Origin of the sequence: Lelliottia jeotgali (assembly GCF_016771845.1) — a bacterium.
GTDB lineage: Bacteria > Pseudomonadota > Gammaproteobacteria > Enterobacterales > Enterobacteriaceae > Enterobacter > Enterobacter jeotgali.
This window is the reverse complement of record NZ_JAENMQ010000012.1, coordinates 1-57,083: the sequence shown is the minus strand read 5'-3', so window position 1 is coordinate 57,083 and position 57,083 is coordinate 1. Positions and strand designations below refer to the sequence as shown.

Here is a 57,083-nt window from a genome sequence, read left to right as displayed (position 1 = left end):
ACTCGCGGAAAAGAACATACCACCATCATCAAACGCTCGTCGCGCAAAAGCCACGATGCGTTTCATGGCGGCGCGTGGAAGGTGGCGTTCGCCGACTTTACGCTGGCGATGATGGCGCTGTTTATGGTGCTGTGGATCATGGGATCGGTGACGGAAGAAGAGCGTAAAGAGATTGTCTCTCAGCTCAACGGCGAAGCCCTGTTTGAAGGCCATTCCCTGACGCCTATCACTCAGCCCCACGGTAGCGGTGGCAAAATCGCGGTCACGGAAACCCGCGATCGCGAGGCGAAAAAAGCAGAGCAACAGAAACAAGCTGCGGCAACAGCAGGAATAAAAGGCGAAAGCCTGGAGGACGTGAATAAGCGTTCTCAGAAAGAGATCGAAGATCTGGCACGCATCATCATGAAGATCACTTCGGCCTACGATGCGCAGTCGAACCTGAAAATGGAGATCGTGCCGCAGGGGCTGCGGATCTTGATCACCGACGATCAGAAGCGCGAGATGTTCCAGCGTAGCAGCGCGATCCTGACGCCGTTCTTTACGCGTTTGCTGACGGAGTTTTCTCCGGCACTCAATAAGATCGACAACAAAATTATCATCACCGGACACACGGACTCCACGCGTTTCCGCGATCAGGATCTCTATAACAACTGGAATCTGTCGGGTGAGCGAGCGATGCAGGCACGCAAAGTCCTGACGAAAGCCGGTCTAGAACCGGGCAAAATTTTGCAGGTGAGCGGAATGGCCGACCAGATGCTGATCGACCCGGAAAATCCACTCAGCTCCTCGAACCGCCGCATTGAAATCATGGTGCTGACCCACTCGGCGAGCGAATCGCTGTATCAATTCTTTGGTCAGCACGGCGAGAAAGTGATCAAACCGATTATCGATAAACTCTCGCAGAAAAAATAGACGATTTAGTGATGTTGACCTCTATAACACTCCAGACTTTACGCCGCGTTGTGCTGGCCGCAGCCCTGATTGTCGCGGGCACGGCGCACGCAGAAGCCGCTCCGCGCCGCGAGGCGGTACCTGAAGAAGAGAGCGCCGCCAAAACCCGAATGCGCAATCGCGCGGCGCTGCTGAAAAAATCGCGTACCCGCATTGCCGTGGTGCCGGTGACGCCAGAGCAAAAGCGTAAGCAGAGCGAAGCAAAACGCCTTGAACGCGTGCAAAACCGTGAACAGCTGGCAATGCACAAGCGCTGGCAGCCCGGCAAACTCTCCACGGATATGATCTGGGAACCGTTGCCTGGCGAGAAAATCAGCCCGCGCCTGCAGGCCTCGCTGAAAAAAGTGATTCAACTGCTGCATCAGCAGCTTGGCAAACCTTACGTCTGGGGCGGCCAAACGCCGGAGCAGGGCTTTGATTGCAGCGGCCTGGTGTTCTACGCGTTCACCCCGGTGCTGAGCCGCAACCTGCCGCGCACCGCCAACGGCATGTATCAGGACCGCACGTTGCGCCAGATAAAGCAGGACAAATTACGCCGTGGCGACCTGGTGTTCTTCAACATCAATCAGCGCCCCGGTGCAGATCACGTTGGCGTATATCTCGGTGACGGCAAATTTATCGAAGCCCCGCGCACCGGCCTGAATATTCGCATCAGCCAGCTTTCCGATAACTTCTGGCAGGACCACTATCTCGGTGCCCGCCGCCTCTTAACTGACGAGGCTGTGCTCTGACACCGCTCCTTATTTTCAGAACGATTGAGACTACTTCCATGACCCAGATCTGTAAAAAATTCGCTATCGACGATGGCTCTACCAACGTAAAAATCAGTTGGATTGAAAACGGCACCCTCAAAACCGTGGTATCGCCGAACTCTTTCCGCAAAGACTGGAAAAGCGCGGCGCTGCTGCGTGGCCAGGCGGTGCATAACTACACCATCGGCACCACCAAATACACCTACGATGCCACCTCGGACAAAGCGCTTTCAACCACCCACATCGACTATCAATACGACGATTTAAACCTGTTGGCGGTGCATCACGCGCTGCTTCAGACCGGCGTCACGCCGTGTGACGTGGAGGTGATTGTGACCCTGCCGATCACTCAGTTCTATAAGCCGGACGACTGCCAGCGTAATGAAGAGCGCATCGAAGCGAAGCGCCAGAATCTGATGCGCGACATCTCGCTGAACAAAGGCGAACTGTTCCGTATCGTCGACGTGCAGGTGATGCCAGAGAGCCTGCCTGCGGCGCTGTCGCATCTGCTCAACTCGAACGTCAATGAATTTACCAAATCGCTGGTGATTGACTGCGGCGGCACCACCCTGGATATGGGTGTGGTAATCGGTGAGTTCGACGACGTGTCGGCCATTTACGGCAACAACGAAATTGGCGTGGCGATGGTCACGGACGCGACGCGCAAGCTGCTGGCCGCTGCCGACAGCGACTCCAGCTATCTGGTCGCTAACGAACTGATCAAGCGCCGCAGCGATCTTAACTTCGTGAAAAGCGTGATTAACGATGAATCGCGTATCGATGAGATCCTCGAAAAGATTGAAATCAAAATTCAGGAGCTGGGCGATCAGGTTGCTTACGAAGCGAAAAAATTCGCTAAGAACCCGAACCGTGTGTATCTGGTCGGCGGCGGTGCGCATCTGATTGAAGGCGCGATTCGCGAGGTCTACGCAACGCTGGGCGAGCGTGTGGTGAGCATTGAAAATCCGCAGAGGGCGCTGTCGCGTGAAATCTGCCTGTATCACTCTGACGCCGGTGCGCAGGCGATCGACGAGCCGTTAATGGCTGAGGTGGGTGACGATGCGTAAGGGACAGATTCGCCGCGTCAATCTGTCCCTGCACCTGACGCCCCACCAGTCGCGCGCGGATCTGCGCGCGATGCAAGAGCTGCAAAAATGGCATCAGTCCGTGGACAACGCCGCCAGCATTGACGATACGAATATGGAGATCCGCACCTTCCACCGTAACGTCTACCTGGCCGGTTTGCAGCTGCACCTGATGGACCCGACGCTGTGCCGTCACGTGGCGGAATCTTTAGGGCGCGAAGAATTGACGCTGGCGGAATTGCTCGGCGAACTTTCGCCGCAGGTCGCTGCGCCCGAGGAGAGCGATTCCTCTGCGGAACATTTGGCGCAGTTGCAGAAAATCCATGCGGAAATTGCCGCGCTAAAACCGCTGATGGAACAGCAAAAGCTGGCTTTACAGCAGCTGCGAATGGCCGGGAAAATGGCCGGTGCACCGGAACCAGAACGCACGGCGAATGGTGCGGAAGAGCGGGATTTGAGTCAGGTGGATGCCCCGACGGAGAAGATGAAGAAGGTGAGGCAAAAGGGGATATTTTGAGTCGCCGGATGCCCTCACCCTAACCCTCTCCCACAGGGAGAGGGAACAGTCTGGTATTCTCCCTGACGCCGGATGCCCTCACCCTAACCCTCTCCCACAGGGAGAGGGAACAGTCTGGTATTCTCCCTGACGCCGGGTGCCCTCACCCTAACCCTCTCCCACAGGAAGAGGGGACAGTCTGGTATTCTCCCTGACGCCGGATGAGGAACTTCTTTCTCCCTCTCCCTGTGGGTGTACGGTCCGGGGTGAGGGTACCAGACCGCGCAATATCAGGTAATCACCATCGGCCAGTCTGGCGGAGTGTGGCTCATCGCTTCGACCATCACCACTTTCATGTTGCTCCAGATTGTTGCTACGTCCACCATCGTAATGCCCAGCAGCCCCGTCGCGAACCAGCACGCAGCGCCCAGCCCCAGGAGGGTACTGATTACCGCCAAACCCGCGAGGTCAGACTTACGAAATTGAACGTTCAGCGTGCTGGCTAGAAACATCAAAACCGCACTCAACAACGGCCAGCGCAATAAAACCATGCTGGTGGTAATGGTCGCCATAAAACCCATCCTCGAATAGCAGACAAACAACAATGAAACAGTGTTTCGCGTTACAAAATTTATGTGAACTATATCACATTCGCTGTTTTATTCGCCAGACTTGTTGCCCTAAAAATGTGCGCTTTTTAACCATTCGAAGGAAAATAATGGGTATGCAGAATATATCTTTGCAGGCTAATAATGGTTTCGAGGCGGTCTTTATAAGAAATTCATTGAGATAGAAAAGTCTCTACACTGTTGCGGCGTCTGTACAATATTTACAGTATTAAACCTATGGCTTATGCTTGAACGGATAAATAAATATACACAATTAATAATTCAGGCTACTGAATTCATTACTTTTTATTCTCTGGTGTCACTTATTATTCACACACACATGCAATTTTGTACATAGTTATGCGATACCTGGAATAAATTGTCTCAATGAGATTATTCGAATCCTGAGTTATTCGTTGCGCCTGATTTCTATGAATCAATGACCTGCGAATAAAACCGATGAAAGAGACATGCCGCGATATTGTTAACGACAGCATGCAGGCGTTGCATGCTTTAGCAAAACTGATGCCGCAGTTAACGGCCCAGTGTTCGCTCGCTGATATGCTGGAAATCATCAATCGCTCGCTGGGTTCGTCGCTGGCGTGGGTGAGCGTGGATGACGATATCAGCCCGCCGCGCGTGGTTTGCGCGGGGGATGTCATCTGCCACTCTTTTGAAGTGACCGATTTTCTGGCCAGCACGCTTTTGCAGCGCCATCACCGCTCATGGCGGGCTATTTACTGGAAAGAGAATGTCGGGAAATTGCTCTTTACTGCCCAGCATCCCGGCTATTTGCAATTACAAAGCGGTGTGCTTTGCAAACTGTCTTCTCGTGATGGGAGCTGCAACGGCTATTTCTTCCTGGGTTTTTCGCAACGATTATGTGCGTTACCGACGTTGAAAAATGTGGTCGTGGTGCTGGTCGAAAAATTAAAAGATTATTTTGCCGAAATGATTTCACGCGAACGAACGTCCAGGGAAATGCAGCTTGTTGTGACGCAATATAAAACCCTGTTCGAACGTGCTCCGGTATTAATGAACTCTTTCGATCGGCGTAATCGCTGCGTGCTATGGAATGTGGAGTGTGAAAAGGTGTTTGGCTGGAGCATGGCGGAAATTAATCTGCACCCCGATCCGCTGGCGCTGTTTTATCCCGACCCGGAAGTGCGGCGGCGAGTGCGTGATTCAGTGCATGTTTCGCCGCTGAAAGACATGTACGAATGGCACCCCATCAGAAAAGACGGCGCACCGCTCACGATCCTTTGGTCGAATATTCTGCTGCCTGATGGGTCTATTTTGAATATTGGCCTGGATATTACCGAGCGCAAAAAGGCCGAGGAGCAACTGGCGCTGAAAGCCACAACTGACGATCTGACCGGATGCTTTAATCGTTCGGCCATTTTGCAGCAGCTCCAGGCGGCGATGGAGCGTAATCAAACGCATTTCTGCGTGTTGATGTTCGATCTGGATTATTTCAAGCAGATTAACGATGAGTGGGGCCATCAGGTCGGCGATACCGCGCTGGTGCATTTCTGCGATCGGTTACGCGAAGTGAGTCCGACGCACGCGGCCCTGGGCCGGGTTGGCGGTGAGGAGTTTTTACTTCTATTATCTGAGGCAGACTGCGAGGCGGCGATGGCGCTTTCATCGACGTTACGCGCTATGCTTTTGGAACGACCGATGCTGGTTGGGGATAAATCGCTGATTCTTTCTTTCAGTGCGGGTGTGGTTGAAGTAGGCTGCGGGCCTCGCGATACCTCTTCCCTGCTCACCCGTGCCGACAAAGCGTTATATGATGCCAAACGAAGCGGAAGAGGGAAAACGGTGATCTCAATTGATTATTTATAAATCAATGATCCCTCCTTGTGTTATCTTAAATCTCATCATTAAGTTTTGATATTTATTATCCTTAATAAAAATCGAGCACATCCTTTAAGTTTGGCTTACGGACAAATAATATCGTCATAAACAAATATTAGGTTTCTGATGATAAAAGTCAGTTGCTAACTTCGCATGATTCATGCAACGTAATCACCTGTTTATCAAAGCATCCGGCCTTCATTACTACAGGCACACATAAAGCAGGGATATAGGGCGGAAATGAATCGTAGCGCACGGCGCAAGGTGCTGAGGGTCGTCGGGATCATCATGGTAGTTTTGCTACCGGTGATGCTTGCGCTATGGTTTGCCCAACTCAGAGCCGTCACCGAAACAAGTAGTCAGCTACGTTCTTTTGCGCAACTTGCTTTAGATAAAACTGAACTGGTTATTGAACAAGTTGATTTAGCGCGCGACGCCGCGCAGAAATATCAAGGTGATGTCTGTACTCCCGCCCATCGGCAATATATGTTGAACGTGGTGCGTGGCCGTTTGTATGTGTCCGATTTAATTTATGCCGAAGGCCAGCAGTTTCTCTGCTCGACGGTGATGGCACCCGATAAGCCTTATCTGATACCTACCGCAAATTACACACGTAAACCTGACGTCTCTATTTATTATTTCCGCGATACGCCATTCTTTGCGGGCTATAAAATGACGTATATGCAGCGTGGAAATTATGTTGTGGTGGTGAATCCGCTTTCCTACAGCGAAGTCATGTCGACAGACCATTCGCTGGAATGGGGTGTATTTGACACAGTGACTAACGCTTTCTTTTCCGTCAGCCCGCAGGCTGATATTCCTTTATTACATTCGCTCGTTGGTAAAGCCGATAAGCCATTACAAAAAGACGATCGTTTTTATACAACCGTTAATTCAACGAAACGTCCTATTGCCGCAATCGTTTCCACATCGAATGTCCGTTTTTATGAAATTCTCTATCACCAGGCCACGCTAACGCTGCCGCTGGGGATGATTTGCAGCATTATTATTCTATTGGTCTGGTCGCGCACGCATCGTGAATTTAATTCGCCAGGACGCTTATTGCATCGCGCGCTTAATAAACGCCAGCTGTGCGTTCACTATCAGCCGATCATTGATATTAAAAATAACTGCTGTGTGGGTGCCGAAGCGCTGCTGCGCTGGCCCGGATTTAACGGTCAGGTGATGAGCCCCGCTGAATTTATTCCACTGGCAGAGAAAGAGGGAATGATTGAGCGCATCACCGACTACGTTGTCGAAGAGGTGTTTAACGATCTGGGTGATTTCCTCGGTAATAATCCGCATCTTTATATCTCGATTAACCTGTCCGCGTCTGATTTCCATTCGTCGCGCTTGATTGCGCTGATCTCAGATAAAGCGCGGCACTATTCGGTGCGGGCACAGCAGATAAAAATTGAAGTGACGGAGCGCGGATTTATTGATGTGCCAAAAACAACGCCAGTGATTCAGGCGTTTCGCCAGGCGGGTTATGAAGTGGCCATCGACGATTTCGGCACCGGTTATTCGAACTTACACAATCTGTATTCGCTTAACGTCGATATCCTGAAAATCGATAAATCCTTTATCGATACCCTGACGACCAACAGCACCAGCCACCTGATTGCTGAGCACATCATTGAGATGGCCCAAAGTCTGCGGTTAAAAACCATTGCAGAAGGGGTGGAAACGGCGGAGCAGGTCACCTGGCTACTGAAGCGCGGCGTACAATATTGTCAGGGCTGGCACTTTGCGAAGGCGATGCCGCCGCAGGAATTTATGACCTGGCAGCAACAGCCTGTTGGGGTGCTTACCCCCCGCACCACTTAATTCAGCTGGTGGCGGTAATCGCTCGGGGTGCGATCAAATTCGCGGCGGAACACCCGAGAAAATGTCTGCTGCGAGACATAGCCTAAATCCATCGCGATATCAAAAATCGGCCGTTTGGTCGACCGTAGTGCCTGAGCAGCCAGCAGTAAACGCCGTTGACGGATGTAATCTCCCAGTGTTTGATGCATAACGGTGCGGAACATCCGCTGCAAATACCACTTCGAATAGCCCGACTTTTTAGCGACAGCGTCAATATTTAACGGTTGGTCGATATGTTCATCAATCCATTCAATCAAAGTCTGAATAATTTGCTGATGCGACATAAGGTTACCCCTCTTTAGATACAACTTTCTCTGTTGATTCGTCGTTTTCTCTGCGGGGGAGTATAATTCCTCAAGTTAACTTGAGGTAAAGAGGTTTTATGGAAAAGAGATTGCCCAGAATTAAGGCGCTGCTGACGCCGGGGGAGGTCGCCAAGCGTAGCGGGGTAGCCGTCTCGGCGCTGCATTTCTATGAAAGCAAAGGTTTAATTAAAAGTATCCGCAACGGGGGAAATCAGCGTCGTTACACGCGTGACGTGCTGCGCTACGTGGCGATTATCAAAATTGCGCAAAGGATTGGCATTCCGCTGGCGACCATTGGCGACGCGTTTGGCGTATTGCCGGAAGGCCATTCTCTGAGTGCCAAAGAGTGGAAAGAGCTTTCTTCCCAGTGGCGCGAGGAGCTGGATCGACGCATTCATACGTTAGTGGCGCTGCGTGATGAACTGGACGGATGTATCGGCTGCGGGTGTTTGTCGCGCAGCGATTGTCCGCTGCGAAATCCGGGCGATACGCTCGGGGCGCAGGGGACGGGAGCGCGGCTGCTGGAGGAGGATTGAGTTTGTGCGGCCTGCTTGCCGGATGCGCTGCGCTTATCCGGCCTACAAAACCTGCAAACTGCACCTACATGTTTGCCGGATGCGCTGCGCTTATCCGGCCTACAAAACCTGCAAACTGCACGTAAACCGTAGGCCGGGTAAGGCGCAGCCGCCACCCGGCAAAACAACCGCGCGGACCCCAGAAAAAACTAAAGCGCCAAACGAAGGCGCTTTAGTTTATTCCCGGTCTTTGTCTTTCTCTCTATCCCGCTGGTTCACGGGAGGGTTTCCCCCGACATCAACACCCCTCATGTCGAGCACGTTGGGGAGGTTCCGGTTTGTGTTGACACTTTAATTGTATGCAAAACCCCGCTGTTCGCCAGTCGCCGTGGACAGAATCTCGGCAAAAGTTTTTCGCCATGTCGTGCAATTTTCTATAGTTAGTTTGTATGAATTACAGGAGAACACCATGCTGACGCTCCACCACCTGAACCAGTCCCGTTCCCAGCGCGTTATTTGGGCGCTCGAAGAATTGTCCGTGCCGTACCAAATCGTCCGCTATCAGCGAGAAAAAACCATGATGGCGCCGCCGTCGCTGAAGAAAGTGCATCCGCTGGGCAAATCACCGGTGATTGAGGACAACGGGCTGATCCTCGCGGAGTCCGGCGCGATTCTGGAATATTTGCAAGAAACCTATGACCCGCTGTCGCAGCTCAAGCCCGAAAATGCGGCGAACAAAATCCAGTACCGCTTCTGGCTGCACTACGCAGAGGGTTCGCTGATGCCACTCCTGCTGATGAAACTGGTGTTCGCCAGCCTCGGCAAGCCGCCGATCCCGTTTGGCATGCGCTCGCTCGGCAAAGTACTGGGCGGCGGCGTGCAGAAAGCCTGGCTCAATCCACAGCTCGAGACCCACGCCCGCTATATTGAGTCCCATCTGAGTGAGAACACCTGGTTCGCGGGTGAACAGCTCAGCATGGCCGATATCCAGATGACCTATCCAATTTTCGCGCTGCTGGCGCGCGGCGGGATCGACAATCTTCCGCATACCCAGGCGTGGAAAAAACGGGTCGAAATGCGTCCCGCCTGGCAGCGTGCGATTCAGCAGGGCGGCCCACTCGATATCCCCGGTGAGTCGTAGATTGTTATCAAATTGCGCATTCACGATAACGTTTGCGCATCCTCTGCTTATTTCTTCAGCGTCATAAGGGAATTTTAGCGATAAACGATAAAGTTCAGTTGAAAAGGGGCTGTATTACGCTAGATAATCGTTTGCCTTCAATTCAACACCCGTTTTGTAAGCGCGGAGCTAAACGTTTGCTTTTTTTGTGACGCCCCTATTCGTCGCAAACGCAGCACAAGGATTTGACGTTTCGCTGGCAGTGGAATTGTCCACCACGCTTACAGACGAATGATAAAAATTTCTCAGGGGATGTTTGCTATGTCTACGCCTTCAGCGCGTACCGGCGGTTCACTCGACGCCATGTTTAAAATTTCTGCTCGCGGCAGCACCGTGCGTCAGGAAGTTCTTGCAGGTCTGACGACGTTTCTGGCGATGGTTTACTCCGTCATCGTGGTGCCGGGCATGCTGGGCAAAGCGGGCTTCCCGCCTGCGGCCGTATTCGTCGCCACCTGTCTGGTCGCGGGCGTAGGCTCCATCGTCATGGGCCTGTGGGCTAATCTGCCGCTGGCGATTGGCTGCGCAATCTCTCTGACTGCCTTTACGGCGTTCAGCCTGGTGCTGGGCCAGCACATCAGCGTGCCGGTTGCGCTGGGTGCGGTGTTCCTGATGGGTGTGCTGTTCACCATTATTTCTGCTACCGGGATTCGTAGCTGGATCTTGCGCAACCTGCCGCAGGGCGTGGCGCACGGCACGGGTATTGGTATCGGCCTGTTCCTGCTGCTGATTGCGGCGAACGGCGTCGGTCTGGTTATCAAGAATCCACTGGACGGCCTGCCGGTTACGATGGGCCACTTCGCCAGCTTCCCGGTGATCATGTCCCTGATTGGCCTGGCAGTGATTATCGGCCTGGAAAAACTGAAAGTGCCGGGCGGCATCCTGCTGACCATTATCGGTGTGTCCATTGTGGGTCTGATTTTCGATCCGACCGTGCACTTCTCTGGCATCTTCGCCATGCCGTCCCTGAGTGACGATCAGGGTAACTCTCTGATTGGCAGCCTGGACATCGTTGGCGCGCTGAACCCTATCGTTCTGCCAAGCGTTCTGGCGCTGGTAATGACCGCCGTGTTTGATGCCACCGGCACCATCCGCGCGGTTGCAGGCCAGGCGAACCTGTTGGACAAAGACGGGCAGATTATTGATGGCGGCAAAGCGCTGACCACCGACTCCCTGAGCAGCGTGTTCTCCGGCCTGGTCGGGGCGGCTCCGGCGGCGGTGTACATCGAGTCCGCTGCGGGTACGGCGGCAGGCGGTAAAACCGGTCTGACGGCGATCACCGTCGGCGTGCTGTTCCTGCTGATCCTGTTCCTCTCTCCGCTCTCTTATCTGGTTCCGGCTTACGCGACCGCACCTGCGCTGATGTACGTCGGCCTGCTGATGCTGAGCAACGTCGCGAAAATCGATTTTGCTGATTTCGTCGATGCGATGTCCGGCCTGATTACCGCCGTGTTTATCGTCCTGACCTGTAACATCGTGACCGGCATCATGATCGGTTTTGCCTCGCTGGTGATTGGTCGTCTGGTCTCCGGCGAGTGGCGCAAGCTGAACATCGGCACCGTAGTGATTGCGGTCGCGCTGGTGGCGTTCTATGCGGGCGGCTGGGCAATCTAAGTTGTCTTTTCCTGCGAAAACGGGTGGCTTAGGCCGCCCGTTTTTATTTTCGGACCGCACATCGTTGTCTTTTGCGTTACTCTGGGAAATGTAGAATAGAGGCACGACGCTTCATGTTTTAGACAATAAGAAACACGCAAACAGGGAACGCATGGAAATCTTCTTCACAATACTCATCATGACCCTTGTGGTCTCACTTTCCGGGGTAGTCACCCGCGTACTGCCCTTCCAGTTACCTCTCCCGCTAATGCAAATCGCCATAGGCGCGCTGCTCGCGTGGCCGACGTTTGGCCTGCACGTGGAGTTCGATCCCGAGCTGTTCCTCGTGCTGTTCATTCCGCCGCTGCTGTTTGCCGACGGCTGGAAAACGCCGACGCGCGAGTTTCTTGAGCACGGGCGAGAGATATTTGGCCTCGCGCTGGCGCTGGTTGTCGTCACCGTGGTTGGGATTGGTTTCCTGATTTACTGGATAGTCCCGGGCATCCCGCTGATCCCTGCGTTCGCGCTGGCCGCCGTGCTGTCGCCTACGGATGCGGTGGCTCTTTCCGGGATTGTCGGTGAAGGCCGTATACCGAAGAAAATCATGGGCATCCTGCAGGGCGAGGCGCTGATGAACGACGCCTCCGGTCTGGTAGCCCTGAAATTTGCCGTCGCCGTGGCGATGGGAACGATGATTTTCACCATCGGCGGCGCGACCGTTGAATTTTTCAAAGTGGCGATCGGCGGCATCCTCGCCGGGTTTGTGGTGAGCTGGCTGTATGGCCGCTCGCTCGGGTTCCTCAGCCGCTGGGGCGGTGACGAGCCCGCCACACAGATCGTCCTGCTGTTCCTGCTGCCGTTTGCCTCTTACCTGATTGCCGAACATATCGGCGTGTCGGGCATTCTGGCGGCCGTTGCGGCGGGGATGACCATCACCCGCGCGGGCGTAATGCGCCGTGCGCCGCTGGCGATGCGTCTGCGCGCCAACAGCACCTGGGCGATGCTGGAGTTTGTCTTTAACGGCATGGTGTTCCTGCTGTTGGGCCTGCAACTGCCCGGTATTCTCGAATCCTCACTGGTGGCGGCAGAAGCCGATCCGAACGTCGAAACCTGGATGCTGTTTACCGATATCGTGCTGATTTATCTGGCGCTGATGCTGGTGCGTTTCGGCTGGCTGTGGACGATGAAAAAATTCAGCGTGCGTTTTCTGCACAAGAAACCGATGGAGTTTGGCTCCTGGTCCACGCGCGAGTTGCTGATTGCCTCGTTTGCGGGTGTGCGCGGGGCAATTACCCTCGCCGGTGTGCTCTCGATTCCGCTGCTACTTCCGGATGGCAACGTCTTCCCGGCACGTTACGAGCTGGTGTTCCTGGCCGCTGGCGTGATCCTGTTCTCGCTGTTTATCGGCGTGGTAATGCTGCCGATTCTGCTACAACATCTGGAAGTGGCCGACCATTCTCAGCAGCATAAAGAGGAGCGTATCGCGCGCGCCGCGACGGCTGAAGTGGCGATTGTCGCCATCGAGAAGATGGAAGAACGCCTGGCGTCGGATGCCGAAGAGAATATCGATAATCAGCTGCTGAAAGAGGTCAGCTCGCGGGTGATTGGTAATCTGCGTCGCCGCGCCGATGGGCGTAACGACGTAGAAAGCTCAATGCAGGAAGAGGATCTGGAGCGCCGCTTCCGTCTGGCAGCGCTGCGTTCAGAGCGCGCCGAGCTTTACCACTTGCGCGCCACGCGCCAGATCAGTAACGAGACGCTGCAAAAACTACTGCACGATTTGGATTTGCTGGAAGCGTTGCTGATAGAGCAGTAGGTGCGGTCTGATGCCCTCACCCCGGCCCTCTCCCACAGGGAGAGGGAGAAAAACCGAACTGCCCCCTCTCCCTTTGGGAGAGGGTTAGGGTGAGGGGAAACAGACGACTACTCCCCCTTCACCCAAAACCCCTCACAACATGTCAACCACGCCTGGGCACTGTGCGACAAATAGACTCCTTCGCGCCAAATCATCCCTAACTGCCAGTGCAAATCGCTCTCCAGCGGTATCCAGCGCAGGGTATTTTTATCCAGCCGCTCGCAGATTGGCTGCGGCAAAATCGCGATTCCGACGCCCGCCTGCACCATCGCCGCCAGAAAATCCCACTGACCGCTGCGCACCGCAATACGCGGTTTGACGCCGTGCTGGTGAAACAACTGCATCAGTTGGCGGCTGAGGGCGAAATCCTCGTTGTAAATCAGCAGCGGATGTTCCGCCAGCCGTTCAGGTTTAACCGTGTCGATGTGCAGCCAGTCGCCGGAGCGAGGCACCAGTACACACAGGGGATGGCTGAACAGCGGCAGCGTCGACAGGCCGCTGTCCTCTTCGACGGGCAGGGCGGTCATCGCCAGATCCAGCTCGCCGTTCATCACAGCCTGTTGCACGGTCAGGCCGCCAAATTCGGAAATTTTCAGCTCGACGCCGGGATAGCGCTGGCGAAAAAGGCTGATCGGCCCGGCCATCATCATCCCGACCATCGGCGGAATACCTAAGCGCAGCAGACCTTTATTCAGATGGTTAATATCGCCAAGCTCGGCCTCCAGCTGGCGAAATTCTGCCAGAATCGCCAGCCCGCGCTCAAACACCACGCGCCCGGTATCGGTCAGCAACAGCTTGCGGCCATCGCGGATCAGCAGGGTACAGTTCAGTTCATCTTCGAGATTTTTCAGCATCTTGCTGATGGTGGGCTGGGTAACAAACAACTTTTCCGCTGCGCGGGTAAAACTCTGCTGGCGAACCACTTCGACAAAATAGCGCAGCGTTCTTATGTCCATGATTATTCCTCGAAACTATACCTGTGATGATTTTAATTCATTTCAGTCCACTCCGTGTGGTCACTATACTGGCGCTTCATCTCATTTCTGAGGAATTTCCCCATGGCCGTGGCGTTAAGTCGTGTTACGCCTGCTGTTGTGCAACGGCTCCAGGTACCGGTTCAGGTCCTGCTTTACGCTGCCCTTTTTGTTTTCGCCCAATACCTCGTTACCTGGCTGCATCTGCCGCTCCCCGCTAATCTGGTCGGAATGGTGCTGATGCTTGTGCTGATTCTGTGCCGCGTCATTCCCCTGAACTGGGTCCGCGCAGGGGCTCGCTGGTTACTGGCGGAGATGCTGCTGTTCTTCGTTCCGGCGGTGGTGGCGGTGGTGAACTACGCGCAGCTGCTGATGGTCGACGGCTGGCGGATTTTTGCGGTGATCGCCCTGAGCACACTGATGGTGCTGGGCGCGACGGCGTGGGTGGTGGATAAAGTCTATCGCTTTGAAATCAGCAGGCAGAAGCATGACTAACTTTCAGATAAGCGTCCTGTGCCTGTTGGTCACGCTGATTATCTATTTCGCCAATAAACGGTTGTACCGCCGCTTTCACGCTTTGCCGCTGATGCCGCTGGTCTTCACCCCGATTTTACTGGTGCTGATGCTGGTTTTCGGCCACATCTCCTGGCAAAACTATATTGGTGAATCTCACTGGCTGCTGTGGCTGCTCGGCCCGGCGACCATCGCTTTTGCTGTTCCGGTTTACGATAATCTCGCGATCATCAAACGTCACTGGATGTCGCTCACCGCAGGCGTGGTGACGGCCACGGTGGTGGCGGTGACCAGCTCCGTGTGGCTGGCGCGGTTGTTCACGCTGTCCGATGAGATCCAGCGCAGTCTGGCGGTGCGTTCTGTCACCACGCCGTTCGCGCTGGCGGCGGCAAAACCCCTCGGCGGCCAGCCGGATCTGGTGGCGCTGTTTGTCGTCGTAACCGGCGTGTTTGGCATGGCGGTGGGCGATATGCTGTTTTTACGTCTGTCGATTCGTGAAGGGATGGCGAAAGGGGCCGGATTTGGCGCGGCGTCGCACGGCGCGGGAACCGCACGGTCGTATGAAATCGGTCAGCAGGAAGGTGTGGTCGCCAGCCTTGTGATGATGCTCTCCGGCGTGACGATGGTGCTGGTTGCGCCGCTGGTGGCGTGGGTGATGTTCTGAAAAGAATCCCCGGCCAGAGCGGCCGGGGAAGATTAACGATTAATGCGCGCGGCCCTGATCGATCCCAAGACCGGTTTGTGAACGGATAAACTGGGCGCGGAATTTGTCGCGTTCCAGGTTACCTTCCGGCGAGTTATCGGTGGCCGAGAAGAACCAAATCCCAATGAACGCCACGGCAATCGAGAACAGCGCCGGGTATTCGTACGGGAAGATCGCTTTTTCGTGACCGAGGATCGTCACCCAAATCGTTGGGCCGAGGATCATCAGAATCACCGCCGTCAGCAGGCCCAGCCAGCCGCCAATCATCGCGCCACGAGTGGTCAGTTTTGACCAGTACATGGAGAGCAGAATGATTGGGAAGTTACAGCTTGCCGCAATCGAGAACGCCAGGCCGACCATGAAGGCGATGTTCTGTTTCTCGAACAAAATCCCCAGCAGGATTGCCACCACGCCCAGAATCAGCACCGTGATTTTGGAGACTTTCAGCTCCTGGCGTTCGGTTGCCCCTTTACGCCAGACGTTGGCGTACAGGTCATGAGAAACCGCCGACGCGCCCGCCAGAGTCAGACCAGCAACCACCGCCAGAATCGTGGCGAAGGCCACGGCGGAGATAAAGCCGAGGAACAGATTGCCGCCCACGGCATCAGCCAGATGCACCGCCGCCATGTTATTGCCGCCAATCAGCTGCCCCGCCGCATCTTTAAACGCCGGGTTCGCGCCGACCAGCATGATCGCGCCGAAGCCGATGATAAAGGTCAGAATGTAGAAATAGCCCATAAATCCGGTGGCGTAGAAGACGCTTTTACGCGCTTCGCGGGCATCTGATACCGTGAAGAAACGCATCAGAATGTGCGGCAAGCCGGCGGTACCAAACATCAGACCGAGACCGAGGGACAGGGCGGATATCGGGTCTTTCACCAGCCCGCCAGGGCTCATGATCGCTTCGCCTTTCGGGTGAACCGCCATCGCTTCGGTGAACAAGTTATTGAAGCTAAAGCCGACGTGTTTCATCACCATAAAGGCCATGAAACTCGCACCGAACAGCAGCAGCACGGCTTTGATGATCTGTACCCAGGTGGTGGCGAGCATGCCGCCGAACAGGACGTACATCACCATCAGCACCCCGACCAGCACCACGGCGACGTGGTAGTTCAGGCCGAACAGCAGCTCGATCAGTTTACCCGCGCCGACCATCTGGGCGATCAGGTAAAGCGCAACCACCACCAGCGAACCGCAGGCTGAGAGAGTGCGGATTGGGCCTTGCTTGAGGCGGTACGACGCCACATCAGCAAAGGTGTAGCGCCCGAGGTTACGCAGGCGTTCGGCAATCAGGAACAGAATGATCGGCCAGCCGACGAGGAAGCCGAGGGAATAAATCAGACCGTCGTAGCCGGAGGTGTAGACCAGCGCGGAAATTCCGAGGAACGAGGCGGCAGACATAAAATCACCCGCAATCGCCAGCCCGTTCTGGAAGCCAGTAATATTGCCGCCCGCCGTGTAGTAATCGTTACGCGAACGCACGCGTTTTGACGCCCAGTAGGTGATGTACAGGGTCAGCAAGACGAAAATCAGGAACATGATGATCGCCTGCCAGTTGGTTGGCTGGCGCTGGACCTCGCCGGTCAGGGCATCGGCATGTGCTGCAAAAGGCAGTGCGGCGGCTAGCGCCGTCAGAACTCGCTTCATGATGCTTTTACCTCACGCAGTACCGCTTTATTGAGACGATCAAATTCACCGTTCGCGCGCCAGACGTAGACCCCGGTCAGCACAAATGAAATCACGATCACGCCGATACCGATGGGTATCCCGCGCGTGACGCTGGTGCCTGCATGCAGCGGCGTGCCCAGCCAGTGTGGTGCAAAGGCGATCAGCAGAATAAAGCCGACGTAGATAATCAGCATGATGATGGAAAGGATGAAGGCAAACCGTTGCCGTTTTTCGACGAGCTCCCTGAAATGCGCACTATGTTCTATCCGTTGATAAATGTTGATGTCATTCATCACAGAGTCTCCAGAGGTAGGGTGAGGGTTATTTTTATGTTCCCCCTCTCCCTGTGGGAGAGGGCCGGGGTGAGGGCATCAGCGTGCGCTGTTCCCCCTCACCCTAACCCTCTCCCTCAAGGGAGAGGGGACCGCCAGGAGCGGAGTTGTATTAAGAAGGCATTGCGATGGCCTGCTTCTCTTCGAGCAGTTTTTCCACCACGCCAGGATCGGCGAGCGTTGAGGTATCGCCGAGGTTACTGGTATCACCCGCGGCGATTTTGCGCAGAATGCGGCGCATGATCTTGCCGGAGCGGGTTTTGGGCAGCGAGTCGGTCCAGTGCAGCACGTCCGGCGTGGCGAGCGGGCCGATCTCTTTGCGTACCCAGTTACGCACTTCGGTGTACAGCTCAGGCGTTGGCTCTTCGCCGTGGTTCAGGGTGACGTAGGCATAAATCGCCTGGCCTTTGATGTTGTGCGGAATACCCACCACCGCCGCTTCGGCGATTTTCGGATGGGACACCAGCGCCGATTCAATCTCAGCCGTACCCAGACGGTGACCGGAAACGTTCAGCACATCGTCCACGCGTCCGGTGATCCAGTAGTAACCGTCTTCGTCACGACGCGCGCCGTCGCCGCTGAAGTACATGTTTTTGAAGGTCGAGAAGTAGGTCTGCTCGAATCTGTCGTGATCGCCAAACAGGGTACGCGCCTGGCCCGGCCACGAGTCGGTGATCACCAGGTTGCCTTCAGTCGCGCCGTCGAGCGGGTTGCCTTCGTTATCCACCAGCGCAGGCTGCACGCCGAAGAACGGACGGGTAGCGGAACCGGCTTTCAGTTGAGTGGCACCCGGCAGCGGGGTGATCATGAAACCACCGGTTTCAGTCTGCCACCAGGTATCCATTACCGGACATTTTTCGTTGCCGATTTTCTTCCAGTACCACTCCCAGGCTTCCGGGTTAATCGGCTCGCCAACCGAGCCGAGAATACGCAGGGAGGAGCGGTCGGTGCCTTCGATGGCTTTGTCGCCTTCGGCCATCAGGGCGCGAATGGCGGTTGGGGCGGTATAAAGAATGTTGACCTTGTGCTTATCGACCACCTGACACATACGGGCAGGCGTCGGCCAATTCGGTACGCCTTCGAACATCAGCGTGGTCGCGCCGCAGGCCAGCGGGCCGTACAGCAGATAGCTGTGGCCGGTGACCCAGCCGACGTCGGCGGTACACCAGTAAATGTCGCCCTGGTGATAGTCAAAAACGTATTTAAAGGTCGATGCCGCGTAAACCAGATATCCGCCGGTGGTGTGCAGCACGCCCTTCGGCTTGCCGGTGGAGCCGGAGGTATAAAGGATAAACAGCGGATCTTCAGCGTTCATCGCTTCAGGCTGATGCTGATCGCTGGCTTTTTCAATCAGGTCGCTCCACCACAGGTCGCGGCCCTCTTTCCACTCGACGTTGCCGCCGGTGCGTTTGAGAACGATGACGTTGGTGATGGTTTTGACGTTCGGGTTTTTTAGCGCTTCATCGACGTTTTTTTTCAGCGGGATGCCGCGACCGGCACGCAAGCCTTCGTCAGCGGTGATCACCAGTTTTGAACTGGAGTCGATAATGCGCCCGGCGACCGCTTCAGGCGAGAAACCACCGAAAATCACCGAGTGCACGGCGCCGATGCGTGCGCAGGCGAGCATCGCCACGGCGGCTTCCGGCACCATTGGCATATAAATGGCGACCACATCGCCTTTTTTGATGCCTTGTTCAAGCAGCACGTTGGCAAAACGACAGACGTCGCGGTGCAGCTCTTTATAGGTAATGTGTTTGCTCTGCGAGGCGTCGTCGCCTTCCCAGATAATGGCGGTCTGATCGCCGCGCTCGGCAAGATGGCGGTCCAGACAGTTCGCTGCAAGGTTCAGCGTGCCGTCTTCATACCATTTGATGGAGATATTGCCCGGCGCAAAAGAGGTGTTTTTCACCTTCTGATACGGCGTGATCCAGTCAAGAATTTTGCCCTGCTCACCCCAGAAGGCATCAGGGTTAGAGACAGATTGCTGGTACTTTTGCTGGTACTGCTCCGGATTTATCAGGCAATGGTCCGCAATATTTGCGGGAATGTCGTGTTTGTGAATTTGGCTCATGGCTTTTGTTCTCCTTTTAGGATGTTAATAATATGTCGCAAAAACGTTAATTGTAGGGGCTTTGATAGCTTTGTTTGTTATTTGGGCGACAGATCACGCATTAAATGAACAGATTAAAAAATCAGCAATCGAAACTTTGAAGGGAAATAATTTACTGCGTGGATTATTCACATTTAGTTGAAAAAAAGCTTTTTTATAACAAAAGGTTATTTATAAGAATTATTACAAATTAGCGTCATATCGGCTTTTTGTAGTGAAAAGCCTCGTTCTTAAAGGGTTGCGCAGCAGGCCATGCAAATGATACTGATACGGCGCGTTAAAAACCCTATAAACCAACGCAACACAATTCATACCCTTTCAGTATGTGCCATTCCTGCCAGTAATGGGGAAGGGCGCTTCATTGAGGAAGTCCGTTTTTATGAAAAATTTGAAAATCAGCCTTGCCTGGCAAATTTTGCTGGCGATGGTGCTGGGCATCTTGCTGGGCAGTTATCTGCATTATCACAGTGACGACCGCGAGTGGCTGGTGGCGAATATGCTGTCACCGGCGGGCGATATCTTTATTCACCTGATCAAAATGATTGTTGTCCCGATTGTGATCTCTACGCTTATCGTAGGTATCGCGGGTGTGGGCGATGCCAAGCAGTTAGGCCGTATTGGTGCGAAAACCATCATCTATTTCGAAGTGATCACTACGGTTGCTATCATTTTAGGTATCACGCTGGCGAATGTGTTCCAGCCGGGTTCCGGGATTGATATGTCACAACTGGCGACGGTGGATATTTCGAAATACCAAAGCACAACCGCAGAAGTGCAAAGCCATGCACATGGCCTGATGGGGACTATCTTGTCGCTGGTGCCGACCAATATCGTGGCGTCGATGGCGAAAGGCGAAATGCTGCCGATCATCTTCTTCTCGGTGCTGTTTGGTCTGGGCCTTTCCTCCCTGCCCGCCACGCACCGCGAACCGCTGGTGACGGTGTTCCGTTCGATCTCCGAAACCATGTTTAAAGTGACGCATATGGTGATGCGCTACGCCCCGGTGGGTGTGTTTGCGCTGATCGCTGTGACCGTGGCGAACTTCGGGTTTGCCTCCCTGTGGCCGCTGGCGAAGCTGGTTCTTCTGGTGCATTTCGCGATTCTGTTCTTTGCGCTGGTGGTGCTGGGGCTGGTCGCGCGTATCTGCGGGCTGAGCATCTGGATCCTGATTCGTATTCTGAAAGACGAGCTGATTCTGGCTTACTCCACGGCCAGCTCCGAGAGCGTGCTGCCGCGTATTATTGAGAAGATGGAAGCCTATGGCGCGCCAGCGTCTATCACCAGTTTCGTGGTGCCGACCGGGTATTCCTTTAACCTCGATGGCTCAACGCTGTACCAGAGTATTGCGGCGATTTTCATCGCCCAGCTGTACGGAATCGATCTGTCCCTGTGGCAGGAAATCGTGCTGGTGCTGACGCTGATGGTGACGTCAAAAGGGATCGCCGGCGTGCCGGGTGTCTCCTTCGTCGTGCTGCTGGCAACGCTGGGTAGCGTCGGTATTCCACTGGAAGGCCTGGCGTTTATCGCCGGTGTTGACCGTATTCTCGACATGGCGCGTACCGCGCTGAATGTGGTGGGGAATGCGCTGGCGGTGCTGGTTATCGCCAAGTGGGAACATCAGTTCGACCGTAAAAAAGCGCTGGCGTACGAGCGCGACGTGCTGGGTCGTTTTGATAAGACGGCGGATCAGTAACGTAAAAAAAAGCCGGGTGGCAGCTTCGCCTTACCCGGCCTACAAAACAGGTGTTCACTTTAGGCCTGATAAGCGTAGCGCCATCAGGCTTTTTACTCCCCACTCAGAGCATCAAACTCTTCGCATCCGGTATCAAACCCTTCGCTACAGCTCAGATTAAACCAGTACAGCGCCTTCTGTTTATTTGGTGTGATAAAGCCTTTTTCACCCTGCTGGAAGACCATACCCGCCCAGTATTCTGCGTAACCGGTACGCGAAATGGCAGAGCTGCGCTTGAGCCACATTTCCGCCTGCGCATCATCCTGCGGCATCTCAACGCCGTTGGCGTAAATCAGACCCAGCAGCATCTGCGCATCAACCGCAGAGTCACTGTCGATATCATCGGTGGCGGTCCGCAGCAGTTTTATCGCCTGAGGATAATCCGTTTTACCCGCCTGGGTATTCACCAACAGTCGCGCCAGCATGATGGCCCCGCGTTTACTGCCCGCAATGGTTGCCTGTTGCGCCAGCGTTTTGGCCTGCGCGTAGTCGGCGTGTTTAAAATGAATTTGTGACAGCAGTGCCACAGCATCGACTTCACCGCCTTTTGCGGATTTCTCTGCCCACAGCTCGGCCTGTTTATCATCGCCCGCACTAAAGTAGGTATCGGCCAGATAGTACTGGGCCCGCGCATCGCCTGCTTCGGCTTGTTCTTTATATTGGCTGCCGAGTTCGTCAGCCCTCACAAACGAGGTAAAAAGGAATAACAGCGTAAAAAGGGTTTTCATAAGCTCTTATCTTTCGGGTCTACAGCGGCCAGTATAATCGCGGTCTGAGAAGAATAAAAAGGGTGCGTTAAGACCTCAGCGTCCAGACAAGCCGGGCGGGTTTCCCCGCCCACAAAATTAACCCGCAATACAGGCTAATTTTGCCGCCACCTCCTGATGTTCACTCTTTATTGATAACTCGCATAGCCTGCCGCGATTAATAAAGGTAAAAATCACGATCGTTAGACAAACGATTAATACAATGCCTAACATGGTTTTTAAAGGCGTCATGCCTATTACTCCTTGCGTCAAAAAGAATAAGAGGCTACTCTCAACTTGGTGGAGTTGATGTGGTTGCATGGTTACGTATTTATACGTAGTGCCATGCGAGTAGCCTCAGGTGAATGAAAATTTTCCTGGGGCTTTCCACTTTCTGCTCCTTGCTAATACTTAACTCTATGCTCAAAACAGAAAGTCTTAAGCACCCGTCGCCATCTTATCCCTCTGAATTAAAATGCAAAGATGTAATTTCATTCTTTTAAAATTGCATATTATTCTGCGAGCGGGGTTCCGTAATAATATTGGTGTAATTTATATGAAAGCTACCAATAAAAAAAGGGATGAATAAATCATCCCTTATATGCGTTGAACGTGTAATAAAGCTAACCCATCGCGCTTTCGCGTAATCTGGCTTTCAGTTTGGTATATTCATCTATCACATATTGTTCGGCGCTTTGTTGGTCGGCAATCGATTCAACGCGTACGGCGCAATACTTATACTCCGGCGTTTTGGTTATCGGACTGAGGTTTTCCGTCACCAGTTCGTTACAGGCGCCAATCCACCACTGATAGGTCATGTAAACCGCCCCTTTGTTTGGGCGATCGCTCACCTGCGCACGGGTGATGATCCGGCCTTTGCGCGAGTTGACCCACACCAGCGCTTCATCCTCAATGCCCAGTCGTGCAGCATCGGCGGTGTTAAGCTGTGCGTAGCCCGGTTCATCCGCCAGCGCGGCCAGCGCCGCACAGTTCCCGGTCATCGAACGACAGGAGTAGTGGCCCACTTCACGCACCGTTGACAGTACCATTGGATATTCTTCGGTGAGTTTATCGATAGGCGCCACCCAGTCGCAGGTGAAGAACTGAGCCAGCCCGTTCGGGGTGTCGAACTTCTCGGCAAAGAGGTAAGACGTACCCTGATCGGCCTCTGACTCATCGCGGCACGGCCACTGGATATAGCCCAGTTCGCCCATTTTTTCATAGGTTGCCCCGGTGAAATCCGGACACAGATTGCGCAACTCATCCCAGATCTCCTGGGTGTTGTTGTAATGCATCGGATAACCCATGCGGGTGGCGATTTCGCTGATGATTTGCCAGTCTGTTTTCAGATCCCACTTCGGCTCGACCGCTTTAAAGAAGCGCTGGAAGCCGCGGTCCGCCGCGGTGTAGACCCCTTCGTGCTCGCCCCAGGATGTTGACGGTAAAATCACATCCGCCGCCGCCGCGGTTTTGGTCATGAAGATGTCCTGCACAATCACCAGCTCGAGATCTTCAAAGCCTTTGCGCACCGCCGACAGTTCGGCGTCGGTTTGCAGCGGATCTTCGCCCATGATGTAAGCCGCACGCACTTCACCGTGCGCCGCACGATGCGGCAGCTCGCTGATGCGATACCCGGTATGTTCTGGCAGACTCTCTACGCCCCACGCTTTGGCAAATTTGGCGCGGTTTTCCGGGAACTTCACATATTGATAGCCCGGATAGGTATCAGGCAGTGCGCCCATATCGCAGGCACCCTGAACGTTATTCTGCCCACGCACTGGGTTAACGCCGACGTGCGGTTTGCCGAGGTTGCCCGTCAGCATCGCGAGGCTGGTTAGCGAGCGCACGGTTTCCACGCCCTGATAGAACTGGGTCACGCCCATGCCCCACAGAATCGACGCGGTTTTGGCGGCAGCGTACATCCGCGCCGCCTGGCGAATTTCTTGCGCAGTGACGCCGGTAATCGTTTCGACCGACTCTGGCGTGTAGCCTTCGACAATCTTGCGATACTCCTCGAAGCCTTCCGTACGAGTAGCAACAAAGGCCTGGTTGTAGAGATTTTCTTCGATAATGACGTGACCCATCGCATTCAGCAGCGCGATATTCGAGCCGTTGCGTAACGCGATGTGCATATCCGCGATGCGTGCGGTTTCAATTTTACGCGGATCGCAAACGATGATTTTCGCCCCGTTGCGTTTCGCGTTAATCACGTGATTCGCCACGATAGGGTGGGAATCCGCTGGGTTGTAGCCGAAAACAAACACCAAATCGGTGTTATCGATTTCGTTAATAGCATTACTCATTGCGCCGTTACCGACCGACTGGTGCAGACCTGCAACCGATGGGCCGTGTCAGACGCGAGCGCAGCAGTCGACGTTATTGGTACCAATAACGGCGCGCGCGAATTTTTGCATTACATAGTTAGTTTCATTACCCGTTCCACGCGATGAGCCGGTGGTCTGGATCGCGTCCGGGCCGTATTTGGCTTTGATATCGCTCAGGCGTTTGGCGACGTAGTCCAGCGCCTCGTTCCAGGAGACGGATTCCAGCTTGCCGCCGCGTTGACGACGGATCATGGGGGTTTTCAGACGGGGGGTGAGGATCTGGGTATCGTTAATAAAATCCCAGCCATAGTAGCCTTTCAGGCACAGCGTGCCCTGATTGGTCTTACCCTGTGCAGCCTCCGCCCGGACGATTTTGCCGTTATCGACCACCAGGTTTATCTTGCAACCCGAGGCACAATAGGGGCAAACCGTGACGACTTTTTTCATCGGTATCGCTCCAGTTAATCACATATTTCCCACCCATTATGCAGCTTCTATGCCATGTTTTTATTGTGGGTATCGCCTGACTTTACGGCCGATGTTTGGTCAAAACCCTGACGAGACGCAGGCAATCGTCAAAATTGACGTGTCGAAGAGGCAATGGATGTGACATGGGTTGAAATTCCATCACGCAATGATGGATTTGGCTGGAGCCGATTGCAGAATAGGTCAGACTTAACATAATCCCCTGACGGAAGCATACGATGAAACCGGCGATTCTGGTGGTTGATGACGATACGGCGGTCTGCGAACTGCTGCAGGATGTGCTTAACGAGCACGTCTTTACCGTGCACGTCTGCCACACCGGGCGGGATGCGCTGGCGCTGGCCCAGCGAGAGCCGGGCATCGCGCTGGTGTTGTTGGATATGATGCTGCCGGATATCAACGGATTGCAGGTTTTACAACAGCTCCAGAAGCAGCGCCCTGAGCTGCCAGTGATTATGCTTACGGGTCTCGGTAGCGAATCGGATGTGGTCGTCGGGCTGGAAATGGGTGCGGATGATTACATCGGCAAACCCTTTAATCCGCGCGTCGTCGTTGCCCGCGTCAAAGCTGTCTTGCGGCGCACCGGCGTGCTGGCGGCGGAACCGACTGCGCCGCGCGCAGCGGGATTAGGCTTTAACGGCTGGACGCTCGACACCACCCGCTGTGAATTAAGCTCCCCGCAGCAGGCGACCGTTGCGCTCACTCAGGGCGAGTACGGTTTACTGCTAGCTCTGGCGCAGAACGCGCGTAGGGTTTTAAGCCGGGAACAGCTGCTGGAGCTGACCCATAGCGAAAGCGCCGAAGTGTTTGATCGCACGATCGACGTACTGATCATGCGCCTGCGGCGAAAAATTGAGATCAATCCCCATCAGCCGCTGCTGATCAAAACCATTCGCGGCCTCGGCTATGTCTTTGCCGCAGACGTTTCTCACAACGATAAAGCGGCCTAAAGGCTGGATTCCAGCTCGACCAGCGTTTTCGCGCCATCAATGGCATTCGCCGCCAGCAGACTGGCCCGCGCGCAGGCGTGCGCCAGGGCAATGCTGTCTGGCAGGGACCACGCCTCGTGGCAGCCGTATAAAAAGCCCGCGCAAAACGCATCCCCAGCCCCGACGCTGCCGATAATCTCATCCGGTTCCAGCTGTCGTGAGGGCACCCATTGGCCTTGCTCACCCGGCGCTTCGCCCCAGGCACCTTCCGGGCAGTGAATCACTACGCGCTGGCGCACACCTGCCGCCAGCAGCTGCGACGCGGCTTCGGCGATATGCAAAATGTTCGGTGTATTACTGCTGTCGCGCATTTCCAGCCCGCTAAACTCACCGGCTTCCAGCTCGTTAATCACCAGATAATCCACATAGCGCAGGGCAGGGAGCACCAGCGGCTGATAGCGCGGATCGCCTTTGCGCGACACTAAATCGAGCGATGTTTCGTACCCCAGGTCGCGCATCTGGGAGAGCAGACGCGCGCTGCGGGTGCCAAACTCGTCGTCCGGCAGATCCAGGCTGTCGAGCAGCAGCAGATACCCGAGATGGAAAATCTTCATCGACGGATCGAGCCGATCAAACGCCGGGAGATCCAGCAGGCGGTTGGCCGCCGGAGAGTGGAAAAAGGTGCGTTGCCCGCTGGGATCGGTCATCACCTGCGACATTGACGTCGGCGCAAAAGTGGTGCGCTGCACCCGCTGGCGGTTGACGTGGTACTGGTCGAGCATCGCCAGAATGTAGTCCCCGTCACTGTCGTCACCGATCAGCCCGACCGCCTGCAATGGCAGGCCAACGTGCATTTTGGCCAGGGTGAGTAACACATTCAGCGGCGCGCCGCCGGTGGCCCGCTCGCTGTGAATAATCTCTGCCAGCCATCCGCGCTCCGGCCACTGCACAATCTGATGCACATGATCGACGAGCATATTCCCTGCGGCAATAACGCCCCGGCGTTCCATCAGGCTTTCCCCGCGCTGCCGAAAATACGCATCTGTTCAGACACCGTGTCGGTGATCGCCTCTTCAATGCCTAACAGCAGCTCGGCAAACTCATCGTAAATCGGCTGTCGATGGGTGATCCGCTGCTCGACGGAGGCCAGCGCCGCCTGCGACATCCCGGTGTAGAAATTGATTTTGTGAATGCCCAGCTCAATCGCGCGACGGAAATCGGCGTCGCTGATCCCGGACCCACCGTGCAGCACCAGCGGCAGGCCGGTTTGCTGGCGGATCGCATCAAGGCGCGCAAAATCGAGCTTCGGCTCGCCTTTGTACTTCCCGTGGGCATTGCCAATCGCCACGGCGAGGGCATCAATGCCGGTCTGATCGACAAAATCGCGTGCCAGGGCCGGGTCGGTGAAAAACGCTTTGTCGGCGTGGCCGTACAGCGCACCGCCTTCGTCACCGCCGACCGCGCCCAGCTCCGCTTCCACCGACACGCCCACGGCGTGGCACATCTTCACAACTTCCCGGGTCTGGCGAATATTCTCTTCATAGCTAAGGGTTGAGCCATCAAACATCACGGAGCTGAATCCTAAGCGCAGCGCCCGCACGACTGCCTCAAAATGCAGGCCGTGATCGAGATTGAGGACTATGGGAATATCGTGTCGCGCGGCCTCGAACCGGACCGCTTCGACTAATGAATCCAGCGAAAGGTACTTAAAATGCACTTCGGCGATGTTGATGATAAACGGCGAGCGCTCCTGAGTTGCGGCGGCGAACAGGGCGCGCAGAAAGTGCGAGTCGAGCACGTTAAACGCGCCGAGCGCGTAGCGATGTTCACGGGCGTGTTCCAGCCCGGCGGCGAGAGAAATTAGCGGCATTATTCACTCCTTAGGTTCGAAACAGGCTGTACTCGTTACAGAGCACCAGCACCGCCGTTTCGTCTTCTTCAATGTTGTTGTAGCGCGAGAGCGGCTGCAAAAAGTGGTTGTCGTGTTCGTCGTCATTGACCGATGACACTTCCCCCACCAGCACATCGCCAAACCCGCGCTCCCCCCAGAAACTGTGGTACAGGCCGGGCGTGAGACAGATGCTCTCCCCCGGAGCGAGGCGCAGCTGGCTGCCGGGCGCGTGGGTCTGAATACAGCCATCGACCACCAGCGTGACGTCGGTGTTTTCGGTCTCTTCATGACCGCCCGCGTTCCACAGCTCAATAATCAGATTTCCACCGCCGCGATTGATGATGTCCTCGCGTTTACGCCAGTGGAAATGCATCGGCGTGACCTGGCCGTCGCGGACGTGCATGATTTTTTCCGCGTAGCATTTTTCGTAAGGCACGCCGTTCGGAGACCCGTTGCGCAAGGTGAACAGGGTCAGTCCCTGAGCGGCAAAGCTATTGCCGCCGAAGGCGGTCACATCCCAGCCGAGTTTGAGATCGAACACTTCGCGCCAGGCGTTATGATCGAGCTGCCGCCATTGGGTCGGCGGGAAGCTGGCAAACGGCGGAAGGTGAACGTTATGCATTGAAAAGAACTGCCGCGTATGGCCGAGAATTTCATTGATTTCGGAGCGTTTCATGGGAACTCCTTTTGATGGTATGCGCTGGGCCCCTCACCCCGGCCCTCTCCCCAAGGGAGAGGGGGAAAAAGTACCCTCTCACAAATGTAGAGGGGAAAAAGTACGCTCTCCCAAATGCAGAGGGGAAAAAGTACGCTCTCCCAAATGCAGAGGGGAAAAAGTACGCTCTCCCAAATGCAGAGGGGGAAAAGTACGCTCTCCCAAATGCAGAGGGGGAAAAGTACGCTCTCCCAAATGCAGAGGGGGAAAAATCCCCTCTCCCTGTGGGAGAGGGTTAGGGTGAGGGCATCAGGCCGCACAAATATTACTTAACCGTCCACCCCTTATATGTCCCGACGCTCTTCTTATCGATCATCGTCACCGGGATCAGCACAGGCTCTTTCGGCGCAGGTTTGCCCTGCAGAATGTCATAGCCGATCTCTACCGCTTTCGCCGCCATCACCTGCGGGTCCTGCGCTGGCGTCGCCACAAACAGTGAATTCTCGCGCTTCAGCGCCTCTTCACCGTCCGGACTGCCGTCCACGCCGACGATGAAGAACTCGCTGCGCTGGGCCTGTTTCGCCGCCAGATCGGCACCGATCGCCGTCGGATCGTTAATCGCGAACACGCCGTCAATCTTCGGATTGGCCGCCAGCAGCGCGGTCATCACTTCCAGTCCGCCCTCACGACTGCCTTTGGCATTCTGGTTATCCGACAGCACTTTGATATCCGGGTGGCGTTTGAATTCGGTCTGACAGCCTTCCACACGGTTTTGTACCGCAGAGACCGGCGGCCCGTTGATGATCACCACATTGCCTTTGCCTTTCAGGCGGTCGGTGATGTATTTACAGGCCATTTCGCCCGCCTGGGTGTTATCGGAGGTAATAGTCGCATCGGCCCCTTCGGCTGCCACGTCAACCGCCACCACCACGATCCCCGCCTCTTTCGCGCGCTTCACCGCCGGGCCGATCCCTTTCGAGTCAGCGGCGTTGAGAATTATCATATCGACCTTCGCGGCGATAAAATTATCAATCTGAGAAACCTGCTGGCCCAGATCGTAGCCGCTGGAGACCAGCGTCACTTTGACGTTATCCCCCGCCAGTTTGCGGGCTTCCAGCTCCGCTCCTTTCGTTATCTGCACGAAGAACGGGTTGGCGAGATCGCCCACCGTCACGCCGATGGATTTCAGATCTTTCGCCTGCGCAAACGGGGCTGCGGCAAGCAGTGCGCCAGCACAGAGCGCGGTAACCAGTGGCTTCAATCTCATGCTGTTTTCCTCATTATCGTAGGGTGTTGTTGTTATGCACTTTGATGGTGTCGGGTACGGTATTTGTCGATCAGCACCGCAATGATGATCACCGCCCCTTTGATCACCAGTTGCCAGAAATACGAAACGCCCATTAACGTCATGCCGTTATTGAGGGTGGCGATGATCAGCGCACCCACCAGCGTGCCGGTGATCGTGCCGATCCCGCCGACGAAGCTGGTCCCGCCGAGGATCACCGCCGCGATGGCATCCAGCTCATAGCCGGTGCCTAAGTTGCCGTTAGCGCTGTACAGGCGTGAGGCGCTCATCACCCCACCGAGTCCAGAGAGCAAACCGCTCATGCCATAAACAAACAACAGCACCAGCCAGACTTTGATCCCGGTGAGTCGCGCGGCCTGCATGTTGCCGCCTACCGCGTAGATATGAACGCCCAGCGTGGTGCGGCGCAGGATGAACCAGCACACGGCAATCACCGCCAGGGCAATCACCACCAGCCACGGAATCGGGCCGAGGTAGTTATTGCCGATCCATTCAAAATTAATATTCGAGTTGATGACCGTCGTGCCGTCGGCCAGCAGATACGCCGCCCCGCGCAGGGCCGTATAGGTGCCGAGGGTGACAATAAACGGCGGCAGTCCGGCAAAGGCCACCAGCGCGCCGTTAAACAATCCCAGCACCATACCGAGCATCAGCGCCGCCGGAATTGACAGCATCGCCAGTTCGGGAATGAGGGACACCACCATCGCCGCCACCGCCGTGGTGCCGAGAATCGATCCTACCGACAGGTCGATTCCGCCGGTCAAAATGATGAAGGTCATCCCGGCGGCCAGCACGATGTTGATTGACGCCTGACGGGTGATGTTGAGCAGATTGCTTTCGGTGAAAAAGTTCGGCGCGATAAAGCCAAATACCGCCACGATAAGAATCAGAATCGGTAAAATCCCGACCGTTTGCATCAGATCGCTCATCAGCATTTTTTTGGCGGAGGCGGATTTCGCCACCTGCTGCGGATTGGTTGAATGTGTCATGATTGCACCGCCTGATGAGTGTCGTTCACGCCGGTTGCCAGCGTCATAATATTTTCCTGAGTGATGCTTTCGCCGAGCAACTCCCCGGCAATGCTCCCTTCGCGCATCACGTAGACCCGGTCGCTCATACCAACCACTTCCGGCAATTCGCTGGAGATCATCAGGATCGCCACGCCCTTGCGCGCCATCTGGTTCATGATCCGGTAGATCTCGCTTTTTGCCCCGACGTCGACGCCGCGCGTCGGCTCATCAAGGATCAGAATGCGTGGGCCAATCGCCACCCAGCGGGAGATCAGCAGTTTTTGCTGATTGCCACCGGACAGCCCACCGGCGCGAACCTGGGAATGCGGGACGCGAATGTTAAGCAGGGCGATGGCGTCATCGGAGATCGACTGGGCTTTTTTGCGGTCGAGCATGCCCCAGGTCGAATCGCGCTCCAGTGTTGCCATAGTGATGTTCTCCTGCGCCGCCAGCTCTAAAAACAGCCCCTGTTCTTTGCGGTTCTCGGTTAAAAACCCGATGCCGTGGTCGATGGCGGCACGTGGGGAGTGGATCACCACCGGTTCGCCGTCGACTTCAATCATGCCGCCCGTGGCTTTGCGTACGCCGAAGATCAGCTGCGCCAGCTCCGAACGCCCGGCCCCAACCAGCCCGGCCAGCCCGACAATTTCACCGGATCGCACCTGCAAACTGCACGGCTGCACTTTTTTGCTGTCGGTCAGGTGATGGACGTTCAGGCGCGCACTTCCCAGCGGGATATCGCGCTCTTTATTAAACAGGTCACTTAAGGGGCGACCGACCATCATCCTGACCAGTTCGGAGGCGTTGAGTTTGTCGCGGGTCAGGCTGCCGACGTACTGACCGTCGCGCAAAACGCTGACGCGATCGGACAGTTCATAAACTTCGGCCATGCGGTGGCTGATGTAGATAATCGCCATCCCTTCATCGCGCAGGCGCAAAATCAGTTCAAACAGGCGATGAGTTTCGCGCGAAGAGAGGGCGGCGGTCGGTTCGTCCATCACCAGCACGCGGCTGTTGCGGTGCAATGCGCGGGCGATTTCGACCTGCTGCTGCTCGGCAATCGTCAGTTTCATCACCAGGTCGGTGGCTTTGAAGTGGGCACCGAGGCGGTCAATCACCGTCTGCGCCTGCGCCGCCATTTCTTTTCGCTGCACCAGGCCACCGCGCGACAGCTCGCTGCCGAGGAAAATGTTTTCCGCCACCGTCAGGTTTGGCGCAAGCTGCATTTCCTGATAAATCAGGGTAATGCCTGCGGCCAGTGCATCTTTCGGGCCTTTGATGTTGTACGGCTGACCGTCGATCAAGATCTCGCCGCTGGTGGCGATATACGCCCCCGCGAGGATCTTCATCAGGGTACTTTTGCCTGCACCGTTTTCGCCCATTAACGCGTGGATCTCACCGGGCCAGACCGTCAGATCCACACCCTTGAGCGCGTGAAAGTTGCCAAAGGTTTTGGCAATGTTGCGCATCTCTAATACCGGGGTCCTGCTCATGGCGGATCTCCTGTGAAGGTCGATATCAGCAGTCCATCACATCCCGGTAAATGCAAAATGTCAGAAGCCGTTCATATTTGTCATAGTTATGAATAGTTAACGGATGTCACAGTTTTCCCCTCACCCCGGCCCTCGCCCAAGGAGAGGGGAATTGGGATTCCCTCACTCCTTGGGCGAGGGGGTAAGCGTTCCCTCTCCCTATGGGAGAGGCTGAGGGCATCAAACCGCACATCACCGGAGCCAACATGCCATCACGCCGTCCACCCTTTTTCGCCAGCGCCCGTGGCCGCCTGCTTTCCTTCAACCTGCTGGTGGTGGCGGTGACGCTGATGGTCAGCGGCGTGGCGGTGCTGGGCTTTCGTCATGCCAGCCAGATTCAGGAGCAGGTCCAGCAACAGACCCTGAACGACATGACCGGCAGCATGAATCTGGCACGCGATACGGCGAATGTGGCGACGGCGGCGGTGCGGCTTTCGCAGGTGGTTGGGGCGCTGGAGTACAAAAGTGAGGCCGACAGGCTCAAGCAAACGCAAATGGCGCTGCGTCGCTCGTTGGAGCAGCTTGCCGATGCGCCGCTGGCGCAGCAGGAACCGGCGCTGGTGGCTCGAATCATTCGCCGGAGTAATGAGTTACAGCAGAGCGTGACCGGGATGCTGGAGCGTGGTCAGCGGCGTCATCTGGAGCGTAACGCGCTGCTGAGTTCGCTCTATCAAAGCCAAAGTTTTTTACGCCATTTGCAAGATATCAACCGCCGTTTTGGTGACAACGTACCGGACGCGCGCCAGTTGGCGGAAATGGATCGGCTGATCATGGCGGCGATTGAAACCCCGTCTCCACGCGCCACTATTCAGCAGTTGAATAGCGTGACCACCACGCTGCCACAGACTGCTCGCCAGCCGGTTATCGACTTTGTGTTGCCTGATTTCAACGCTGAACTGCAAAAGCTCGCGCCGCTCTCGAAGCAGCTGGAAGAGAGCGACCTGGCGATCAGCTGGTATATGTTTCACATCAAAGCGCTGGTGGCGATTTTAAACAGCGATATCAACCAATACGTGGCGCAGGTGGCGCAGGCGTCGGAGCTGCGCACCGCGCAAAGCCACAAAGAGCTGCGCTCTATCAGCGTCTTTATTAGCGTGTTCGCCGTTCTGGCGCTGCTGATCACCGGCTGCGCGTGCTGGTACATCTACCGCAATTTAGGCTCTAACCTGACGGCTATTTCTCGGGCTATGTCGCGTCTGGCGCACGGTGAGTCGGACGTGTCGGTGCCTGCGCTCCAGCGCCGCGACGAGCTGGGTGAACTGGCGCGTGCGTTTAACGTTTTTGCCCGCAACACGGCATCGCTGGAGCACACCACCCGCCTGCTGAAAGAGAAAACGACACAGATGGAGATCGACCGGCTCGAGCGCGTGGGGCTGGAAGAAGCGCTACTGCACAGCCAAAAAATGAAAGCGGTCGGGCAGCTGACGGGCGGGCTGGCGCACGATTTCAACAATCTGCTGGCGGTGATCATTGGCAGTCTGGAGCTGGTCGATCCCGACTCGCCGGATGCGCCGCGTATCACCCGCGCGCTCAAGGCCGCCGAACGCGGCGCGCTTCTGACCCAGCGCCTGCTGGCCTTCTCGCGCAAACAGTCCCTGCACCCACACGCCGTGGAGATGAAACCGTTGCTGGAAAACCTCGGCGAGCTGATGCATCACTCTTTGCCCGCCACGCTGACGCTGGACATCGAAGCGCAGCACCCGGCGTGGCCCGCGTGGATTGACGTTAGCCAGCTCGAAAATGCGATCATCAATCTGGTGATGAACGCTCGCGATGCGATGGAAGGGCAGAGCGGCGTGATTCGGATTCGGACATGGAATCAGCGCGTGACCCGTAGCGATGGGCGCAGGCAGGATATGGTGGCGATGGAGGTGATCGACCACGGCTGTGGGATGTCGCAGGAGGTGAAATCCCAGGTCTTCGAGCCGTTCTTCACCACGAAACAGACGGGGAGCGGCAGCGGACTGGGGCTGTCGATGGTGTACGGGTTTGTGCGCCAGTCCGGTGGGCGCGTCGAAATCGAAAGCGCGCCGGGGCAGGGAACCACCGTACGCCTGCAACTCCCACGCTCGGCGCAGGCGGTGGCTTCGCACGATGAAGCGCTCGCGACAGCGGAAACCGAACAGAGCGATCGGCTGGTGCTGGTGCTCGAGGATGAAACCGACGTGCGCCAGACCTTGTGCGAACAACTGCATCAGCTCGGCTATCTGACGCTGGAAGCCGAAACCGGTGAGCAGGCGCTGAAGATGCTGGAGGCGTCAGCGGATATCGAACTCTTTATCAGTGACCTGATGCTGCCGGGCACAATGAGCGGCGCGGAGGTGATCCACCACGTTCGGAGCCATTTCCCGCATCTGCCGGTGCTGCTGGTGAGCGGCCAGGATTTACGTCCGATGCACAATCCGCAGCTGCCGGACGTGGAACTACTGCGAAAACCCTTCACCCGAACGCAACTGGCGCAGGCGCTGCGGAAGGTGAGTCATCTTTGAGATTCCTCCGCTACTCGCCTTCATCGTCGTTGATTAACGTAAAGCCAGCCCACCTGCCGCGAGACTGGCTTTATGAAACGCACGATTACCGCTCTGATTTTTGGCCTGCTGTCATTCACCAGTCAGATGGCCCACGCTGATATCATTGACGACGCTATTGGGAATATCCAGCAGGCGATCGGTGAAGCGTACAACCCTTCGAGCAATCGCCAGAATGACGACGATCGTTATGAGGAGAGCCGCCGCAACGACAGTCGTCAGTACGATGACCGCCGCAGACAGCTTGAGGATCGTCGCCGTCAGTTAGACGATCGGCAGCGCCAGCTGGATCAGGACCGACGTCAGCTGGAGGACGATGAGCGCAGGCTGGAGGAGGATTACGATCGGTGATACATGTGCGGTCTATCGCCCGGCGGCGCTTCGCTTGCGCGGGCCTACAAGGGCACGAACCGTAGGCCGGGTAAGGCGCAGCCGCCACCCGGCAATACCTCAATCAAACACTAACCGCATCCCGTCATACCCTGCCTCAAATCCCTCGGGCAGCGGGTTATCCATCATCCACACGTCGAACTGGTGGCTAATGTGCGTCAAAATCACCTGCGGGCAGCCAATCACCTCGTTGAGCGCAATCACGGTGTTCAAATCGCAATGGTTACGCGGGGGTTCTTCTCGCGGCGCGTGGCTGCAATCGATAATCATCGCCTGTGGCTGGTTGTTGAGTAAAAACTTCACGGTTTTGTCCGGTAGTCCGGCGGTATCAGACAGCCACGCCACGCGGCTGTGGGCGCTCTCCAGCAGATAGCCAAAGGTCAGCTTTGAGTGATTGAGCGGCAGCGGGGTGACGCGCAAACCCTGTAACTCAAACATCACGAACGGTTCAACCGTATGGCTAAAATCGAGAAGCCCAGGATGTTTGAACAGATCGTCGCAGCCGGTTTCGTCCGGCGGGCCGTACACCGGAATCGACGCGCCCACGCCCCAGCGCAGGGGGAACAGGCCCTGGACATGATCCATATGATAGTGCGTCAGCAAAAACTGCTGAAAACTGCCCGCTGGCCAGTCGTCCATCAGATGTGGAATGCCTGCGTCCAGCAGCGTGACGGCGTCGTTGAATTTGACGACCGCACTGCACGGGCGACGGCGATGCGCCTCCTGCAAACGCGCCCGACGGCAGGCCGCGCAGTCGCAGCCGAAAACGGGCACCAGCTGAGCGCCACCCGTGCCTGTGAGTTGGATGGTTAGGGCCATGATTTCCCCCTTTGAGTCAATTGCCGGGTGGCGGCTGCGCCTTACCCGGCCTACGGGTTAGCGGGGTTTTGTAGGCCGGGTAAGCGAAGCGCCACCCGGCTTGGTTTTACAGCGCTTTGGTAAAACGAAAATGACTCTGGGCATACCCTTCACGCAGATAGAACCGGTGCGCATCCACGCGCTTCACGCTGGTCGACAGCTCGGTCATTTCAGCGCCTGCGTCGCGGGCAAAGTCTTCTGCCCAGGCTAACAGCTGGCTGCCGACTTTCAGGCCACGCGCCTGCGGCAGCACCACCAGCTCCTGAATCTCGCCAATCCAGTTGGCGTGATGCAGGTGAAACTGCAAATGCAGGCCAATCATCCCGACGACGTGGCCGTCCAGCTCCGCAAGGTGGTAGTGCATATTGCGATCCTGAAGATTAGCCAGATACCCGGCGTTAAACGCACGTTGGTCAAACTCCGCTTGTTTTAACTCACAAATCAGGCCGTAAACGGCCTGGGCATCCTCCGGGGTGGCGCGACGAAGCTGGCAGTCAGGCATGTTGTTTCTCCTTCTGACGGATAAGCGATAACAAATTATCGACTGACTGTAGCAAACTTCCGTCGTTGTTGAGGAGATGACAGTCCGACGGCGTATAGCGCGCGGCGCGCTCCAGACGCTGGTCGATCTCTCGCGCACTTTCCCGCCCACGCTGTTGCAGGCGCTCGCGCAGTACCTCCTGCGAAACCTGCAAACAGACCGGCATCAGCGCTTGTTCGTAACGTGCGCGAGCCTGTTGCAGATGTGCGCGCGAACCGTTGACCAGCACGTCGAAACCGGCGTGCAGCCACAGGTCGATCTCGATCCCCACGCCGTAGTAAAAACCGTTGGCATGCCAGCTCAGCGCCAGTAAATTCTGGCCTGCACGAGTAAAAAACTCCGGCTCGCTCAGGGCGATGTGGTTCTCGCTGCCCGCGTTCGCCGCCCGCGTGATGTAACGATGCGCGACCAATAATTGAGCGTGTTCCTGCTGGCGCAGCGCCGACAGCAGGCTGTCTTTTCCGGAGCCGGACGGCCCCATCAGCCAGATCAGTTTTCCCATCAGAACACCCGTTTTCCCTGACGCCAGACATGATCGATATGGATGTGCTCGCCCTTGCGGTGTGCCAGAACGAGATCCGCCCGTTTGCCTTCGCCAATTACCCCGCGATCGCCCAGATTCAGCGCGTCAGCCGGGTTTTTGGTCACCAGACGAATCGCCTGCGGCAGGGTGAAACTGTTGCCCGCATCGTCCGCCACGCGGAAGGCCGCATCCAGCAGGCTCGCCGGATAGTAATCGGAGGAGAGAATATCCAGCAGGCCAAGCGCCGCCAGCTGGCTGGCTGCCACGTTGCCGGAGTGCGAGCCGCCGCGCACGATATTCGGCGCGCCCATCAGGACGTTCATCCCGTGCTGGCGTGAGGCTTCAGCTGCCGCGAACGTAGTAGGAAATTCGGCGATCACGCTGCCAAGCTGATGGGATTCGTGCACATGATCGTGAGTGGCATCGTCGTGGCTGGCGAGAGGAATGTTGCGATCCCGGCACATCGCCGCAATCGCCAGGCGGTTCGGCTGTGACCACCGGGCCGCCAGCGCCAGCTGTTCCTCTTCGTAGCGCGCCATTTCCTCGTCATTCAAGGAGTATTTGCCCTGATAATATTCGCGATACTTCTCGATATTGGCGAACTGTCGCTGGCCCGGTGAGTGGTCCATGAGGGATACCAGGGACACCGGCTCGCGGCCCATCAGTTTCTCAAACAGCGGCAGGGTGGTGTGGTGCGGCAATTCGCAGCGCAGATGCAGGCGGTGCTCGGCGCGGTTCAGGCCGCGCTTTTGCGTCTCTTCTACTGCGTTAATCATCTTCTCGAGGTTTTCCAGGCGATCGCCGCCGTCGCGCACATCGCCAATCGCCACCGCGTCCAGCACCGTGGTGATGCCGCTCGCAACCATCAGCGCGTCGTGGCTACTCATCGCTGAGTGGGCCGGCCAGTCGACTTTCGGGCGCGGAGTGAAGAATTTATCCAGGTTATCCGTGTGCAGTTCGATCAGGCCCGGCAGCAGCCAGCCGCCTTCGCCGTCCATCGCTTGTGGAGAGCGGCTCTGGGTTTCGGCGTAGGTGCGAATCACACCGTCCTGAATCTCTGCCGATCCCTCGATCACTTCGTTTTCCAGCACCAGTTTGACGTTATTGATAATCATGGCGCGACTCCCATCGCATGAAGACGATCCGCCACGCGATCGCGGACCGTGGCGTCGTGGAAGATCCCCACGATCGCCGCCCCGCGCGCTTTGGCCTGTTCAATCAGTTCGACGACCGCAGCGCTGTTTTTGGCATCCAGCGAGGCGGTCGGTTCATCGAGCAGCAAAATCGGGTAATCGACGATAAATCCGCGCGCGATATTCACGCGCTGCTGTTCGCCACCGGAAAAGGTCGATGGGGCCAGATGCCACAGGCGTTCCGGCACATTAAGGCGTGTCAGCAGGCGGGCTGCTTTGGCCGCACATTCGTCACGGGAAACGCCGAGATCCAGCAGGGGTTGCATCACCACATCCAGCGCGGAGATCCTCGGGATCACCCGCAAGAACTGGCTGACCCAGCCGATCGTCGAGCGGCGCACTTCGAGCACTTTACGTGCCGGGGCTTGCACCAGATCCACCCACTCGTGGTTATGACGAATGTGGATTTGGCCCTGATCGGGCAAATAGTTGGCATACAGGGAGCGCAGCAGCGTTGATTTTCCGCTACCCGAGTGGCCGTGCAGCACCACGCATTCGCCCTCTTTGACCTCAAGAGAGGCGTTTTGCAGCACCGGCAGGCGCACGCCGTTTTGCTGGTAGAGCACAAAAGTCTTACTCACATTTTCTACGCGGATCATGTTGGCCTCTTGGGTCTTTTTGCCGGGTGGCGGCTTCGCCTTACCCGGCCTACGTGTTCGGTGCGGTCTTTATGCCGGGTGGCGGCTTCGCCTTACCCGGCCTACGTGTTCGGTGCGGTCTTTTTTGCCGGGTGGCGGCTTCGCCTTACCCGGCCTACGTGTTCGGTGCGGTCTTTATGCTGGGTGGCGGCTTCGCCTTACCCGGCCTACGTGTTCGGTGCGGTCTTTTTGCCGGGTGGCGGCTTCGCCTTACCCGGCCTACGTGTTCGGTGCGGCCTTTTTTGCCGGGTGGCGCTGCGCTTACCCGGCCTACAAATTCCGTAGGTCGGGTAAGCGCAGCGCCACCCGACACAAACACACTCAGTTCTGCAAAACGGATGACACCAGCAACTGGGTGTACGGATGGTGCGGATCGTCGAGCACGCGGTCGGTTAATCCACTTTCCACCACCTGGCCCTCTTTCATCACCATCAGACGGTCCGCCAGCAGACGGGCAACGCCCAGATCGTGGGTCACAATTACCACCGCTAGATCCAGCTCCACCACCAGGCCGCGCAGCAGGTCGAGCAAGCGCGCCTGCACAGACACGTCCAGCCCGCCCGTCGGCTCATCCATAAACACCAGATTCGGATGGGTGACGAGGTTGCGGGCGATTTGCAGGCGCTGCTGCATCCCGCCGGAGAAGGTGGTGGGCAGGTCGTCGATACGTGACGCCGGGATCTCAACATCCTCCAGCCACTGCTGGGCCGTTGCGCGGATATTTCCGTAGTGCCGCGCGCCGGTCGCCATCAGCCGTTCGCCGATGTTCCCGCCCGCCGACACCTGGCGGCGCAGGCCGTCCATTGGATGCTGATGCACCACGCCCCATTCCGTACGCAACAGGCGGCGGCGCTCGGCTTCACTCATGCCGTACAGGGACTGCTCCTGATACAGAATCTCACCGTTCTGCGGCGTCAGGCGCGCGGAGATGGATTTGAGCAGGGTGGTTTTGCCGGAGCCGGACTCGCCGACGATCCCCAGCACTTCGCCAGGCCACAGCTCGAACGACACGTCGCTAAAGCCTTTGCCGGGCGCATACAAATGGGTCAGGTTGTTCACCGAAAGCAGCGGTTTCATTGGCCGTTCGCCTCGCTCTGTTGGCGGCAGAAATCGGTGTCGGAGCAGACAAACATGCGTTTGCCCGTATCGTCGAGCACCACTTCGTCGAGATAGCTGTGTTTTGAACCGCAGATGGCGCACGGCTCGTCCCACTCCTGCACCCTGAACGGGTGATCGTCGAAATCAAGGCTTTCAACACGGGTGTAGGGCGGCACGGCGTAGATGCGTTTTTCGCGTCCGGCCCCGAACAGCTGGAGGGCGGGCATCATGTCCATCTTCGGGTTATCGAATTTCGGGATCGGCGACGGGTCCATTACGTAGCGCCCGTTCACTTTCACCGGGTAGGCGTAGGTGGTGGCGATATGGCCGAAGCGGGCGATGTCTTCGTACAGTTTCACCTGCATCACGCCGTACTCTTCCAGGGCATGCATGGTGCGGGTTTCGGTTTCGCGCGGCTCGATAAATCGCAGCGGCTCGGGGATCGGCACCTGGAAAATCAGAATCTGATCTTCAGTGAGCGGCGTTTCCGGGATGCGGTGACGGGTTTGAATTAGGGTCGCGTCTTCCGTACGCTCGGTGGTGTTCACCCCGGTGACGCGTTTGAAGAAGTTGCGAATCGACACGGCGTTGGTTGTGTCGTCCGCCCCCTGGTCGATGACTTTTAGCACGTCGGCTTCGCCGATCACGCTGGCGGTGAGCTGAATGCCACCGGTTCCCCAGCCGTACGGCATCGGCATTTCGCGCCCGCCAAACGGCACCTGATAGCCGGGAATCGCCACGGCTTTTAAAATCGCGCGGCGGATCATGCGCTTGGTTTGTTCGTCCAGATAGGCAAAGTTATACCCGCTGAGGTTAGCCATTTTTGCGCTCCCGTTGCAGACGTTTCAGCAGTTCCAGTTCTGCCTGGAAATCGACGTAATGCGGCAGTTTGAGGTGTGAGACAAAGCCCGCGGCTTCGACGTTATCCGCGTGGGCCAGCACGAACTCTTCGTCCTGCGCCGGGCCGGAAAGGGTTTCGTTGTAGTCCGGGGCTTGCAGCGCACGGTCAACCAGCGCCATCGCCATCGCCTTGCGCTCGCCCATGCCGAACACCAAGCCGTAGCCGCGTGTGAAGTGCGGGACGTCGTTTTCGGGGGCCACGAAGCCATTCACCATTTCGCATTCGGTCATCAGCAGTTCGCCGACGTTGACTGCAAAACCCAGCTCTTCCGGCACGATTTCAACGTCGACATAACCGCTGCGGATTTCGGCGGCAAACGGGTGGTTACGCCCGTAGCCGCGCTGCGTCGAGTAAGCCAGTGCCAGCAGATAACCCTCGTCGCCGCGCATCAGCTGTTGCAGGCGTGAGGAGCGGGAGCACGGATAGACCGGCGGGGTGCGGGTGACGTCGTCGGGCACGCTGCCGGTGTCCTCTTCGGCTTTTGCCAGCCCCTGATTCGTCAGCAGGCTAAAGACGTGGGGCGCATTTTCCTGCTGTGCGTCGCGGGTGTTCAGGGATGGGGATTCTCCGTTCGCCAGCAGGGTGAAATCCAGCAGGCGGTGGGTGTAGTCGTAGGTCGGGCCGAGAAGTTGGCCGCCGGGAATGTCTTTGTAGACCGCAGAAATTCGGCGCTCAAGGCGCATCTCTGCGCTGTTCAGCGGCTCGCTGACCGCCAGTTTGGCCAGCGTAGTGCGGTAGGCACGCAGCAGGAAGATCGCTTCGACGTTGTCGCCGCTGGCCTGTTTCAGCGCCAGCGCGGCCAGTTCACGGTCGGCGATCCCGCCTTCGGTCATGACGCGATCGACGGCCAGATTCAGCTGCTGTTCAATTTGCTCGACGCTCAGCTCGGCAAGCTGTTCATCGCCGCGTCTTCTGTGCTCTTGCAGCGCATGGGCGGCGGCTATCGCCTTTTCGCCCCCTTTGACGGCAACGTACATCAGCACACCTCGACATGTGTGGTTCGCGGGATAGCCAGCAGGCGTTCGCCGCAGGTGAGGATCAAGTCGATACCCAGCGGGAACGGATGCGGACGTTCGGTCAGCTCGTGAATGATGCACTCCGGCAGTTGCGGCGCGACCATGCGCTCGTCGGCGATCCCGGCCCCGGTCAGGCGTAGCATGCGGCCACCGCTCAGGCTGGCGACCTGTAAGATCAGCGTGGCGCTGGTTTCGGGCGCGACGGCGCTGCCTTCAGAAAGCGCATTCAGCTGTTCGTGACTGATTTTTTCGTCGGCAACGGCGAATACCGCCTGCTGTGGCTGATCGACAAGCGCTGCGCTGGTGTGAAAACGCAGATTCTGGCTGGCAATGTCGTTGGTCATGCTGGCAGACAGCCAGACCGGCGTGTCGGCGTCGGCCAGGGTCAGTAGCACGCTGGTGGTGGCGATGTTCAGCGGCTGCCAGCCGTGAGTGAGCTGATGCAGCGAGACAATCATGCCCGGCTCGCTCATGGCTTTCAGCAGACGACGAAAACTGTGCTGGGCATCCTGCACGGCAAGGGTAAAAGCAGGTTGAAGCGTCATGCGTTATCTCCGCGAACAAGCGTAAAGAAGTCGACCCGGCTGGTGTTCACTTCCGCCTGACGAGCGGCAATTCGCGCGGCACGGTCGGCTTCCAGCGGGGCAATTAAGGTTTCCATCAACGACTGAAAATGGGTCGGTTCCTGCAATAACGCGTCGATGACGGCGCACTGCTCGGCGTGCTGTTTGTCGCGCCCCAGCTGATAGCTGTAACCGAGCGTGCCGCTTTTGAGGCGAATCACGGCTCGGGTTAGCGTGGCGTCCCCGGCAAAAAAGCGCTCGCCGGTGCCACCCATACGCGCCTGGATCTGCACCAGGCCAATCTCTGGCGCACGGATGGTCTCGTATTCCGGCGCGACGTTGAGCACACGCAGGCGTTCACGCAGCGCGGTGGGCTGGCTGTGGGCGAGGACGCTCATCCAGCGCTGGCGGGTGGGAGTATCGAAATGCATTCAGTGCTCCATAGTGAATTCGATCATGTCGGCGCGGGTCAGGCTGACGGAGTACTCCGTCGCGTTGACGTCGCCGTCACGGTGGTTGAGGGTGCGCACGCAGAGCAGCGGCGCCATGTTCGGGATCTCCAGCACTTTGCTCTCTTTGGCCTGCGCACGACGGGCGCTAATCCGCGTCTGGGTGCGTTTGAGGGCGATGCCGGTGGCGTCAAACAGGAAGTCATGCAGCGAGCCGCTGGAAAAATGTTGCAGCGTCGGCCAGAGGGCGAGGTCGGCAAAGTAGTGATCGATCTGACAGACCGCCACGCCGTTGACGCGTCTCAGCGTTCGTAGATGCACGACGTTGTCGCCCTCCTGAATCCCCAGCGCATCGGCGATGTGGCTCGACGCGGGGCGCAGCACCGAGAGCAGTTTTTCGCTGGTCGGGTGGCTGCCCTGATCGAGAAGGTTCTGGCTAAAACGCGCCTGCGAGTTGAGCGGGTAGTCGAACGGGCGCATCAGGACCAGCACGCCGATTCCCTGGCGGCGCTGGACCCAGCCACGTTCCACTAGTTGATCGATGGCGCGACGCAGGGTGTGGCGGTTGACTTCGTAGCGGTCGGCGAGCTGCTGTTCCGCGGGGAGGTAGTCGCCGCAACGGTAGTGCGTGCGCAGTTCGACTTCGAGCTTCGCGGCGATCTCTTGCCAGCGCGTTGGGTAACTGGTCGGATGTCTGGATAAGTGCATAGAAATCAAAGCCTCGCTTCTCAGATGAAGTGCTTACGCAAACGTTGAGAAAGGAAATCCAGCAGGCTGACGGTGATGATGATGAGGACCATCAGGGCGCAGGTTTGCTGGAACTGGAAGCCGCGAATCGCTTCCCACAGGGTGACGCCAATTCCGCCTGCGCCGACCATGCCGACTACCGTCGCTGAGCGAACGTTGGATTCGAAACGGTAGAGGGAGTAGGAGATTAAAAGTGGCATCACCTGCGGCAGGACGCCGTAGAGAATCTCTTCAATTTTATTGGCACCCGTGGCGCGGATGCCTTCCACCGGACCGGGTTCGATGGCTTCAACCGCTTCTGACAGCAGCTTGGAGAGGACGCCAGTGGTGTGGATGAACAGGGCCATCACACCTGCGAACGGACCGAGGCCCACCGCGACCACGAACAGCATCGCAAAGACCATTTCGTTGATGGCGCGACAGGCGTCCATCAGGCGGCGCATTGGCTGGAAAATCCACCAGGGGACGATGTTTTCGGCGCTCATCAGGCCAAACGGGATGGAGAGGATGACTGCCAGCGCGGTTCCCCAGACGGCGATTTGCATGGTGACCGCCATTTCGCTGAGATAGTCACGCCACTGGCTGAAGTCCGGCGGGAAGAAGTCGGCGGCGAAGGTCGCCATGTTGCCGGAGTCTTTGACCAGCATCAGCGGGTCCATTTCCGCACCTTTCCAGGAGACGATGAGCACCGCCAGCAGGATGGCCCAGCTCAAAAGCGAGAACCAGCTGCGTTTCGGGGGTGGGACGGTGATGGTTTGCATGAGTTCTCCTAAAGTTTTCTCCCTCTCCCTGTGGGAGAGGGCCGGGGTGAGGGCATCAGCGTGCGCTGTTCCCCCTCACCCTAACCCTCTCCCTCAAGGGAGAGGGGACTGGATCAACGCCCTCACTCGACAGGAGAGGGAGAACAAATTACTGCACCGCTTTATTCACTGACGTCATCGCGCTTAGCGCGGCGGTCAGGCGGTCGAGATCTTCCAGCTGCGCCTGAATCACCGACACTTTGCTGGTCTTCTCTTCCGTGTTCAGACCTTTGTTGTCCTTCACGCCCTGCATCTCTTTAAACAGCGCCAGTTGGCGGATTGGCACCAGCTGCAGGTCGCTTGAGGCGCGGAACGGCGCCCATCCCAGGCGTTCGAGGACGGTTTTCTCTTCGGCGGTTTTGCCGTAATTCATGAAGAAGTCGTAGACCTTATCCTTGGTGCTCTCGGAGAGGTTTTTACGCCACACAATCGGGTCGCCAGGGATCAGCGGTGATTTCCAGATAACTTTCAGCTGCTTCAGTTTTTCTGGAGCGGAAGTCTTCAACTTATCGAGGTTTTCGGTGTTGTTGGTGGCGACGTCGACCTGTTTATTGGCGACGGCCAGGGCGTTGGTTTCGTGTCCGGCATTGACCGTGCGCTTGAATTCGCTGGCGGAGGCGTTGTTTTTCGCGAAGACGTAGTAGCCAGGGACCAGGAAACCGGAGGTGGAATTCGGGTCACCGTTGCCGAAGGTCAGCTCTTTGCGTTTGGCGAGCATGTCGTTGAGGTTGTTGATCGGGCTGTCTTTGTTGACGATCAGCACGCTCCAGTAACCCGGAGAACCATCAGCAGCAACGGTCTGTGCAAAGACCTGGCCGTTAGCGCGATCTACCGCTTCCATCGCGGAGAGGTTGCCGTACCAGGCGATGTCGACTTTGTTAAAACGCATCCCCTGGATGATGCCCGCGTAATCCGGGGCGAAGAAGGCGTTCACTTTGATGCCCAGTTTGGTTTCCATATCTTTCAGGAACGGTTCCCACTGGGGTTTCAGGTTTTGCTGTGATTCTGTCGAAATAATGCCGAAGTTCAGGGCTTTTTCCTGCTCTTGCTCCTGCGCATAGGCCGGGCTTAACAGGGTGCTGATGCTGAACATGCTGGTGAAGGCCAGCGCGGCAACGGCTTTATAGCTCATCTATCATCCTCATTTGGCATTGTTCCAGGCTATTTCACTTGCCAGCTTGAACCCGGGCAGTGCTCAAAATCCTCACGTACAACGTGTACGCTCCGGTTTTTCCGCGCTGTCCGTGTCCAATCTGGCTGCGCCAATGACGCCTGGTCTTTTCAGTTAAATTAAGCAGCCTGCGCGTTCTCTTCGACGCGGTTAATGCTGCGGTACAGGTGGTCAAATCGTTCTTTATCAAAGTGTTGGCTTGCACCGTCGTAAAACACATGCCCCTGACGCAGGGCGACGATGCGCTCGCAGTAGCGCAGGGCGTAATCCACCTGATGCAGCGTGACCACGACGGTGATGCCGTCGTTCTGGTTAATGTCGCGCAGGGTTTCCATCACGATGCGGGCCGATTCTGGGTCCAGCGAGGCGATGGGTTCATCGGCGAGGATCACTTTGGCTTTTTGCATCAGCGCTCGGGCAATCGCCACGCGCTGCTGCTGTCCGCCGGAAAGCGTTGAGACGCGCTGGTGGGCGAAATGGGCCATTCCGACGCGGGTCAGTGCCTGAAGCGCCTGCTGTTTTTGCGCAGGTGAGAACCAGCGCAGGCAGGTGCGCCAGAAAGGCGTGCTGCCGAGCGCGCCGATCAGCACGTTCTCGAGCACCGTCAGGCGGTTGACCAGGTTAAATTGCTGGAAGATACAGCCCGTTTGCGCGCGGCTTTTGCGGATATCGCCCGCCAGACGGCCTGCGCGCTGCACGGTGTTGCCCAGCAGCTCAATATGGCTTTCTGGCGTTTTGTCGCCGGTAATGAGGCCGCTGAGATGGCGCAGAAGGGTGGATTTTCCGGAACCGGAAGGCCCGAGCAGCGCCACCATTTCGCCCTGCTGGACGGTCAGATCAACGGCATGCAGAGCCTTGTTGTGGTGAAAGGTCTTGCTCAGTTTCTCGACGCGGATGACAGTTTGCATGTTCAGGCCTCACGATAAATGTGGCCTCATGCTGGCGGATTAATGTGACATTTAGGTTAAGTATTGGTTGCGGGAGTTTGAAGAGTTGAAGCGAATGCGATGACAGGCGGAGGGGACGCCTCCGCCAGACGATTATTGCTGTTTGACGACGTTGATCATCCAGGGCACGCCATATTTATCGGTCACTTTGCCGAAACCGTGCGCCCAGAAGGTCTCCTGCCAGGCCATTTCGACATTGCCGCCAGCGGCGAGTTTGTCGAACCAGCCTTTGCCTTCGGCCACGTCCTGGGTGTCGAGCACCAGCGTAAATCCTGCATACTGCGCGTTGCCGCCGGGCACGCCGTCGCTCATCATAATTTCGCTGCCCGCGATACGAACATTGGAATGAGCGATGGCGGTGTCAGGAAATTGCATACCGGAAGGGCAGCCTTCTTCGCTGTTTCCGTCTTTGGGCATTTCGCCGTAGGTGATTTTGTAGGTGAGTTCTGCGCCGACAGCTTGCTGATAGAAGGCGATGGCCTCTGCACAGTTTCCGGCGAATGAAATGTAGGGACTTAACGGCATAATCATTACCTCAGGTAAGAGAAGCCCATTAAGTGTAGTTCTTTTATTGTAGGCCGGATAAGCGCAGCGCATCCGGCAAAAGCGCCCGGTGGCGCTGCGCTTACCGGGCCTACGAAGACAATAATGTCTTAACTATCAGTTCTTTTTAACGAACTCTGATTTGAGCTTCATTGGCCCGAAGCCATCAATTTTGCAATCAATATTATGATCGCCTTCGACCAGGCGGATATTCTTCACTTTGGTACCGATTTTCAGCATTGAAGAGGCGCCTTTGACTTTCAGGTCTTTTACCACGGTGACGCTATCGCCGTCGGCCAGCAGATTACCGTTGGCATCTTTAACAATGAGCGCATCGCTATCTTGCGACGGTTCTGCATCATTCCATTCATGGGCGCATTCAGGGCAAATGAACATCCCATTATCTTCGTAGGTGTATTCAGAATTACATTTAGGACAGTGTGGAAGTGACATATCGGTATCCTCAAAAAGGCTAAAGGGGCTGGAAAGTGCCAGCCAAAACCCGGCTGTTTGCCGAAAAAGGCGTAAAGTATAGCGTAAGTCCACACATTTGTCGGTGACATTCTTTTTTTTGAAAATAGTTAAAAGACAGCGTCTGGAGTGACACTTTCTGTCAGTCACTTAAGCGATGCTTACAGCGTACTTAAGATTTAAAATCGCGTAAGGAAATATATCGAATATTTTATTGCGCAAATTGCCAGGTACTGTCATTTCGGATAAGGTGAGGTGAGCAGTTGTTATTGCATCCAGGTTTGCCATTCCTCGTTTGGCGACCGGGAATTACCTCTCTTTTTGGGTGGGTAAATTACTTTGATATATCCTATAGCTTCATAAAAATGGTCTACGCTCATTATCTTTCGGCTTTTCTTGCCGAGAGGAGTGTACGAGCGCTTTACGCTGCAATCAGAATATATTCTGGTTTTTGATCAGGCGCTTATATTCATTGAACATATTTTCCACGCGTAATCAAAAAAGCCGAAATTTCATTATTAAAACTATCCGGCTTAATAAAAGTAATAAATTTGCGTTAAGGAAAGGCTTTTATCATGCACACACAGACAATTTTTGAATTAAGCCAGGAAGCGGAAAGGCTGCTGCAACTTGCTTTGCAGAATCTGGATGCGTTGAAATCAATGCCGATTGCCGTGCTGGATAGCACAACTGCTGCGATGACCGGGGAAACGAATAATGTTCTGCCGCTGCATTTCAGTACCCGAGGTGTTGAAACGCAGCTCTCAATGCTCAATAACGAATTACGCAAAATTACCCGTCTCGAGATGGTGCTGGCGATCGTCGGGACCATGAAGGCGGGGAAATCGACCACGATTAATGCGATTGTCGGCACCGAAGTGCTGCCAAACCGTAACCGTCCGATGACCGCGCTGCCTACGCTTATCCGCCATACGCCGGGTCAGACCGAGCCGGTGCTGCATTTTGCCCATGTCGCGCCTATCGATACGTTGATCAAACAGTTGCAGGATAAATTGTGCAACCACGATCGCGGAAAGCTGACCCAACGCCTGGAGATCGATAAAGACATGAACGCGTTGCTCGGGCGCATTGAGCACGGCGAGGCGTTCGAAAAACACTATCTGGGCGCGCAGCCTATTTTCCAGTGCCTGAAAAGTCTCAACGATCTGGTGCGTCTGTCGAAGGCACTGGGCGTTGATTTCCCGTTCTCGGAATATGCGGCGATCGAACATATTCCGGTGATTGAGGTGGAGTTTGTTCACCTGGCGGGGCTGGATTCTCATCTCGGACAACTGACGCTGCTCGACACGCCGGGGCCGAACGAGGCTGGACAGCCGCATCTGCAAAAAATGCTCAACGAACAGCTGGCGCGCTCGTCGGCGGTGCTGGCGGTGATGGACTATACCCAGCTTAAGTCGATCTCTGATGAAGAGGTGCGTCAGGCGATTTCGGCAGTGGGCAAATCGGTGCCGCTGTATGCGCTGGTGAATAAATTCGATCAGAAAGATCGCAACAGCGACGACGAAGAACAGGTGCGGGCGATGATTTCCGGCACGCTGATGAAAGGCAATATTTCGCCGGGGCAGATCTACCCGGTGTCGTCGATGTGGGCGTATCTGGCAAACCGCGCGCGTTATGAAATAAACACGCACGGGCGTTTACCGAATTCGCAGGAGCAGAGATGGGTGCAGGATTTTGCCGAAGCGGCACTCGGACGTCGCTGGCGCACCGCCGATCTGGATGATGTGGAACATATTCGCCATGCTGCCGATTTGCTGTGGGAAGATTCGTTATTTGAACAGCCGATCCGCAAGCTGATCTATGCCGCTTATGCTAATGCCTCGCTGTATGCGCTGCGATCTGCCTCGCATAAGCTGTTGAATTACGCGCAGAATGCCCGTGAGTACCTTGATTTTCGTTATCAGGGGCTGACGGTGGCTTTTGAAGAGCTGCAGGTGAATATTTCCCGCCTCGAAGAGGATATGGCGCTGTTGCAGACGCGTCAGGATGTGGTGAGCGACGAAGTGGGGCATGAAGTTGAGCAGGCATTAGATGCCGCTAACGCTTTTATTTCACAGCAGAAAAACACCATTAAGCAGGCTATTAGCCATATTTTTGACAGAGATAACATTCTCGATTTGGCGGGCATTGAACGTCTCAACCTGAGAAACAGCGAGCAGGCCGAAATGGGTCAGCTGGTGCTGGATGACGAAGGGCAGGCGCAGATTGTGCTGAGCAAAATCCGCTCCTCCTGCGAGCTGATCATGCTGGATGCACAGGGCAAAATCAGTCGCGAGCTGGCGTTGCGTTTTGATCAGCTCGAATCCACGCTGGCGCGTTCTCTGAATGAAGCGATGCGCCCGATTGAGAAACGTATTAAAGAAGAGTTGAGCCATGCTGGCTTCCGGGCGCGAATTAGCTTCCCAGCATTCCAGGCGAGCCAGTTGAACTTCAATACGCGCGGACTGTTTACGGACGCGATTGCCTCGGAAAATCGTCCGGCGGGTGAAGTATCGGGCTCCGGCAGCGTGCGTGAGACGGTGTCGCGCTGGCTGAATAATCCGGGCTGGGGCTTTGAAGATTACGTGGTGACGCGTACTCGCTATGTCATTGACGTTGCACAGCTTCATGAGCGGTTCAAACAGCATATTGATCAATTTTGTGAACAAATCTGTAAAGCTTTGGTGGCGCAGGTCGATGTCTCTGTTACGGCAGGAATGGCGACGTTTTTCGCAGAATTCTCGTTATGTCTGACCGGGTTACAGGAAAGCTTGCGTGATAGCCTCGCAGTGCGCCAGCAAAACGAGCACTCCACAAGGGCGCTCAGCCAGCTGTTGCAGCAAAGTATTACGACTGCGACGTGGATTCAGGAAGATACCCGACTGTTACGCGATGATATTCAAACCTTATTCGCGGCTGAGCAACTATGACAACACAATTACTGGACGGTCCCGGGCGGACGCTGGAGTGTATTCATCCGAAGTTTATGGTCGATCTGGTACAAGGGGTGGACGCGGTGCGTCTTCCCCCACTCGTGCCTCAGCAGCAGCAATTTCGTGAGCGTTTAACTCAGGAGATCATGACCCAGACGAAGCTTCGTCCGTGGGCGATGACGGGAATGTTCAGCGAAAATGCTGCTCTGCGACTGGGGCTGGCGGAAAAACTGGCGGGGATGTTTGATCCCGGCCATCTGGCGTTAACCCGAATGACCCATAAATTAGCGTCATTACGTCAGCAAACAAATCGCCAGGCGCAGCAGTCTCCTGGCCTGATGCAACAATACGACGAACTCTCTTCCCACTTTTCACAACGCGCCGCTTATAAAGAGAAAGCCTTATCCCAGCGCGGGTTAACGGTGCAGGCTGGCGAACACAGCGATCAGGTTTTTACCCACTGGCGGGCCGGGCAGTACGACGGCTGGTCGCTGGCGGGGCGCTGTTTTATCGCACTCGAAGAGCTGCGCTGGGGCGCCTTTGGCGATGCCTGTCGTCTGGCAAACGAAGACGTTGGCGCGATGCTGAAAGATAATTTACGCAGCCTGGCGGCCAATTATCTGGCGCAAGGCATTAACGCTTCTCCTGCTACCCGTCACTTCTATCACCAGTGGCTGGCGACGCCGATGTCACCGGGTTTGATGGATCACAAAGATATGCTGGGTTGGCTGGGCGACTGGTGTCATCCGGATCGTCATCCGGTGAGCTGGTCTGTGACGCAAAGCTGGCAGACGGTGGCGCTGGGGATGCCGAGACTGTGTTCAGCGAAAAGGCTGGCGGATGCGATGGTCGGGGAAGTGTTTGGCGAGGCGTAACTAAAAAACCTCTCCGAAGAGAGGCTTTTGCAGGAACTCAGTGGTGTAAGGATTCGACTGGCTGTGGCTCGGATTCCGTCTGCGAAAGCGTGCCGTAGCGTTTGGAATACAGCGCCGTAATAATCGGCACCAGAATCGCAGTCACAATCACCGCCGCAGCGACCAGTGCTGTGGCTGACGCTGCCACCGGTTCAAAAGCCGGGTTAATCTGCGCGATAATCACCGGGTTTGCTACCGCCGCACCGGCGGCTGATGAAGCGGCGACACCGGCTGTACCATTCCCCCCTCCAATCACGCGGTCTGCGATAATCAGTGGAATACCGGTGATGATGATAACCGCTACGCCCAGAGCGATGCCCAGCAGGCCAGTGTCCATAATCACGCCCAGATTAATGGTGTTACCCAGCGCGAAGCCGAAGAACGGAATCAGAACCGGCGTGGCTTTACTGAAGAAATCACGCAGGTCGGTGTCGAGGTTACCCAGTGCGAAACCAATCAGGAAGGGCAGAATTGCACCGACAAAATGATGTGGTTCGAAGGTGGCCAGACCGGCAGAACCGAGGATCAACATAGTCATCAGCGGGCCGGATTCCAGCGACATCAGGACAAATGCGCCCGATTCTTCTTTGGTACCGTACTGGTTCATCAGGCTGGCGTACAGGCCGCCGTTGGTCATGTCCATTGCTGAAACAATCGCCAGAACGGATAATCCAGCGAAGAATCCGGTCTGAATGCCGTTCTCAGGAATAAACATCGCACAGACCATCGCCGCCACCCAGGCAACGGCAATTTTGGTGATCACCAGCGTGCCGGATTTACGCAGAACGGTGCCCGTTGCTCGTAAATTAATAGACGCGCCAATACAGAAAAACCACACCGCGAGAATAGGCACGGTGCCGGTAATCATTCCTTTTGTGAACCCGCCAAAATAAGCGCCGGTATTCGGTGCCAGCGTATTTAAAATTGCGCCAAGTACCAGAGGGACCAGCATCATCCCGCCAGGGATGCGTTCAATCGTGGCTTTGATCTTCATGATAAATCCTCACATCTTATCTCGCGTTTCTGGCGGACAAGTCAGGTAGAAACAATGATTAAATTCAAATGATTACGAGAATTTAACTGTCTGGTGTTCCGTCTGGTTATGCGCAATCCGCAATCCGTTTAGGCATTTAAACGGTCGGTGAGTTGCAGCCGCAGCGGCGTGTTCGGGCTTATCATGCGATCATTGGAATTGCGATTCAATGAAAATAAAACAGTGTTTTAGTTATCTTGATCACATATTTAGGTAAACGACACTGTCGCGCGCTTGTAATTAAAAAGCTGTAAATTGGATGTGAAAAAAAGTGAGTGATTTTCTTCCGTTGCGAGGAAAATAATAACCTCAGAAATAATCATCCTGGGGCGACGAAATCATCCTTTGTGATTCAGGGGGTTTTACGTTTTCTGACAACATCTGACGCTATACGTAAATATTTGTGAAGTTGATCACTAATTTAAACGCTGTTAGGGTAAAGAGGTCACTAACTGCCCAGACAGGCGTCAACAGGTTCGGTTGTATCGACGAGAAACGTCAATGTAAGTAAACCTGCTACGCTTGAAGAAGAAGAATCGCATGAGGCGAATTCGAGGTTCACAGACCGCAAGATTATCTGTGGTATGGACAGGGCTGAGTCTACGAGGATAGCAATGCTTAAAAGGAAAAAAGTAAAACCCATTACACTGGGTGACGTCACCATCATTGATGACGGTAAACTGCGTAAAGCCATTACCGCTGCTTCGTTGGGTAACGCGATGGAGTGGTTTGACTTTGGTGTTTATGGCTTCGTTGCCTACGCCTTAGGTAAAGTCTTTTTCCCCGGTGCCGATCCCAGCCTGCAGATGATTGCAGCGTTAGGTACCTTCTCTGTTCCGTTCCTGATCCGTCCGCTTGGTGGCTTGTTCTTTGGCCGACTGGGTGACAAATACGGTCGCCAGAAGATTCTCGCTATCACCATCGTGATTATGTCGATAAGTACTTTCTGTATCGGCCTGATCCCGGCCTATGCCACCATTGGCATATGGGCACCTATCCTGCTGTTGCTGTGTAAAATGGCGCAGGGCTTCTCGGTTGGCGGTGAGTATACGGGTGCGTCGATCTTTGTCGCCGAATATTCCCCGGACCGTAAACGCGGCTTTATGGGAAGCTGGCTGGACTTTGGCTCGATTGCCGGGTTTGTGCTGGGCGCGGGCGTGGTGGTGTTGATTTCCACCGTCGTCGGGGAAGAGAACTTCCTTGAGTGGGGCTGGCGTATTCCGTTCTTCCTGGCGCTGCCGCTGGGGATTATCGGCCTGTATCTGCGTCATGCCTTAGAAGAGACCCCGGCGTTCCAGCAGCATGTTGAAAAGCTGGAGCAGGGCGATCGCGAAGGCCTGCAGGAAGGACCAAAAGTTTCGTTTAAAGAGATTGCCACCAAGCACTGGCGTAGCCTGCTGACCTGTATCGGTCTGGTGATTTCAACTAACGTGACTTACTACATGTTGCTCACCTACATGCCGAGCTACCTGTCGCATAACCTGCATTATTCTGAAGATCACGGCGTGCTGATTATCATCGCCATTATGGTTGGTATGCTGTTTGTGCAGCCGATTATGGGCCTGATGAGTGACCGTTTCGGTCGTCGTCCCTTCATTATTCTGGGCAGTATTGCGCTGTTCCTGCTGGCGATTCCGGCCTTTATCCTGATTAACAGTAATGTGCTGGGCCTGATTTTTGCCGGTCTGCTGTTGCTTGCGGTGATCCTGAACTGCTTTATCGGGGTGATGGCGTCTACGCTTCCGGCGATGTTCCCGACGCACATTCGTTACAGTGCGCTGGCGGCGGCGTTTAATATCTCGGTTCTGATTGCCGGTCTGACGCCAACTATTGCGGCTTCGCTGGTGGAAAGTACCCAGAACCTGATGATGCCTGCTTACTATCTGATGGTCATCGCGGTGATTGGTTTAATTACCGGCCTGACGATGAAAGAGACCGCTAACCGCCCTCTGAAAGGGGCGACGCCAGCGGCATCGGACATCCAGGAAGCGAAAGAGATCCTGCGCGAGCACTACGACAATGTTGAACAGAAGATTGAAGACATTGATGTAGAGATTGAAGAACTGCAGAAGAAACGTTCTCGTCTGGTGGACCAGCATCCACGGATTAACGAGTAATTAATAAAAAACCCGCCGCTGGCGGGTTTTTTATTAGCAGCCTGCGGCAATGTAATCGCCGTTGGCGCTGATTGGGATGACCGTTAAGAACAGCACAGTCGCGAACAGAATCAGCATAATTCCCCCAGCAACTTTTGCCACTGGTACTAGCCAACTCAGATTTGAATCCCCACCAAAGAATGCCACCGTACGTTCGCGGGCATAACGCACCGCCAGAGATAAGCCCATGATCGACAGCGCCGTGCCAAGCGACATGGTCATCACTGCTGCAATCCCCCAGGTCACAATCCCCAGCGCATTCGAGAACATTAGAATCATGATCGCGCCGCTGCATGGCCGAGCGCCAATCGCCAGAATCACGCCCAGACGCGTTTTCCAGTCGCCAGCGGTTAAATCTGCACCGACGCCGTGATGGCCGCAGCCGCAGCTTTCATCATGTTGATGCAGAGGCTTCATGGCGTGAATAGTCATTTTGCGCGGGTGCAGGCTTCTCAACGTCTGGAAAATGACAAACGCGCCGAATGCGCCGATCAGTATGGCGCTGATTTTTTCTACGTACCAGCGGCTGGCACTGAGATCCCCCGATGCCAGGTTAAATCCCACGGCCAATATAAAGACGAACAGAATGGCGCTCACGCCCTGCATCAGGCTGCCGAGAAAAGGGACTACGCGCGCGCCGAGTTGGCTTTCTTTATTAGTAGAAAGATAAGTTGTGACAATGAATTTGCCGTGGCCTGGCCCAATGGCGTGCAGCACACCATAAAGGAACGCGCCCGTTAGCAACCACAGCCCGCCGGTATACTGATGGTTATTGAGCTGCAAAAGATACATCACCAGATAGCGGTGCAGAGTGATTTGCGTCGCAAGGCACCACTGAATAAAGGCGTTCCAGTGGGCGTGCAGTGTGAAGGCTGCCAGCAGAATCGCCAGCGCCATCAGCCCGGCGGTGGGGAGGCGCCAGTCACGCGTGAGACGTTGTGTGGTCATGGTTTGGCCTGCGGGGTGGAATTTTTGGCAAGTATAGCGTTTATGGCGGTGAGCGGGCTGAGGTTTACTCTTCTGTTACCCCTTCGCCACTTTTACCTTTTACCCACGCCATCCGACGATGGAACATTTTTCTTAATGCCCGCCCCAGGGTGTTAAACCAGCCAGTTGGCCTGGGGTCGGCAAGCATACTGAGGGCACGGGCGTAGTCCAGCACGAGCCCTGGCGTCCATGCCATCGTCTCAGCACGTTTACGCAGCTGTAGCGCCACCCAAAGTTCTGGTGTGGACATTAGCTTTCCAATCGCCAGCCAGAACCCGCGTGTTTGCCAGAGTCTTCCGACAGATCCTTCCAGTGCCGCTTCCAGCGCTCTTGCTACGCTGCTCGAACAATTACGGTGGGTCAAATTATAAGATTCGTTCTGGCGGTAATGTTCCCAGAAGGCGGTCAGGCGAGTTTCGCTGTAATTACGGATGCGCACTTTGCGCGTGGAGTGACACCACTGCGCGGACTCCGTCGCATAGTCGGGTTGAAACAACCCTTGCACATTATTCTCCGGGGTGGCGCGTAGCAGCCGGGCGAATGCATCCGGTGAGCGGTCGATAAGCTCGGCAGGATACAAGCTGATATAGATCCCTCCAGGCGATTCCAGCGCGGCGTGGCCGGTGGAGATAATGCCGTTTTGATCCACGGCGGCTATATAGCGATTAATCACCGGGCGGGGGATCGTTTCACCGGGGGCGGAACCGACTGGCGTCCAGACGTGGACCGTCAGTGCTTTTTCATCCTCTTCCGGTGGGCCATCCCATTCCACGACGTCAGGGGGAAGGGTTTGCGCCTCTTCCATATACTCTTCTCCTTTGAGCCCTGGATTAGCCGCGGCGACTTTGACGCGGTTGGCGAGGATGAACATATTCCATCCCGCAAACGCGAGGCCCAACCCAAGACAATAAGGAACGGTGCCAGCGTAATTTGACGGCCACGGCTGATAGAAGAAGATGGCTAGCGCGATCTCGACAATCCCACCGACAAGGGCTGGCCGCCAGCGCTGATAGCGAACGACCAGTGCGGAGGCGATTTGCAACGTGCCATCGAGCAAAAATAGCGTACCGAAAATGATCGCCAGCACGATGTCGCCGTCATGATGACCGGCAAGGATCAACACGGCTGCTAGCGAGAACGTTGCGCCTTTCACATAGCGCAAGATACGTTGCCCTCCCATGCCGCTGTGCGCCACCATCAAGGTTAAGCCACCTTCGAATAGTAATAAGCAGGCAAAGGGCTCAATAGGAAAGAACAGCGAACCGTCCATAGCATCGATGAAGATAGCCATCCCGGCGATCAGCGTGATCCAGCCAAAGTGACGAAGCCCGCGCCAGTGCGAACGCAGGAAATCGATGCCCAGTAGGATCAGGATCAGTCGCATCATGAGAGATCTTCCAAAATAACCTTCACCATTTATAGCTTACTGGGATATTTAGTGCGTGATCGGTGGGGGAAGTCGGCAGGATCTGAGTGCATCTGTGGATAAGTCTGTGTGCAAAAGGGTATAAGGCGGGGTTTTGCTGTGGAATGCAGCAGTCAGTCATTTTTCTGTCATTTAGCGGTTGCGGCCTGACGAGAACTCCCTATAATGCGCCTCCATCGACACGGCAGATGTGAATCACTTCACACAAACAGCCGGGTCGGTTGAAGAGAAAAAATCCTGAAATTCAGGGTTGACTCTGAAAGAGGAAAGCGTAATATACGCC

At 56.0% G+C, this 57,083-nt stretch carries 53 protein-coding genes (1 of these 53 running past the window's edge); 19 read left to right on the top strand and 34 right to left on the bottom strand.

The window, feature by feature from the left end; genetic code table 11:
- The 4 genes in view from lafU to JBO43_RS18745 are tightly spaced (at most 38 nt apart) and all read left to right on the top strand, a layout consistent with a single transcriptional unit that may run on beyond the window.
- Positions 1-912, top strand: the 3' portion of a protein-coding gene (gene lafU / locus JBO43_RS18760; RefSeq protein WP_103947474.1) for a putative lateral flagellar export/assembly protein LafU. Its footprint begins 9 nt before the window's first position; only the last 912 of its 921 coding nucleotides appear in the window; the start codon falls outside the window, past its left edge; the stop codon is at positions 910-912.
- 11 nt (positions 913-923) lie between these two features.
- On the top strand, positions 924-1,682 hold the full coding sequence (locus JBO43_RS18755) for a C40 family peptidase (protein ID WP_202674825.1): 759 nt from the start codon (positions 924-926) through the stop codon (positions 1,680-1,682).
- A 38-nt stretch (positions 1,683-1,720) separates the two neighbouring features.
- Positions 1,721-2,770, top strand: a complete 1,050-nt coding sequence (gene parM, locus JBO43_RS18750) for a plasmid segregation protein ParM domain-containing protein (RefSeq protein ID WP_202674824.1) — start codon at positions 1,721-1,723, stop codon at positions 2,768-2,770.
- On the top strand, positions 2,763-3,305 hold the full coding sequence (locus JBO43_RS18745; protein ID WP_095280401.1) for a hypothetical protein: 543 nt from the start codon (positions 2,763-2,765) through the stop codon (positions 3,303-3,305). Before parM ends, JBO43_RS18745 begins: the two co-directional genes overlap by 8 nt.
- Positions 3,306-3,574: 269 nt before the next feature.
- Here the strand turns inward: JBO43_RS18745 and JBO43_RS18740 are convergent, their stop codons facing one another.
- Positions 3,575-3,856 (bottom strand): YjcB family protein, encoded by a 282-nt coding sequence (locus JBO43_RS18740; protein ID WP_202674823.1) that lies wholly within the window; start codon positions 3,854-3,856, stop codon positions 3,575-3,577.
- A gap of 495 nt (positions 3,857-4,351) precedes the next feature.
- Between JBO43_RS18740 and JBO43_RS18735 the strand changes: the two genes are divergently transcribed.
- Positions 4,352-5,740, top strand: a complete 1,389-nt coding sequence (locus JBO43_RS18735; RefSeq protein ID WP_103947471.1) for a GGDEF domain-containing protein — start codon at positions 4,352-4,354, stop codon at positions 5,738-5,740.
- A 252-nt stretch (positions 5,741-5,992) separates the two neighbouring features.
- Entirely contained in the window at positions 5,993-7,579 is a 1,587-nt protein-coding gene (locus JBO43_RS18730) for a cyclic di-3',5'-guanosine monophosphate phosphodiesterase PdeC (protein ID WP_202674822.1), read from the top strand.
- Here the strand turns inward: JBO43_RS18730 and soxS are convergent.
- On the bottom strand, positions 7,576-7,902 hold the full coding sequence (soxS, locus tag JBO43_RS18725; RefSeq protein ID WP_103947469.1) for a superoxide response transcriptional regulator SoxS: 327 nt from the start codon (positions 7,900-7,902) through the stop codon (positions 7,576-7,578). The genes JBO43_RS18730 and soxS overlap by 4 nt on opposite strands.
- 98 nt (positions 7,903-8,000) lie before the next feature.
- Here soxS and soxR point away from each other — a divergent pair, with 98 nt between their 5' ends.
- The 4 genes from soxR (at position 8,001) to JBO43_RS18705 (ending at position 13,024) form a co-directional block, all read left to right on the top strand.
- Positions 8,001-8,459 (top strand): redox-sensitive transcriptional activator SoxR, encoded by a 459-nt coding sequence (soxR, locus tag JBO43_RS18720; RefSeq protein WP_103947468.1) that lies wholly within the window; start codon positions 8,001-8,003, stop codon positions 8,457-8,459.
- A gap of 448 nt (positions 8,460-8,907) precedes the next feature.
- Positions 8,908-9,579, top strand: coding sequence for a glutathione S-transferase family protein (locus tag JBO43_RS18715; protein ID WP_202674821.1), 672 nt, complete (start codon positions 8,908-8,910; stop codon positions 9,577-9,579).
- Positions 9,580-9,879: 300 nt separating this feature from the next.
- Positions 9,880-11,229: a guanine/hypoxanthine transporter GhxP gene (ghxP, locus tag JBO43_RS18710; protein WP_103947466.1), complete on the top strand. Its 1,350-nt coding sequence runs from the start codon at positions 9,880-9,882 to the stop codon at positions 11,227-11,229.
- Between the two features lie 151 nt (positions 11,230-11,380).
- Positions 11,381-13,024 (top strand): Na+/H+ antiporter, encoded by a 1,644-nt coding sequence (locus tag JBO43_RS18705; RefSeq protein ID WP_103947465.1) that lies wholly within the window; start codon positions 11,381-11,383, stop codon positions 13,022-13,024.
- A 107-nt stretch (positions 13,025-13,131) separates the two neighbouring features.
- On the opposite strand, the gene JBO43_RS18700 is transcribed toward JBO43_RS18705, so the two are convergent.
- Positions 13,132-14,019 (bottom strand): LysR family transcriptional regulator, encoded by an 888-nt coding sequence (locus JBO43_RS18700; RefSeq protein WP_095280404.1) that lies wholly within the window; start codon positions 14,017-14,019, stop codon positions 13,132-13,134.
- Positions 14,020-14,121: 102 nt separating this feature from the next.
- Here JBO43_RS18700 and JBO43_RS18695 point away from each other — a divergent pair, with 102 nt between their 5' ends.
- Both JBO43_RS18695 and JBO43_RS18690 read left to right on the top strand, forming a co-directional pair.
- The gene (locus JBO43_RS18695; protein WP_202674820.1) at positions 14,122-14,532 is read left to right on the top strand and encodes a CidA/LrgA family protein; all 411 of its coding nucleotides are present in this window, start codon (positions 14,122-14,124) and stop codon (positions 14,530-14,532) included.
- Entirely contained in the window at positions 14,525-15,214 is a 690-nt protein-coding gene (locus JBO43_RS18690) for an LrgB family protein (RefSeq protein ID WP_202674819.1), read from the top strand. The genes JBO43_RS18695 and JBO43_RS18690 overlap by 8 nt, the downstream gene beginning before the upstream one ends.
- A gap of 39 nt (positions 15,215-15,253) precedes the next feature.
- Here JBO43_RS18690 and actP read toward each other — a convergent pair whose 3' ends face one another.
- The 3 genes from actP to acs all read right to left on the bottom strand — a co-directional run bounded on the left by actP (position 15,254) and on the right by acs (position 19,324).
- Positions 15,254-16,900, bottom strand: coding sequence for a cation/acetate symporter ActP (actP, locus tag JBO43_RS18685; RefSeq protein WP_202674818.1), 1,647 nt, complete (start codon positions 16,898-16,900; stop codon positions 15,254-15,256).
- Positions 16,897-17,214, bottom strand: a complete 318-nt coding sequence (locus JBO43_RS18680) for a DUF485 domain-containing protein (protein ID WP_202674817.1) — start codon at positions 17,212-17,214, stop codon at positions 16,897-16,899. The genes actP and JBO43_RS18680 overlap by 4 nt, the downstream gene beginning before the upstream one ends.
- Positions 17,215-17,365: 151 nt before the next feature.
- Entirely contained in the window at positions 17,366-19,324 is a 1,959-nt protein-coding gene (acs, locus tag JBO43_RS18675) for an acetate--CoA ligase (protein ID WP_202674816.1), read from the bottom strand.
- Positions 19,325-19,742: 418 nt separating this feature from the next.
- On the opposite strand from acs, the gene gltP reads away from it, so the two are divergent.
- On the top strand, positions 19,743-21,056 hold the full coding sequence (gene gltP / locus JBO43_RS18670; RefSeq protein ID WP_095280410.1) for a glutamate/aspartate:proton symporter GltP: 1,314 nt from the start codon (positions 19,743-19,745) through the stop codon (positions 21,054-21,056).
- 92 nt (positions 21,057-21,148) lie between these two features.
- Here gltP and JBO43_RS18665 read toward each other — a convergent pair whose 3' ends face one another.
- The 3 genes from JBO43_RS18665 to fdhF all read right to left on the bottom strand — a co-directional run bounded on the left by JBO43_RS18665 (position 21,149) and on the right by fdhF (position 24,612).
- Positions 21,149-21,823: a tetratricopeptide repeat protein gene (locus JBO43_RS18665; protein ID WP_095280411.1), complete on the bottom strand. Its 675-nt coding sequence runs from the start codon at positions 21,821-21,823 to the stop codon at positions 21,149-21,151.
- A 117-nt stretch (positions 21,824-21,940) separates the two neighbouring features.
- A complete protein-coding gene (locus tag JBO43_RS18660; protein ID WP_095284151.1) occupies positions 21,941-22,093 on the bottom strand; it encodes a Hok/Gef family protein in 153 nt (50 codons plus the stop codon).
- Between the two features lie 371 nt (positions 22,094-22,464).
- Positions 22,465-24,612 (bottom strand): formate dehydrogenase subunit alpha, encoded by a 2,148-nt coding sequence (gene fdhF, locus JBO43_RS18655; RefSeq protein WP_095280412.1) that lies wholly within the window; start codon positions 24,610-24,612, stop codon positions 22,465-22,467.
- Between the two features lie 257 nt (positions 24,613-24,869).
- Between fdhF and JBO43_RS18650 the strand changes: the two genes are divergently transcribed.
- Positions 24,870-25,601: a response regulator gene (locus JBO43_RS18650; protein WP_202674815.1), complete on the top strand. Its 732-nt coding sequence runs from the start codon at positions 24,870-24,872 to the stop codon at positions 25,599-25,601.
- Here the strand turns inward: JBO43_RS18650 and JBO43_RS18645 are convergent.
- The 6 genes from JBO43_RS18645 to JBO43_RS18620 all read right to left on the bottom strand — a co-directional run bounded on the left by JBO43_RS18645 (position 25,598) and on the right by JBO43_RS18620 (position 31,935).
- Positions 25,598-26,590, bottom strand: a complete 993-nt coding sequence (locus tag JBO43_RS18645) for a carbohydrate kinase family protein (protein ID WP_103947460.1) — start codon at positions 26,588-26,590, stop codon at positions 25,598-25,600. The two genes, JBO43_RS18650 and JBO43_RS18645, sit on opposite strands and share 4 nt — an antisense overlap.
- Complete coding sequence (locus JBO43_RS18640) at positions 26,590-27,450, bottom strand: ketose 1,6-bisphosphate aldolase (RefSeq protein WP_202674814.1); 861 nt, start codon at positions 27,448-27,450, stop codon at positions 26,590-26,592. The genes JBO43_RS18645 and JBO43_RS18640 overlap by 1 nt, the downstream gene beginning before the upstream one ends.
- Before the next feature lie 10 nt (positions 27,451-27,460).
- Positions 27,461-28,147, bottom strand: coding sequence for a D-lyxose/D-mannose isomerase (locus JBO43_RS18635; RefSeq protein WP_202674813.1), 687 nt, complete (start codon positions 28,145-28,147; stop codon positions 27,461-27,463).
- Between the two features lie 304 nt (positions 28,148-28,451).
- On the bottom strand, positions 28,452-29,393 hold the full coding sequence (locus JBO43_RS18630; protein WP_100777973.1) for an ABC transporter substrate-binding protein: 942 nt from the start codon (positions 29,391-29,393) through the stop codon (positions 28,452-28,454).
- A 32-nt stretch (positions 29,394-29,425) separates the two neighbouring features.
- A complete protein-coding gene (locus tag JBO43_RS18625) occupies positions 29,426-30,421 on the bottom strand; it encodes an ABC transporter permease subunit (RefSeq protein WP_095280419.1) in 996 nt (331 codons plus the stop codon).
- Positions 30,418-31,935 carry a sugar ABC transporter ATP-binding protein gene (locus JBO43_RS18620; RefSeq protein ID WP_103947456.1) on the bottom strand — a complete coding sequence of 506 codons (1,518 nt, stop codon included), beginning with the start codon at positions 31,933-31,935 and terminating at the stop codon, positions 30,418-30,420. Before JBO43_RS18620 ends, JBO43_RS18625 begins: the two co-directional genes overlap by 4 nt.
- 245 nt (positions 31,936-32,180) lie before the next feature.
- On the opposite strand from JBO43_RS18620, the gene JBO43_RS18615 reads away from it, so the two are divergent.
- Entirely contained in the window at positions 32,181-34,463 is a 2,283-nt protein-coding gene (locus JBO43_RS18615; RefSeq protein WP_202674812.1) for an ATP-binding protein, read from the top strand.
- Between the two features lie 72 nt (positions 34,464-34,535).
- A complete protein-coding gene (gene yjdP, locus JBO43_RS18610; protein ID WP_095280422.1) occupies positions 34,536-34,853 on the top strand; it encodes a DDRRRQL repeat protein YjdP in 318 nt (105 codons plus the stop codon).
- A gap of 99 nt (positions 34,854-34,952) precedes the next feature.
- Here yjdP and phnP read toward each other — a convergent pair whose 3' ends face one another.
- The 16 genes from phnP to JBO43_RS18530 form a co-directional block, all read right to left on the bottom strand.
- Complete coding sequence (gene phnP / locus JBO43_RS18605; protein WP_202674811.1) at positions 34,953-35,711, bottom strand: phosphonate metabolism protein PhnP; 759 nt, start codon at positions 35,709-35,711, stop codon at positions 34,953-34,955.
- A 106-nt stretch (positions 35,712-35,817) separates the two neighbouring features.
- Entirely contained in the window at positions 35,818-36,252 is a 435-nt protein-coding gene (phnO, locus tag JBO43_RS18600; protein WP_202674810.1) for an aminoalkylphosphonate N-acetyltransferase, read from the bottom strand.
- Positions 36,245-36,796: a ribose 1,5-bisphosphokinase gene (gene phnN, locus JBO43_RS18595; protein WP_095280425.1), complete on the bottom strand. Its 552-nt coding sequence runs from the start codon at positions 36,794-36,796 to the stop codon at positions 36,245-36,247. Before phnN ends, phnO begins: the two co-directional genes overlap by 8 nt.
- Positions 36,793-37,929, bottom strand: a complete 1,137-nt coding sequence (gene phnM, locus JBO43_RS18590; protein WP_202674809.1) for an alpha-D-ribose 1-methylphosphonate 5-triphosphate diphosphatase — start codon at positions 37,927-37,929, stop codon at positions 36,793-36,795. Before phnM ends, phnN begins: the two co-directional genes overlap by 4 nt.
- Entirely contained in the window at positions 37,926-38,606 is a 681-nt protein-coding gene (phnL, locus tag JBO43_RS18585; RefSeq protein WP_202674808.1) for a phosphonate C-P lyase system protein PhnL, read from the bottom strand. The genes phnM and phnL overlap by 4 nt, the downstream gene beginning before the upstream one ends.
- 360 nt (positions 38,607-38,966) lie before the next feature.
- On the bottom strand, positions 38,967-39,722 hold the full coding sequence (phnK, locus tag JBO43_RS18580) for a phosphonate C-P lyase system protein PhnK (RefSeq protein ID WP_202674807.1): 756 nt from the start codon (positions 39,720-39,722) through the stop codon (positions 38,967-38,969).
- A complete protein-coding gene (gene phnJ, locus JBO43_RS18575; RefSeq protein WP_202674806.1) occupies positions 39,719-40,564 on the bottom strand; it encodes an alpha-D-ribose 1-methylphosphonate 5-phosphate C-P-lyase PhnJ in 846 nt (281 codons plus the stop codon). The genes phnK and phnJ overlap by 4 nt, the downstream gene beginning before the upstream one ends.
- Positions 40,557-41,621 (bottom strand): carbon-phosphorus lyase complex subunit, encoded by a 1,065-nt coding sequence (locus JBO43_RS18570; protein ID WP_202674805.1) that lies wholly within the window; start codon positions 41,619-41,621, stop codon positions 40,557-40,559. Before JBO43_RS18570 ends, phnJ begins: the two co-directional genes overlap by 8 nt.
- On the bottom strand, positions 41,621-42,205 hold the full coding sequence (gene phnH, locus JBO43_RS18565; RefSeq protein WP_202674804.1) for a phosphonate C-P lyase system protein PhnH: 585 nt from the start codon (positions 42,203-42,205) through the stop codon (positions 41,621-41,623). The genes JBO43_RS18570 and phnH overlap by 1 nt, the downstream gene beginning before the upstream one ends.
- The gene (phnG, locus tag JBO43_RS18560) at positions 42,202-42,654 is read right to left on the bottom strand and encodes a phosphonate C-P lyase system protein PhnG (protein WP_103947444.1); all 453 of its coding nucleotides are present in this window, start codon (positions 42,652-42,654) and stop codon (positions 42,202-42,204) included. The genes phnH and phnG overlap by 4 nt, the downstream gene beginning before the upstream one ends.
- A complete protein-coding gene (gene phnF / locus JBO43_RS18555) occupies positions 42,655-43,380 on the bottom strand; it encodes a phosphonate metabolism transcriptional regulator PhnF (protein WP_103950398.1) in 726 nt (241 codons plus the stop codon).
- A 20-nt stretch (positions 43,381-43,400) separates the two neighbouring features.
- Complete coding sequence (gene phnE / locus JBO43_RS18550) at positions 43,401-44,180, bottom strand: phosphonate ABC transporter, permease protein PhnE (RefSeq protein ID WP_095280434.1); 780 nt, start codon at positions 44,178-44,180, stop codon at positions 43,401-43,403.
- Between the two features lie 148 nt (positions 44,181-44,328).
- Complete coding sequence (gene phnD, locus JBO43_RS18545) at positions 44,329-45,351, bottom strand: phosphonate ABC transporter substrate-binding protein (RefSeq protein ID WP_095280435.1); 1,023 nt, start codon at positions 45,349-45,351, stop codon at positions 44,329-44,331.
- A gap of 158 nt (positions 45,352-45,509) precedes the next feature.
- Positions 45,510-46,298: a phosphonate ABC transporter ATP-binding protein gene (gene phnC, locus JBO43_RS18540; RefSeq protein WP_103950397.1), complete on the bottom strand. Its 789-nt coding sequence runs from the start codon at positions 46,296-46,298 to the stop codon at positions 45,510-45,512.
- Between the two features lie 132 nt (positions 46,299-46,430).
- Positions 46,431-46,862, bottom strand: a complete 432-nt coding sequence (gene yjdN / locus JBO43_RS18535) for a VOC family metalloprotein YjdN (protein ID WP_095280438.1) — start codon at positions 46,860-46,862, stop codon at positions 46,431-46,433.
- Positions 46,863-46,997: 135 nt separating this feature from the next.
- Positions 46,998-47,333: a zinc ribbon domain-containing protein YjdM gene (locus JBO43_RS18530; protein ID WP_095280439.1), complete on the bottom strand. Its 336-nt coding sequence runs from the start codon at positions 47,331-47,333 to the stop codon at positions 46,998-47,000.
- Between the two features lie 593 nt (positions 47,334-47,926).
- Between JBO43_RS18530 and crfC the strand changes: the two genes are divergently transcribed.
- Together crfC and JBO43_RS18520 are read left to right on the top strand one after the other, a co-directional pair.
- The gene (gene crfC, locus JBO43_RS18525; protein WP_103947442.1) at positions 47,927-50,281 is read left to right on the top strand and encodes a clamp-binding protein CrfC; all 2,355 of its coding nucleotides are present in this window, start codon (positions 47,927-47,929) and stop codon (positions 50,279-50,281) included.
- Positions 50,278-51,159, top strand: coding sequence for a diguanylate cyclase regulator RdcB family protein (locus JBO43_RS18520; protein WP_095280441.1), 882 nt, complete (start codon positions 50,278-50,280; stop codon positions 51,157-51,159). Before crfC ends, JBO43_RS18520 begins: the two co-directional genes overlap by 4 nt.
- A gap of 37 nt (positions 51,160-51,196) precedes the next feature.
- Here JBO43_RS18520 and kdgT read toward each other — a convergent pair whose 3' ends face one another.
- A complete protein-coding gene (kdgT, locus tag JBO43_RS18515) occupies positions 51,197-52,192 on the bottom strand; it encodes a 2-keto-3-deoxygluconate transporter (protein ID WP_095280442.1) in 996 nt (331 codons plus the stop codon).
- 653 nt (positions 52,193-52,845) lie between these two features.
- Between kdgT and proP the strand changes: the two genes are divergently transcribed.
- On the top strand, positions 52,846-54,348 hold the full coding sequence (proP, locus tag JBO43_RS18510; RefSeq protein ID WP_095280443.1) for a glycine betaine/L-proline transporter ProP: 1,503 nt from the start codon (positions 52,846-52,848) through the stop codon (positions 54,346-54,348).
- A 33-nt stretch (positions 54,349-54,381) separates the two neighbouring features.
- On the opposite strand, the gene JBO43_RS18505 is transcribed toward proP, so the two are convergent.
- Positions 54,382-55,335: a nickel/cobalt transporter gene (locus JBO43_RS18505; RefSeq protein ID WP_202674803.1), complete on the bottom strand. Its 954-nt coding sequence runs from the start codon at positions 55,333-55,335 to the stop codon at positions 54,382-54,384.
- A gap of 64 nt (positions 55,336-55,399) precedes the next feature.
- The gene (locus JBO43_RS18500) at positions 55,400-56,761 is read right to left on the bottom strand and encodes an HdeD family acid-resistance protein (RefSeq protein ID WP_095280445.1); all 1,362 of its coding nucleotides are present in this window, start codon (positions 56,759-56,761) and stop codon (positions 55,400-55,402) included.
- Between the last annotated feature and the right edge of the window lie 322 nt (positions 56,762-57,083).

Bases quoted from the DNA above. Each gene is read 5' to 3' on its own strand.
- JBO43_RS18755 (WP_202674825.1), top strand. From the start codon at position 924: ATGTTGACCTCTATAACACTCCAGACTTTACGCCGCGTTGTGCTGGCC.
- parM (WP_202674824.1), top strand. From the start codon at position 1,721: ATGACCCAGATCTGTAAAAAATTCGCTATCGACGATGGCTCTACCAAC.
- JBO43_RS18745 (WP_095280401.1), top strand. From the start codon at position 2,763: ATGCGTAAGGGACAGATTCGCCGCGTCAATCTGTCCCTGCACCTGACG.
- JBO43_RS18740 (WP_202674823.1), bottom strand. From the start codon at position 3,856: ATGGCGACCATTACCACCAGCATGGTTTTATTGCGCTGGCCGTTGTTG.
- JBO43_RS18735 (WP_103947471.1), top strand. From the start codon at position 4,352: ATGAAAGAGACATGCCGCGATATTGTTAACGACAGCATGCAGGCGTTG.
- JBO43_RS18730 (WP_202674822.1), top strand. From the start codon at position 5,993: ATGAATCGTAGCGCACGGCGCAAGGTGCTGAGGGTCGTCGGGATCATC.
- soxS (WP_103947469.1), bottom strand. From the start codon at position 7,902: ATGTCGCATCAGCAAATTATTCAGACTTTGATTGAATGGATTGATGAA.
- soxR (WP_103947468.1), top strand. From the start codon at position 8,001: ATGGAAAAGAGATTGCCCAGAATTAAGGCGCTGCTGACGCCGGGGGAG.
- JBO43_RS18715 (WP_202674821.1), top strand. From the start codon at position 8,908: ATGCTGACGCTCCACCACCTGAACCAGTCCCGTTCCCAGCGCGTTATT.
- ghxP (WP_103947466.1), top strand. From the start codon at position 9,880: ATGTCTACGCCTTCAGCGCGTACCGGCGGTTCACTCGACGCCATGTTT.
- JBO43_RS18705 (WP_103947465.1), top strand. From the start codon at position 11,381: ATGGAAATCTTCTTCACAATACTCATCATGACCCTTGTGGTCTCACTT.
- JBO43_RS18700 (WP_095280404.1), bottom strand. From the start codon at position 14,019: ATGGACATAAGAACGCTGCGCTATTTTGTCGAAGTGGTTCGCCAGCAG.
- JBO43_RS18695 (WP_202674820.1), top strand. From the start codon at position 14,122: ATGGCCGTGGCGTTAAGTCGTGTTACGCCTGCTGTTGTGCAACGGCTC.
- JBO43_RS18690 (WP_202674819.1), top strand. From the start codon at position 14,525: ATGACTAACTTTCAGATAAGCGTCCTGTGCCTGTTGGTCACGCTGATT.
- actP (WP_202674818.1), bottom strand. From the start codon at position 16,900: ATGAAGCGAGTTCTGACGGCGCTAGCCGCCGCACTGCCTTTTGCAGCA.
- JBO43_RS18680 (WP_202674817.1), bottom strand. From the start codon at position 17,214: ATGAATGACATCAACATTTATCAACGGATAGAACATAGTGCGCATTTC.
- acs (WP_202674816.1), bottom strand. From the start codon at position 19,324: ATGAGCCAAATTCACAAACACGACATTCCCGCAAATATTGCGGACCAT.
- gltP (WP_095280410.1), top strand. From the start codon at position 19,743: ATGAAAAATTTGAAAATCAGCCTTGCCTGGCAAATTTTGCTGGCGATG.
- JBO43_RS18665 (WP_095280411.1), bottom strand. From the start codon at position 21,823: ATGAAAACCCTTTTTACGCTGTTATTCCTTTTTACCTCGTTTGTGAGG.
- JBO43_RS18660 (WP_095284151.1), bottom strand. From the start codon at position 22,093: ATGACGCCTTTAAAAACCATGTTAGGCATTGTATTAATCGTTTGTCTA.
- JBO43_RS18650 (WP_202674815.1), top strand. From the start codon at position 24,870: ATGAAACCGGCGATTCTGGTGGTTGATGACGATACGGCGGTCTGCGAA.
- JBO43_RS18645 (WP_103947460.1), bottom strand. From the start codon at position 26,590: ATGGAACGCCGGGGCGTTATTGCCGCAGGGAATATGCTCGTCGATCAT.
- JBO43_RS18640 (WP_202674814.1), bottom strand. From the start codon at position 27,450: ATGCCGCTAATTTCTCTCGCCGCCGGGCTGGAACACGCCCGTGAACAT.
- JBO43_RS18635 (WP_202674813.1), bottom strand. From the start codon at position 28,147: ATGAAACGCTCCGAAATCAATGAAATTCTCGGCCATACGCGGCAGTTC.
- JBO43_RS18630 (WP_100777973.1), bottom strand. From the start codon at position 29,393: ATGAGATTGAAGCCACTGGTTACCGCGCTCTGTGCTGGCGCACTGCTT.
- JBO43_RS18625 (WP_095280419.1), bottom strand. From the start codon at position 30,421: ATGACACATTCAACCAATCCGCAGCAGGTGGCGAAATCCGCCTCCGCC.
- JBO43_RS18620 (WP_103947456.1), bottom strand. From the start codon at position 31,935: ATGAGCAGGACCCCGGTATTAGAGATGCGCAACATTGCCAAAACCTTT.
- JBO43_RS18615 (WP_202674812.1), top strand. From the start codon at position 32,181: ATGCCATCACGCCGTCCACCCTTTTTCGCCAGCGCCCGTGGCCGCCTG.
- yjdP (WP_095280422.1), top strand. From the start codon at position 34,536: ATGAAACGCACGATTACCGCTCTGATTTTTGGCCTGCTGTCATTCACC.
- phnP (WP_202674811.1), bottom strand. From the start codon at position 35,711: ATGGCCCTAACCATCCAACTCACAGGCACGGGTGGCGCTCAGCTGGTG.
- phnO (WP_202674810.1), bottom strand. From the start codon at position 36,252: ATGCCTGACTGCCAGCTTCGTCGCGCCACCCCGGAGGATGCCCAGGCC.
- phnM (WP_202674809.1), bottom strand. From the start codon at position 37,929: ATGATTATCAATAACGTCAAACTGGTGCTGGAAAACGAAGTGATCGAG.
- phnL (WP_202674808.1), bottom strand. From the start codon at position 38,606: ATGATCCGCGTAGAAAATGTGAGTAAGACTTTTGTGCTCTACCAGCAA.
- phnK (WP_202674807.1), bottom strand. From the start codon at position 39,722: ATGAAACCGCTGCTTTCGGTGAACAACCTGACCCATTTGTATGCGCCC.
- phnJ (WP_202674806.1), bottom strand. From the start codon at position 40,564: ATGGCTAACCTCAGCGGGTATAACTTTGCCTATCTGGACGAACAAACC.
- JBO43_RS18570 (WP_202674805.1), bottom strand. From the start codon at position 41,621: ATGTACGTTGCCGTCAAAGGGGGCGAAAAGGCGATAGCCGCCGCCCAT.
- phnH (WP_202674804.1), bottom strand. From the start codon at position 42,205: ATGACGCTTCAACCTGCTTTTACCCTTGCCGTGCAGGATGCCCAGCAC.
- phnG (WP_103947444.1), bottom strand. From the start codon at position 42,654: ATGCATTTCGATACTCCCACCCGCCAGCGCTGGATGAGCGTCCTCGCC.
- phnF (WP_103950398.1), bottom strand. From the start codon at position 43,380: ATGCACTTATCCAGACATCCGACCAGTTACCCAACGCGCTGGCAAGAG.
- phnE (WP_095280434.1), bottom strand. From the start codon at position 44,180: ATGCAAACCATCACCGTCCCACCCCCGAAACGCAGCTGGTTCTCGCTT.
- phnD (WP_095280435.1), bottom strand. From the start codon at position 45,351: ATGAGCTATAAAGCCGTTGCCGCGCTGGCCTTCACCAGCATGTTCAGC.
- phnC (WP_103950397.1), bottom strand. From the start codon at position 46,298: ATGCAAACTGTCATCCGCGTCGAGAAACTGAGCAAGACCTTTCACCAC.
- yjdN (WP_095280438.1), bottom strand. From the start codon at position 46,862: ATGCCGTTAAGTCCCTACATTTCATTCGCCGGAAACTGTGCAGAGGCC.
- JBO43_RS18530 (WP_095280439.1), bottom strand. From the start codon at position 47,333: ATGTCACTTCCACACTGTCCTAAATGTAATTCTGAATACACCTACGAA.
- crfC (WP_103947442.1), top strand. From the start codon at position 47,927: ATGCACACACAGACAATTTTTGAATTAAGCCAGGAAGCGGAAAGGCTG.
- JBO43_RS18520 (WP_095280441.1), top strand. From the start codon at position 50,278: ATGACAACACAATTACTGGACGGTCCCGGGCGGACGCTGGAGTGTATT.
- kdgT (WP_095280442.1), bottom strand. From the start codon at position 52,192: ATGAAGATCAAAGCCACGATTGAACGCATCCCTGGCGGGATGATGCTG.
- proP (WP_095280443.1), top strand. From the start codon at position 52,846: ATGCTTAAAAGGAAAAAAGTAAAACCCATTACACTGGGTGACGTCACC.
- JBO43_RS18505 (WP_202674803.1), bottom strand. From the start codon at position 55,335: ATGACCACACAACGTCTCACGCGTGACTGGCGCCTCCCCACCGCCGGG.
- JBO43_RS18500 (WP_095280445.1), bottom strand. From the start codon at position 56,761: ATGATGCGACTGATCCTGATCCTACTGGGCATCGATTTCCTGCGTTCG.